This window comes from Streptomyces thermocarboxydovorans (genome assembly GCF_039524635.1).
In the GTDB taxonomy this organism is placed as follows: Bacteria; Actinomycetota; Actinomycetes; order Streptomycetales; family Streptomycetaceae; genus Streptomyces; species Streptomyces thermocarboxydovorans.
On the sequence record NZ_BAAAGU010000049.1, the window covers coordinates 1 to 55,625 of the forward strand.

Annotated in this window: 53 protein-coding genes and 1 pseudogene; 28 read left to right on the plus strand and 26 right to left on the minus strand. The window is 72.5% G+C overall.

Features of this window, described 5'->3' with window-relative positions:
* Nucleotides 1–25 precede the first annotated feature (25 nt).
* The 3 genes from ABD198_RS22095 to ABD198_RS22105 all read left to right on the plus strand — a co-directional run bounded on the left by ABD198_RS22095 (nucleotide 26) and on the right by ABD198_RS22105 (nucleotide 2,843).
* Nucleotides 26–283 (plus strand): hypothetical protein, encoded by a 258-nt coding sequence (locus ABD198_RS22095; RefSeq protein WP_344004890.1) that lies wholly within the window; start codon nucleotides 26–28, stop codon nucleotides 281–283.
* 3 nt (nucleotides 284–286) lie between these two features.
* Nucleotides 287–664, plus strand: coding sequence for a toxin Doc (locus tag ABD198_RS22100; protein ID WP_167990250.1), 378 nt, complete (start codon nucleotides 287–289; stop codon nucleotides 662–664).
* Nucleotides 665–1,193: 529 nt separating this feature from the next.
* Nucleotides 1,194–2,843, plus strand: coding sequence for an RICIN domain-containing protein (locus ABD198_RS22105; RefSeq protein ID WP_344004739.1), 1,650 nt, complete (start codon nucleotides 1,194–1,196; stop codon nucleotides 2,841–2,843).
* Between the two features lie 117 nt (nucleotides 2,844–2,960).
* Here the strand turns inward: ABD198_RS22105 and ABD198_RS22110 are convergent, their stop codons facing one another.
* Together ABD198_RS22110 and ABD198_RS22115 are read right to left on the minus strand one after the other, a co-directional pair.
* The gene (locus ABD198_RS22110; RefSeq protein ID WP_344004742.1) at nucleotides 2,961–4,130 is read right to left on the minus strand and encodes a lactate 2-monooxygenase; all 1,170 of its coding nucleotides are present in this window, start codon (nucleotides 4,128–4,130) and stop codon (nucleotides 2,961–2,963) included.
* 204 nt (nucleotides 4,131–4,334) lie between these two features.
* Complete coding sequence (locus tag ABD198_RS22115; RefSeq protein WP_344004745.1) at nucleotides 4,335–5,024, minus strand: alpha/beta fold hydrolase; 690 nt, start codon at nucleotides 5,022–5,024, stop codon at nucleotides 4,335–4,337.
* Between the two features lie 407 nt (nucleotides 5,025–5,431).
* On the opposite strand from ABD198_RS22115, the gene ABD198_RS22120 reads away from it, so the two are divergent.
* Nucleotides 5,432–5,866, plus strand: coding sequence for a subtilase-type protease inhibitor (locus tag ABD198_RS22120; RefSeq protein ID WP_344004748.1), 435 nt, complete (start codon nucleotides 5,432–5,434; stop codon nucleotides 5,864–5,866).
* Nucleotides 5,867–6,092: 226 nt separating this feature from the next.
* On the opposite strand, the gene ABD198_RS22125 is transcribed toward ABD198_RS22120, so the two are convergent.
* From ABD198_RS22125 to ABD198_RS22155, 7 genes are all read right to left on the minus strand, one after another.
* Nucleotides 6,093–6,290, minus strand: coding sequence for a CDGSH iron-sulfur domain-containing protein (locus tag ABD198_RS22125; RefSeq protein ID WP_344004750.1), 198 nt, complete (start codon nucleotides 6,288–6,290; stop codon nucleotides 6,093–6,095).
* Complete coding sequence (locus ABD198_RS22130; RefSeq protein ID WP_344004753.1) at nucleotides 6,271–6,957, minus strand: HemK2/MTQ2 family protein methyltransferase; 687 nt, start codon at nucleotides 6,955–6,957, stop codon at nucleotides 6,271–6,273. The genes ABD198_RS22125 and ABD198_RS22130 overlap by 20 nt, the downstream gene beginning before the upstream one ends.
* The gene (locus ABD198_RS22135; protein WP_344004756.1) at nucleotides 6,947–7,954 is read right to left on the minus strand and encodes an iron-containing redox enzyme family protein; all 1,008 of its coding nucleotides are present in this window, start codon (nucleotides 7,952–7,954) and stop codon (nucleotides 6,947–6,949) included. Before ABD198_RS22135 ends, ABD198_RS22130 begins: the two co-directional genes overlap by 11 nt.
* A gap of 69 nt (nucleotides 7,955–8,023) precedes the next feature.
* Nucleotides 8,024–10,840 carry an NHLP bacteriocin export ABC transporter permease/ATPase subunit gene (locus tag ABD198_RS22140; RefSeq protein ID WP_344004758.1) on the minus strand — a complete coding sequence of 939 codons (2,817 nt, stop codon included), beginning with the start codon at nucleotides 10,838–10,840 and terminating at the stop codon, nucleotides 8,024–8,026.
* A gap of 1 nt (nucleotide 10,841) precedes the next feature.
* Nucleotides 10,842–13,064, minus strand: a complete 2,223-nt coding sequence (locus ABD198_RS22145) for an NHLP family bacteriocin export ABC transporter peptidase/permease/ATPase subunit (RefSeq protein WP_344004760.1) — start codon at nucleotides 13,062–13,064, stop codon at nucleotides 10,842–10,844.
* Nucleotides 13,061–13,867, minus strand: a complete 807-nt coding sequence (locus tag ABD198_RS22150) for an HlyD family efflux transporter periplasmic adaptor subunit (protein ID WP_344004763.1) — start codon at nucleotides 13,865–13,867, stop codon at nucleotides 13,061–13,063. Before ABD198_RS22150 ends, ABD198_RS22145 begins: the two co-directional genes overlap by 4 nt.
* A gap of 113 nt (nucleotides 13,868–13,980) precedes the next feature.
* Nucleotides 13,981–14,193 (minus strand): type A2 lantipeptide, encoded by a 213-nt coding sequence (locus tag ABD198_RS22155; RefSeq protein WP_344004765.1) that lies wholly within the window; start codon nucleotides 14,191–14,193, stop codon nucleotides 13,981–13,983.
* A gap of 629 nt (nucleotides 14,194–14,822) precedes the next feature.
* On the opposite strand from ABD198_RS22155, the gene ABD198_RS22160 reads away from it, so the two are divergent.
* On the plus strand, nucleotides 14,823–16,193 hold the full coding sequence (locus ABD198_RS22160) for a S1 family peptidase (RefSeq protein ID WP_344004767.1): 1,371 nt from the start codon (nucleotides 14,823–14,825) through the stop codon (nucleotides 16,191–16,193).
* A 113-nt stretch (nucleotides 16,194–16,306) separates the two neighbouring features.
* Here ABD198_RS22160 and ABD198_RS22165 read toward each other — a convergent pair whose 3' ends face one another.
* Nucleotides 16,307–18,457 (minus strand): SpoIIE family protein phosphatase, encoded by a 2,151-nt coding sequence (locus ABD198_RS22165; RefSeq protein ID WP_344004770.1) that lies wholly within the window; start codon nucleotides 18,455–18,457, stop codon nucleotides 16,307–16,309.
* A gap of 283 nt (nucleotides 18,458–18,740) precedes the next feature.
* On the opposite strand from ABD198_RS22165, the gene ABD198_RS22170 reads away from it, so the two are divergent.
* From ABD198_RS22170 to ABD198_RS22200, 6 genes are all read left to right on the plus strand, one after another.
* A complete protein-coding gene (locus tag ABD198_RS22170) occupies nucleotides 18,741–21,218 on the plus strand; it encodes a SpoIIE family protein phosphatase (protein WP_344004773.1) in 2,478 nt (825 codons plus the stop codon).
* Between the two features lie 495 nt (nucleotides 21,219–21,713).
* Nucleotides 21,714–21,893, plus strand: coding sequence for a hypothetical protein (locus ABD198_RS22180; RefSeq protein ID WP_167990273.1), 180 nt, complete (start codon nucleotides 21,714–21,716; stop codon nucleotides 21,891–21,893).
* Between the two features lie 101 nt (nucleotides 21,894–21,994).
* A complete protein-coding gene (locus ABD198_RS22185; protein WP_344004776.1) occupies nucleotides 21,995–23,062 on the plus strand; it encodes a glucose-1-phosphate thymidylyltransferase in 1,068 nt (355 codons plus the stop codon).
* Complete coding sequence (gene rfbB / locus ABD198_RS22190) at nucleotides 23,059–24,039, plus strand: dTDP-glucose 4,6-dehydratase (RefSeq protein ID WP_344004779.1); 981 nt, start codon at nucleotides 23,059–23,061, stop codon at nucleotides 24,037–24,039. Before ABD198_RS22185 ends, rfbB begins: the two co-directional genes overlap by 4 nt.
* The gene (rfbD, locus tag ABD198_RS22195) at nucleotides 24,036–24,923 is read left to right on the plus strand and encodes a dTDP-4-dehydrorhamnose reductase (RefSeq protein ID WP_344004782.1); all 888 of its coding nucleotides are present in this window, start codon (nucleotides 24,036–24,038) and stop codon (nucleotides 24,921–24,923) included. Before rfbB ends, rfbD begins: the two co-directional genes overlap by 4 nt.
* Nucleotides 24,910–25,713: a class I SAM-dependent methyltransferase gene (locus ABD198_RS22200; RefSeq protein ID WP_344004785.1), complete on the plus strand. Its 804-nt coding sequence runs from the start codon at nucleotides 24,910–24,912 to the stop codon at nucleotides 25,711–25,713. The genes rfbD and ABD198_RS22200 overlap by 14 nt, the downstream gene beginning before the upstream one ends.
* Here the strand turns inward: ABD198_RS22200 and rfbC are convergent.
* Nucleotides 25,703–26,311, minus strand: coding sequence for a dTDP-4-dehydrorhamnose 3,5-epimerase (gene rfbC, locus ABD198_RS22205; RefSeq protein ID WP_344004787.1), 609 nt, complete (start codon nucleotides 26,309–26,311; stop codon nucleotides 25,703–25,705). The genes ABD198_RS22200 and rfbC overlap by 11 nt on opposite strands.
* Nucleotides 26,312–26,314: 3 nt before the next feature.
* Nucleotides 26,315–28,261 (minus strand): glycosyltransferase family 2 protein, encoded by a 1,947-nt coding sequence (locus ABD198_RS22210; protein ID WP_344004790.1) that lies wholly within the window; start codon nucleotides 28,259–28,261, stop codon nucleotides 26,315–26,317.
* A gap of 147 nt (nucleotides 28,262–28,408) precedes the next feature.
* On the opposite strand from ABD198_RS22210, the gene ABD198_RS22215 reads away from it, so the two are divergent.
* On the plus strand, nucleotides 28,409–28,912 hold the full coding sequence (locus tag ABD198_RS22215; RefSeq protein WP_344004793.1) for a metallophosphoesterase family protein: 504 nt from the start codon (nucleotides 28,409–28,411) through the stop codon (nucleotides 28,910–28,912).
* A gap of 303 nt (nucleotides 28,913–29,215) precedes the next feature.
* Here ABD198_RS22215 and ABD198_RS22220 read toward each other — a convergent pair whose 3' ends face one another.
* Entirely contained in the window at nucleotides 29,216–29,581 is a 366-nt protein-coding gene (locus ABD198_RS22220) for a nuclear transport factor 2 family protein (RefSeq protein ID WP_344004796.1), read from the minus strand.
* Between the two features lie 208 nt (nucleotides 29,582–29,789).
* Between ABD198_RS22220 and ABD198_RS22225 the strand changes: the two genes are divergently transcribed.
* The 6 genes from ABD198_RS22225 (at nucleotide 29,790) to ABD198_RS22250 (ending at nucleotide 34,768) form a co-directional block, all read left to right on the plus strand.
* A complete protein-coding gene (locus ABD198_RS22225) occupies nucleotides 29,790–30,875 on the plus strand; it encodes an S-(hydroxymethyl)mycothiol dehydrogenase (RefSeq protein WP_344004799.1) in 1,086 nt (361 codons plus the stop codon).
* Nucleotides 30,875–31,504: an MBL fold metallo-hydrolase gene (locus ABD198_RS22230; protein WP_344004802.1), complete on the plus strand. Its 630-nt coding sequence runs from the start codon at nucleotides 30,875–30,877 to the stop codon at nucleotides 31,502–31,504. Before ABD198_RS22225 ends, ABD198_RS22230 begins: the two co-directional genes overlap by 1 nt.
* Before the next feature lie 235 nt (nucleotides 31,505–31,739).
* Nucleotides 31,740–32,654: an SDR family oxidoreductase gene (locus ABD198_RS22235; protein WP_344004805.1), complete on the plus strand. Its 915-nt coding sequence runs from the start codon at nucleotides 31,740–31,742 to the stop codon at nucleotides 32,652–32,654.
* A 78-nt stretch (nucleotides 32,655–32,732) separates the two neighbouring features.
* Entirely contained in the window at nucleotides 32,733–33,536 is an 804-nt protein-coding gene (locus ABD198_RS22240; protein WP_344004809.1) for an SDR family NAD(P)-dependent oxidoreductase, read from the plus strand.
* A gap of 153 nt (nucleotides 33,537–33,689) precedes the next feature.
* A complete protein-coding gene (locus ABD198_RS22245) occupies nucleotides 33,690–34,385 on the plus strand; it encodes a L,D-transpeptidase family protein (protein WP_344004812.1) in 696 nt (231 codons plus the stop codon).
* Nucleotides 34,386–34,582: 197 nt separating this feature from the next.
* The gene (locus ABD198_RS22250; RefSeq protein WP_167990297.1) at nucleotides 34,583–34,768 is read left to right on the plus strand and encodes a hypothetical protein; all 186 of its coding nucleotides are present in this window, start codon (nucleotides 34,583–34,585) and stop codon (nucleotides 34,766–34,768) included.
* 104 nt (nucleotides 34,769–34,872) lie between these two features.
* Here ABD198_RS22250 and ABD198_RS22255 read toward each other — a convergent pair whose 3' ends face one another.
* Nucleotides 34,873–36,249 (minus strand): S1 family peptidase, encoded by a 1,377-nt coding sequence (locus ABD198_RS22255; RefSeq protein ID WP_344004816.1) that lies wholly within the window; start codon nucleotides 36,247–36,249, stop codon nucleotides 34,873–34,875.
* A 179-nt stretch (nucleotides 36,250–36,428) separates the two neighbouring features.
* Between ABD198_RS22255 and ABD198_RS22260 the strand changes: the two genes are divergently transcribed.
* Together ABD198_RS22260 and ABD198_RS22265 are read left to right on the plus strand one after the other, a co-directional pair.
* Complete coding sequence (locus tag ABD198_RS22260; protein WP_344004819.1) at nucleotides 36,429–37,652, plus strand: MalY/PatB family protein; 1,224 nt, start codon at nucleotides 36,429–36,431, stop codon at nucleotides 37,650–37,652.
* A gap of 10 nt (nucleotides 37,653–37,662) precedes the next feature.
* Complete coding sequence (locus ABD198_RS22265; RefSeq protein WP_344004821.1) at nucleotides 37,663–38,043, plus strand: PPOX class F420-dependent oxidoreductase; 381 nt, start codon at nucleotides 37,663–37,665, stop codon at nucleotides 38,041–38,043.
* A gap of 49 nt (nucleotides 38,044–38,092) precedes the next feature.
* On the opposite strand, the gene ABD198_RS22270 is transcribed toward ABD198_RS22265, so the two are convergent.
* Nucleotides 38,093–38,506: a Zn-ribbon domain-containing OB-fold protein gene (locus ABD198_RS22270; RefSeq protein WP_344004824.1), complete on the minus strand. Its 414-nt coding sequence runs from the start codon at nucleotides 38,504–38,506 to the stop codon at nucleotides 38,093–38,095.
* Nucleotides 38,507–38,709: 203 nt separating this feature from the next.
* Nucleotides 38,710–39,441 (minus strand): TetR family transcriptional regulator, encoded by a 732-nt coding sequence (locus ABD198_RS22275; protein ID WP_344004826.1) that lies wholly within the window; start codon nucleotides 39,439–39,441, stop codon nucleotides 38,710–38,712.
* A gap of 130 nt (nucleotides 39,442–39,571) precedes the next feature.
* Here ABD198_RS22275 and ABD198_RS22280 point away from each other — a divergent pair, with 130 nt between their 5' ends.
* The gene (locus ABD198_RS22280) at nucleotides 39,572–40,402 is read left to right on the plus strand and encodes an ATP-grasp domain-containing protein (RefSeq protein ID WP_344004829.1); all 831 of its coding nucleotides are present in this window, start codon (nucleotides 39,572–39,574) and stop codon (nucleotides 40,400–40,402) included.
* A 143-nt stretch (nucleotides 40,403–40,545) separates the two neighbouring features.
* Nucleotides 40,546–41,220 (plus strand): peptidoglycan-binding domain-containing protein, encoded by a 675-nt coding sequence (locus ABD198_RS22285; protein ID WP_344004832.1) that lies wholly within the window; start codon nucleotides 40,546–40,548, stop codon nucleotides 41,218–41,220.
* Between the two features lie 22 nt (nucleotides 41,221–41,242).
* Here ABD198_RS22285 and ABD198_RS22290 read toward each other — a convergent pair whose 3' ends face one another.
* The 3 genes from ABD198_RS22290 to ABD198_RS22300 form a co-directional block, all read right to left on the minus strand.
* Nucleotides 41,243–43,546 carry a SpoIIE family protein phosphatase gene (locus ABD198_RS22290; protein WP_344004893.1) on the minus strand — a complete coding sequence of 768 codons (2,304 nt, stop codon included), beginning with the start codon at nucleotides 43,544–43,546 and terminating at the stop codon, nucleotides 41,243–41,245.
* Nucleotides 43,547–43,750: 204 nt separating this feature from the next.
* The gene (locus tag ABD198_RS22295) at nucleotides 43,751–44,119 is read right to left on the minus strand and encodes a hypothetical protein (RefSeq protein ID WP_344004835.1); all 369 of its coding nucleotides are present in this window, start codon (nucleotides 44,117–44,119) and stop codon (nucleotides 43,751–43,753) included.
* A 357-nt stretch (nucleotides 44,120–44,476) separates the two neighbouring features.
* Complete coding sequence (locus ABD198_RS22300; RefSeq protein WP_344004838.1) at nucleotides 44,477–45,394, minus strand: MurR/RpiR family transcriptional regulator; 918 nt, start codon at nucleotides 45,392–45,394, stop codon at nucleotides 44,477–44,479.
* A 203-nt stretch (nucleotides 45,395–45,597) separates the two neighbouring features.
* Between ABD198_RS22300 and ABD198_RS22305 the strand changes: the two genes are divergently transcribed.
* Both ABD198_RS22305 and ABD198_RS22310 read left to right on the plus strand, forming a co-directional pair.
* A complete protein-coding gene (locus ABD198_RS22305) occupies nucleotides 45,598–45,771 on the plus strand; it encodes a hypothetical protein (RefSeq protein WP_344004841.1) in 174 nt (57 codons plus the stop codon).
* 82 nt (nucleotides 45,772–45,853) lie between these two features.
* Complete coding sequence (locus ABD198_RS22310) at nucleotides 45,854–46,261, plus strand: DUF3662 domain-containing protein (protein WP_344004844.1); 408 nt, start codon at nucleotides 45,854–45,856, stop codon at nucleotides 46,259–46,261.
* Between the two features lie 28 nt (nucleotides 46,262–46,289).
* Here ABD198_RS22310 and ABD198_RS22315 read toward each other — a convergent pair whose 3' ends face one another.
* The 3 genes from ABD198_RS22315 to ABD198_RS22325 form a co-directional block, all read right to left on the minus strand.
* Nucleotides 46,290–47,876, minus strand: a complete 1,587-nt coding sequence (locus ABD198_RS22315; protein ID WP_344004847.1) for a phospholipid carrier-dependent glycosyltransferase — start codon at nucleotides 47,874–47,876, stop codon at nucleotides 46,290–46,292.
* Between the two features lie 80 nt (nucleotides 47,877–47,956).
* Nucleotides 47,957–48,463, minus strand: coding sequence for a GNAT family N-acetyltransferase (locus ABD198_RS22320; RefSeq protein WP_344004850.1), 507 nt, complete (start codon nucleotides 48,461–48,463; stop codon nucleotides 47,957–47,959).
* 15 nt (nucleotides 48,464–48,478) lie between these two features.
* A complete protein-coding gene (locus ABD198_RS22325; protein WP_344004853.1) occupies nucleotides 48,479–49,198 on the minus strand; it encodes a nucleoside/nucleotide kinase family protein in 720 nt (239 codons plus the stop codon).
* A gap of 82 nt (nucleotides 49,199–49,280) precedes the next feature.
* Between ABD198_RS22325 and ABD198_RS22330 the strand changes: the two genes are divergently transcribed.
* The 3 genes from ABD198_RS22330 (at nucleotide 49,281) to ABD198_RS22340 (ending at nucleotide 52,314) form a co-directional block, all read left to right on the plus strand.
* The gene (locus ABD198_RS22330; RefSeq protein ID WP_344004856.1) at nucleotides 49,281–50,027 is read left to right on the plus strand and encodes an HAD family hydrolase; all 747 of its coding nucleotides are present in this window, start codon (nucleotides 49,281–49,283) and stop codon (nucleotides 50,025–50,027) included.
* A gap of 163 nt (nucleotides 50,028–50,190) precedes the next feature.
* Complete coding sequence (locus ABD198_RS22335) at nucleotides 50,191–51,681, plus strand: hypothetical protein (RefSeq protein ID WP_344004858.1); 1,491 nt, start codon at nucleotides 50,191–50,193, stop codon at nucleotides 51,679–51,681.
* A 90-nt stretch (nucleotides 51,682–51,771) separates the two neighbouring features.
* The gene (locus ABD198_RS22340; protein WP_344004860.1) at nucleotides 51,772–52,314 is read left to right on the plus strand and encodes a DUF5709 domain-containing protein; all 543 of its coding nucleotides are present in this window, start codon (nucleotides 51,772–51,774) and stop codon (nucleotides 52,312–52,314) included.
* 192 nt (nucleotides 52,315–52,506) lie between these two features.
* Here ABD198_RS22340 and ABD198_RS22345 read toward each other — a convergent pair whose 3' ends face one another.
* The gene (locus ABD198_RS22345) at nucleotides 52,507–52,713 is read right to left on the minus strand and encodes a hypothetical protein (RefSeq protein WP_344004863.1); all 207 of its coding nucleotides are present in this window, start codon (nucleotides 52,711–52,713) and stop codon (nucleotides 52,507–52,509) included.
* 313 nt (nucleotides 52,714–53,026) lie between these two features.
* Here ABD198_RS22345 and ABD198_RS22350 point away from each other — a divergent pair, with 313 nt between their 5' ends.
* On the plus strand, nucleotides 53,027–53,263 hold the full coding sequence (locus ABD198_RS22350; protein WP_344004866.1) for a chaplin: 237 nt from the start codon (nucleotides 53,027–53,029) through the stop codon (nucleotides 53,261–53,263).
* Nucleotides 53,264–53,320: 57 nt separating this feature from the next.
* Here the strand turns inward: ABD198_RS22350 and ABD198_RS22355 are convergent, their stop codons facing one another.
* The 3 genes and pseudogenes from ABD198_RS22355 to ABD198_RS22365 form a co-directional block, all read right to left on the minus strand.
* Entirely contained in the window at nucleotides 53,321–54,427 is a 1,107-nt protein-coding gene (locus tag ABD198_RS22355; RefSeq protein WP_344004869.1) for a PP2C family protein-serine/threonine phosphatase, read from the minus strand.
* Between the two features lie 132 nt (nucleotides 54,428–54,559).
* Nucleotides 54,560–54,841, minus strand: a pseudogene (locus tag ABD198_RS22360) (beta-1,3-glucanase family protein); the annotation flags it as partial.
* A gap of 225 nt (nucleotides 54,842–55,066) precedes the next feature.
* Nucleotides 55,067–55,480 (minus strand): VOC family protein, encoded by a 414-nt coding sequence (locus ABD198_RS22365; RefSeq protein ID WP_344004872.1) that lies wholly within the window; start codon nucleotides 55,478–55,480, stop codon nucleotides 55,067–55,069.
* Nucleotides 55,481–55,625 lie beyond the last annotated feature (145 nt).

Genomic DNA, 55,625 nt, shown 5'->3' on the forward strand with positions numbered 1-55,625 from the left:
GCAGTCGGATCGAACGTCACCGTTCATCCAACCGCCCCAACCACCAACCCGGCGAACCTATGCGGTCACAGCACTAGAGGACCTGCGGCAGATCGCCAAGGAGCGCGGTACGTCCATGAAGGCGCTCGTGCGCGAGGCGGCGGCGGCCGACATAGCCCGCCACCGGGCGCTTCAGGAGGGGGCGGAGGCCTTCCGCCGCTTCTTCTCCTCCCATGCCGACGAGTTCGCGGCCGCCTTCCCGGACGACGAACCTCCCGCCAAGAGTGAGGGGCGGGTCGCCTGACCCATGGCATCCGTCCTCCACATCGACGTGCCCTGGCTGCTCCAGCGGCACGAGGAGGTCCTCCCGGACCAGCCCGTCATCAACGACTTCTCCGCGCTGGTCGCCGCCGTCGCCCGGCACCGCGTGGACCCGCCGCGCCTCGGTGTGGACTCCGACCCCGCCTGGCGGGCCGCGGCCCTGCTGCACACCCTCGCCGTGCTCCGGCCGCTGCCCTCGGCCAACGCGCGTTTCGCCTGTGCGACCGCGGTGGCGTACATGTTCGTCAGCGGCGTCGGCATCGACCCGCCCTACGGGGCGCTGGTCGACCTGGCGCGCGATCTGATGTCCGGTGAGACCGACATCTACGGGGCCGCCGACCGGCTCCGCTCCTGGCAGATCTGACCGCCGGACGCGGCCAACGCGCGAGGCGGGGGAGCAGTGTGCGGCCTCTCGGGCCGCCGGCCGAGGGCGGGAGGAGAACAGGGCCGGCGGCCGTTCGCGCAGGAGAGCAGCCGTCCTGCGCCTGACCTCCGAGAAGGGCCGTGACCAGTTGACTACGCCCCGGCGTGCGCCGGGAGCGTGCGCGGCGCGGTCGGCTGGGGCGTGCCGTTCACGCGGGGTGTGCGGGCCGCCCGAAAACCTGGACCGAAAGTCGTTTCGAGGAAGAACGCACCCCTTTTTCTTTCTGACTTTTTGTCAACGCGCAGATCTTCCTCATGCACCTTGTTGCACATGTGCCGCTTGTGCGAGAGTGAGCCATCCGCGGGGGGTAAAGACCGGGGATCGCACACGTGTTGAGCAACCGGGTCCGATTCACCGGCGGTGAATTCGCGCTCCCCGCGCTCACGCCAAAGAGGTATGAACCAGTCGGGCTTCCTTTTCGGCGTACCGCAACTCCTGTGTCACCTGCGCGTGGGAAGGAACCATCTCAGTGCCCACCCCCCACCCCCCTCGACCTCCGTTCCCGCCGCCCGGCGGGGATCACGGTGAGTCCGACGAGTCCCTCGCCGCCCGGCTGCGGGGCCGTCCGGAGGGCGAGGCCGCCGATTCCGTCGCGCTGCTGACGGCTCGGCACTGGCAGTCCATCTACGACTACGCCACCGTCTGCCTCGCCTCCTCGGGGCGGCTCGCGGCCATGGTCGCCGCGGCCGCCCTGCACCGCGTCCTGAACCGGGTCACCGCCGGGGAATCGGCCGCCGCGCTGCGCCCGGAACTCCTGGTGGCCGTACGGGACACGGTCCGCGCGTGGGCGGAAGACGATCGAATAACAAATGCGCTGCCGGGCTTGCAGAAACCGGCGGGCGGGCGCGGCATGCGCGCCGCCACCACCATGACTCCGGAAAATCGCACGCTCGCCCAGCGGGCATTTCGGTCGCTGCCCGGACATGCGCGCTGTTTGCTCTGGCATGTCGAGGTGGAGGCCGAACCCATATCCGTGCCCGCCGGGCTGCTCGGCATGGACGCCGACATCGCCTCGGGCGCTCTCGAACAGGCCCGGGACAGATTCCGTCAGGCATGTGTCCATGCCCATCAAGAACTGGCACCGAGCAAGGACTGCCGGTTCTACAACCGCCTGCTCGACGTCCCGATCCGCCGCGGCGGGGGCCTGCTGCCGGATGTGCGCAACCACTTGGCGGAGTGCCGCCACTGCCGTGACGCGGCGGACCAGCTCGGCCACTTCGAGGGCGGGCTGGGCACCCTCATCGCCGAGGCGGTCCTCGGCTGGGGGGCCCGCCGCTATCTCGACTCCCGACCCGGCCGCACCTCCTCCGGCCACGGCGGGCGCGCGGCGCCCCGCGGCCGCCGCCGCGGCGGTCACGGCGGTCACGGTGGCAGCGGACGCCACGGGCTGCTGTCCCGGATCCCGGTCCCGGCCCGGCTGCACGGCCTGAGCCTGCCGGATCCGGTGCGCTCCACCCGGACGCTGCTCACCGGCCTCGGCGCCGTGTCGGCCGGCGTGCTGGTCAGCGTGCTCATCGCCGGACCCTCCTCGCCGGGCGGCGGGGGCGCCGACCCCACCGGAGCCAGCAGCAGCGCGGGCGGCCGGGGCGTCGTGCCGTCGGTGTCCCCGCCCGGCGTCGCCGGACTGCCCACGGCAGCGGGGCAGGTGCGGCTGCGCAACGTCGGCTCCGGGCTGTGCCTCGACACCCGGGGCGAGCCCCGGGACGGGGCCGGCATCCGGCTCGCGGACTGCTCCTCGGGGTGGAGCCAGCAGTGGACGTTCGAGGACGACGGGCTGCTGCGCAGCGTCGCCGACCCCGGGCTGTGCCTGGACTCGCACAAGGACGCCGGTGTCGTGGTGCTGGGCACCTGCGCCGAGCCGGACGACGGGCGGGGCGACGACGTGCGCTACGACCTGACCCCGCTCGGCGAGCTGCTGCCCCGCTGGGACCCGCAGCTGGCGCTCACCCCGGCGGGCCTCGACGCGAACGCTGACATCGTCGTCAAGGTGCGGGACCGGACGACGGGTCAGCGCTGGGTGACCGACCCGGTGGGCGACACCGCCACCGGTTCGCTGTCGATCAGCGACTCCGCCACCCGGGCCGCCCGGCACGCCTCGCTGACCGAGCCCCTGTCATGAGGTGAACCGCCCCGGCCGGGACAGGCCGACGTGCGCCCCAGCCGGGGTGGGCAAGGGCCCGCCTCGGCCGGGGCGGGCGAGGGCCTGCCCCGGCCCGTACGGGCCATGGTCCGCCCGTCAGGCCGGGCCCTCCACCAGATCGGCGGATGTGACGGTGGCGCAGCCGGCGTGCCCGGACAGGGCGAGGGTGAGGTCCAGTTCGGCCAGCAGGCAGCGGATCACATGCTCGACGCCCGCCTGCCCGTCGAGCCCGAGCCCGTAGACGTACGGCCGCCCGAGCAGCACCGCCCGCGCACCGAGCGCCAGCGCCTTGAACACGTCGTCGCCGGTGCGCACCCCGCTGTCGAACAGCACCGTGAGCCGGTCGCCCACGGCCTTCACCACGCCCGGCAGCGCGTCCGCCGCGCCGATGGCCCCGGCCACCTGGCGGCCGCCGTGGTTGGACACCACCACCCCGTCCATCCCGGCGTCGGCCGCGAGCCGCGCGTCGTCGGGGTGCAGCACGCCCTTGAGGACGATCGGCCCGTCCCAGTTCTCCCGCAGGAAGGCGAGGTCCGGCCAGGTCTTGGCCGGGTCGGAGAACATGCCGACGAAGTGCAGCACCGCCGCGTTGAGGTCCTCGTGCACGGGCTTGGCCAGTCCCGCCTGGAAGGCGGGATCCGAGAAGTAGTTGGCGGTGCCCACCCCGCGCAGGAACGGCAGATACGCCTGGTCGAGGTCGCGGGGGCGCCAGGACAGCAGGGGAGTGTCCAGGGTGACCACCAGCACGGAGTACCCGGCGGCCTTCGCCCGCCCGAGGAAGCTGCGGGCCACCTCCGGATCCTTCGGCCAGTACAGCTGGAACCAGCGCTCCGCGTCGCCCATCGCCTCCGCGACCTGCTCCATCGGCGTGCTGGAGGCGGACGAGAGGATGAACGGCACGCCCTGGGCGGCAGCGGCCCGGGCGGCCGCCGTCTCGCCCTCCGGGTGCATGATCGACAGCACCCCGACGGGCGCCAGCGCCAGCGGCGCCGGGAGCGAGCGGCCCAGCACCTCGACCGACAGATCGCGCTCGTGCACGTCCCGCAGCATGCGCGGCACGATCCGGCGGCGCTCCAGGGCAGCCCGGTTGGCGCGCGCGGTGCTGCCGTCGCCGGCGCTGCCCGCGACATAGCCGACCGGACCCGGCCCGAGCCGCCGCTCCGTCAGCTCCTCCAGCCGGGTCAGATCCGTGGGCAGCCGGGGCACGGCCCCCGACATGCCGTTCAGATAGATCTCGTACTGGAAGTCCGCCCAGTGCTTGCCCATACGAGCCGACCCGCCTTTCCTCGTCACACCGTCCGGCCTGCCGGGCCGACCATACCGGCCGGTACGCGGAAACGTACCTGCTCGGAGGGCATCGGATCGGGTATCGGATCGGTGTAGGGGCGGAAGCGTTCAGGATCCGTGCGCGGCCAAGCGGTCAGCACCCGTCTGCGCCGAAGCGGTCAGCACCCGTCCGCGGCGAAGCGATCAGGACCCGGCCGCGGCGAGGATCCGGGCCAGCTCCCGGGGGCGGGAGAACATCGGCCAGTGGCCGGTGTTCATGCGGACCAGCTCCCAGCGGTCGCTGTGCAGCAGCTCGTTCACCGCCGGCATCGGCTCCTCGCCGTCCAGCAGGCACTTGACGTAGATCGCGGGCAGCTGGCCCAGCTTTCCTTGCAGGACGGCGGGTTCGGTGAGGCAGGCGCCGGGGTGAGGGGTCGCGCGGGACAGGAGAAGGTCGATCTGCTGGTCCGTCAGTTCCTGGCCCGCGAACTCCTCCCGGGGCAACGGCGGCCAGAAACCGCCGTGCTCCTCGATGGAGCGCCGCACCTCCTCGCTCGGCCAGCCGGACAGGAGCGTCTCCCCGTCCACCGGGACATTGGCGTCGACGAACACCACCCGCCCAAGACGGTCGCCGATCCGCTCGGCGGCCAGGCCGACCGGTATCCCGGCGTAGCTGTGCCCGACGAGCACGACATCCCGCAGGTCGAGGCGCTCCACCTCCGTCACCACGTCCTGCACATGGGTCTCCAGCCCGGCCGGGACGCCCTGCCGCTCAGCCAGTCCGGACAGTGTCAGCGGGTGGACGTCGTGCCCGGCCTCCCGCAGCTCGGCCGTCACCTCGTCCCACGCCCACGCACCGAGCCACGCACCTGCCACAAGCATGAATCGCGTCATGCCCGGACTCTAACCGCCGCCACTGACAACGCCGTTCGCCCACCGCCGGCGGCGGGGAGCGTTCCCGGGACTCCCGGAACCGGTCCTCGATCGCCACGAGACCGACCGATCATGAACACCGGGGCTCCGGAACCGCTCTGCGGAGGACAGAAACGGAATGTTTCAGGCCTATTAACGAGCAGCTGGGTTTTGGCCATCTGGCAATTTCCCACACACCGTAGCCGTGTGATTACGCGGTCGGCGCGCATCCCTCCCGTGACTTCCCGCCACTGATTCAACACGCAATGTTACTGAAATCCGCACGGTCGAGATGAGTTTCCGCGGCGGACTCGGCAGACTCCGGCACGCCGGTTCGGCACCGACCGAGCTCGAGCCGGCGCTTTCACACGAGCGGAAGGATGCACACAATGCGGAACACCGCGCGCTGGGCCACCACTCTCGGCCTCACGGCCGCCGCCGTCCTCGCACCCCTGGCGGGTGCCGCGTCGGCAGCCCCGGGATCCGGCCCGTCCGCGCTCTACGCCCCCTCGGCCCTGGTGCTGACCGTGGGTCACGGCGAGAACGCGATGAGCGCCACACCGGAACGCGCGGTCACCTTGACCTGTGCCCCCCGGCCCTCGGGCACCCACCCCGCCGCCGCCTCGGCCTGTGACGAGCTGCGCGGCGTGGGCGGCAACCTCAGCGCCCTGACGATGCGCCCGGGCGTCTTCTGCACCAAGCAGTACGACCCGGTCGTCGTCACCGTCGACGGCGTCTGGGAGGGCAAGCGCGTCTCCTACGAGCGCACCTTCGGCAACGCCTGCGTGATGAACGCGCACGGTTCTGCCGTCTTCGCCTTCTGAGACCGGGATCGCACGGTTCCCGTGACCGCGCGGCGGTTCGCAGATTGGGGAGTGCGAGCCCCCTCGCGGAACGTGCGATCTCGCGCAAGGAGGCCGGCGGGCGGAGTGGGGCCGCCCGCCGGCCTTCGGCCCTTGCGCACCGGGCCCGAAGTGCACGCGATGTGCACTCGGGCCCCTTTCCGCATCAGGGACCCGTACTCGGGCTTCCGTATCAAGGCCCGAGGACTCAGCCCCGGTCGCGGTGGCTGGTGTCGCACCACGGATAGCGCCGGCTGCGGCGGCAGGTGCACAGGGCGACCCGGAAGCGGTCCGAGCGCAGGACCGTTCCGTCCTCCAGCTCCACCTCCACCGGACCCTCCACCAGCAGCGGGCCCTTGCGCTGGACGGTGACGCGACGCGGGGTGTCAGACGGGGAGTTCGGCACGGATCACCACCAGTTCCTCGGTGTCCTCGGACGCGGGCAGCAGCCCGCGCTCGCGCAGCCAGTCCGCCCTGGACCGCAGCACCGGACCGAACGCGATGCGCCGGCGCCGCGTCACCGCGGCCTTCAGACCGGCCGGGCGCAGCAGCCCCACGGTGGCCTCGGGCGCGCTGAGCGCCGACTGGACCAGCAGCAGCACACCGCCCGGCCGCAGCCGCTCGGGCGCCTGTACACAAAGCCGGTCGAGGACCAGGCGCCCGTCGCCGCCCGCGTCCCAGGCCCGGGCCGGACCGCGCGGCAGCTCACCGTCCGCCGGAGCAGGCACGTACGGGGGGTTGGCCAGGATCAGGTCGAACGTCCGGTCGGCGACCGGGGTGAACAGATTGCCGTGGCAGACGCGGACCGGGACCCGCGCCCGCCGCGAGTTGAGGCGGGTCGCCCACACCGCCCGCCGGGAGACGTCGACCGCCGTGACCCGCAGGCCGCGGCGGGCGGCCGCCAGGGCGAGCGCGCCCGAACCGGTACCGACGTCGAGCACCTCCGCGCCCGCCGGGACCGGCTCGTCCGCCAGCGCCTCGGTCAGCAGCTCGGTGTCTTCCTGCGGGGCGTACACACCCGGGGGTGCCAAGAGATTCACGCACCACCGGGTACCCCGTGAATCACGGGACATGAGTGAGCTCCGGCGACAGCGGTGTACGCAGTGACGAGCGGCCCTCCCGCCAGTGAGCCAGCAGGGCCTCGCCGAGCCGGTCCTCGAGGAACTCGGTGGCGTCCACCCCGAAGGCGATGTCCCGCTCCAGATGCGGCTCGTCCTCCAGCAGACCGCCGATGACGTCGTGCCGCACGACCTGCTCGTGCACCGCGTCGGCCTCGACGTGCTCGTCGTAGAAATGCTCGGCGGCCGGGCCGGCGCCGGTACGGCGCATCGCCTCCGCGAGCCGCCGGGAGCCCGGGGACGAGGTGATCTCGACGGTCGCGAAGTGCCCCACCAGGGCCCCGCGCAGCGCGCGGTGCAGCCCGAACAGGGACATCAGGTTCACCGTCGCCAGCAACTCCGCGCGCGCCGCGTCCAGATAGCGCCCGTAGGTGGTGTCCAGGCCCAGGTCCGTCATCAGGTCTGCGAACAGCTGGGCGTGCAGCCGCTCGGCCCGGCCGCCGCCGTACTCGTCGAACTCCACCGCCGCCATCGCCGCCTTCGCCCGCCCCCGCAGCCGCGGCAGCACCCAGGCGTGCGGGTCGGCCTCCTTGAGGTGGTAGAGCGAACGCTGCGCGGCGTACTCCCGGAGCTGCCACAGCTCGCCCTTGTCCCGCAGGAAGTGGCTGACGCCCGTGCCGTCCACCGGCTCCACCAGCAGCCCGGCGAGGGCCTCGTCGACCCCCTGGTGCACGGTGGCGTCGGCGCGCAGCGCGGTGAGGAAGCGGTCCTCCAGGGCGGCCCGGGTGCGCAGCAGCTCCGGGTCCCACTCCGGATCCGGCGGCACGCCCGCGAAACCGCGGTAGTGCAGCTCGTAGCAGAGATACAGCGCGAGCTGCAGATCGTCGCCGTAGGCGGGGGAGCCGGCGATGTCACCGGGCGGGGGCAGGGGACCGGTGCCGCGCAGATGGTCCAGCACGGATGCGCTGAGCGGACCGCGGGCCTCAGGCAGCTGAGGTTCATGGCTGTGCATGCATCCCCGGGTACCCCGAACGGGCCCCGCCATCCGGTCCGCACGGACCCCCGGGGGCGCGGCAGGCCGTCAGGCCATCTGGCGCCGCACCAGCTCGTGCAGGCGGCCGCCGGTGTCGGCGAGGAGCTGGGCGGGTGGGCCCTGCTGGACGACCTTGCCGTCCTCCATGACGATCACGCGGTCCGCGTCCAGCACCGTCGACAGCCGGTGCGCGATCACGATGCGGGTCGCCTGCAGCGCCTTGGTGCTCTCGATCACGGTGCGCTGGGTCTCGTTGTCCAGGGCGCTGGTCGCCTCGTCGAAGAAGATGATCCGCGGCCGGCGGATCAGCGCCTGGGCGATCATCAGCCGCTGCCGCTGGCCACCGGAGACCGCACCGCTGCCGGAGACGATGGTGTGCAGCCCCATCGGCATCCGCTTGATGTCCTCGGCCAGCCCCGCCATCTCGGCGGCGGCCATGACCTCCTCCGGCGTGTACGGCTCGGTGCCGCAGATGACGTCCATGATCGAGCCGGTGAACGGCTGAGCGTGCTGGAGCACCACACCGCACTGCCGGCGCACCGCCGACTGGTCGAGCGCCGCCAGGTCCTGGCCGTCGTAGAGCACGCTGCCCGACAGCGGCCGGTCGAAGCCGATCAGCAGCCTGAGCAGCGTGGACTTGCCGCAGCCGCTGGGGCCGACGATCGCCACGAACTCACCGGGCCGCACCTCGAAGGACACGTCGTCCAGGACCAGCGGCCCGTCGTCGGAGTAGCGGAACGACAGCCGCCGCGCCTCGATCGCCCCGGTCAGCGGCGCCGGCCGGGTGCTGCTCGCCCGCACCTCCGGGGTCGCCTCCAGCACCGGCTTGATCTGCTCGAACAGCGGCAGCGCGGCCACCCCGGAGACGAACGCGCCGGTCAGCTGGGTCACCGAGGTCAGCACCATCGTCACCGAGGTGTTGAAGGTGAGGAACTCCGCCGCCGTCATCGAGCCCCGGGCCGGCCCGGCCAGCAGCATGAACATCGCCAGCGTGCACAGCGGCAGATACACCGCGCTCAGCACCGCGTTGAGGTTCTTGATCCGGCCCGCCTTCTGCTGCAGCTCACGGCTGCGCGCGAACTGAGACGCCCAGGCGGCGTACGCGTAGTTCTCCGCCGCCGCCACCCGCAGTTTGGGCAGCCCGCGCAGCGTCTGGAAGGCCTGGTTGTTCAGCTTGTTGGTGAGCACCACGAGCCGCCGCTGCCAGCGCACCTGCCACAGCCCGAGCCCCAGGAACACCCCGGCGACGACGGTCAGCATGCCGAGCGCGGCCAGCGCCATCGGCACGCTGAACCACAGCAGCAGCCCCAGGTTCACCGCCCCCACGGTCACCGACTGGGTCACCGTCGGACCCACCCCGGCGAGCAGCCGGCGGATCGCGCTGATGCCCATGGCGGCGCTCGCCAGCTCACCGGTGGACCGCTCGGTGAAGAAGCGGGTCGGCAGCCGCAGCAGCCGGTCCCAGACGGCCGGCTGCAGCGTGGCCTCCACCCGGCCCTCCAGCCGCAGCAGGGTGAGGTTCTGCAGCAGCATGAACGCCGCCGCCACCACGCTGCTGAGGATCACCGCGAGACACACCTGCACGATCAGCTCGGTCTGCGCCCTCGGCACGTACTCGCCGAGCACCTTTCCGGTGGCGATCGGCACCAGCGCGCCGAGGGCCACCGTGACCAGACCGCCGAGCACCAGCCGCGCCAGGTCGGCGCGGGTGCCCGTCATGCAGAACCGCATCAGCCCGAGCGGGCCGAGCCTGCGCTCCGGCAGCGGCCGGTAGAACATCACCGCACGCGGTTCGAACTCCTCCGCGTTGGCCTTCTCGATCGGCGTCTCCCGGCCGGTCGACGGATGCACCGCCACATAGCCGCCGCGCCGCCACAGCAGCGCCACCGGGGCACCCGACAGGGCCCGGTGCCCCACCAGCGGGCCCACGTTCTCCCGCCACCAGCGGCCGGTCAGCCGCACGGCACGGGTCCGCAGCCGGGAGGCCACCGCGATGCGCTCCACCGGGTCCAGCCGGCTGTCCCCGGCGGCCGCCTGCGCGGCGTCCGCGAGCGTGATGCCCGCCGCCCGCGCCACCAGCTTGCACGCCGCGTACGTGGCGTCCGCGTCGGCCGCCGTGGTCCGCTGCGCCGACCGCTTGCCGATCGCGGCGAGCAGCGTCCGGTCGGCCTGGGCGCGTACCGCCTCACCGGCCCTGATGCCCTCCGCGGTGCGGGTCTCGTGGGTGTGCTCCAGCTGCTCGATCCAGCGGTCCAGGGTGGTCATCAGCCGGTACTGCTGATCCACCATGGACTGCCACAGCGCGGGGTCCATCAGCAGATCGGCCGCTGCCTCGGCCCCGTACAGCGAGCCGTACTGCACGCTGCCCGGCGGCACCTGCATCCAGAAGACCTCGTCGTCGGCGGGCGCCGACCCCCGCTCGCTCGCCATCGGCGCCTGGAACAGCACCGCCAGACTGCGGCCGACGCCCAGCGCCAGGGCGTACTCCAGCGGACTCGTCGTCGGCGGCACGTACTGCGGGTTGCCGTACTCGTCGTAGGACCAGGTGGCGGTGTCCGCCGGCTGGTACAGCTCGCGCAGGCCTATGCGGTGCACCACGCAGTCCCGCAGCGGGCGGGCCACCAGCGTGTGCCGGGGACCGGCCGACGGGCCCAGCAGCAGCGACCCCGTCTCCAGCCGGCCCAGGTGGTGCCAGTGCCCCTGCTGCTCGGCGTCCACCGCGAACAGGTCCACCGCGCCGGAGACGACCAGCCACAGCACCTGCGGCCCCTCCAGGTCGAGGCGGCTCGACCCGGCGCAGTCGATGCGCGCCCCCAGTTGGCCCAGCGCGTCGAGGACGAGGTCCCCCTGATGTGCCGAGGTCATCTCATCGCTCCCTGACCAGCGCCGCGTACGCGCCGCCGCGCGCCACCAGCTCCGTGTGCCGTCCGCGCTCCACGACCGTGCCGTGGTCCAGGACGACGATCTCGTCGCTGTCGCGGACCGTGCTCAGCCGGTGCGCGATCACCACGCAGGCGCAGCCGCGGCGGCGCAGGTTGTCCATCACCACCTGCTCGGTCTCGGCGTCCAGCGCGCTGGTCACCTCGTCGAGGACCAGGATGCTGGGCCGCCGCACCAGGGCGCGGGCGATCTCCAGGCGCTGGCGCTGCCCGCCGGAGAAGTTCCGCCCGTCCTGCTCGACCGGGCTGTGGATGCCGCCCGGACGCCGCATGATCACGTCGTACAGCGCGGCGTCCTTCAGCGCCTCGACCACCGCCTCGTCCGGGATCGACGGGTCCCACAGCGCCACGTTGTCGCGGACCGTCCCCTCGAAGAGGAACACGTCCTGGTCGACGAAGGACACCGACGCCGCGAGCGCGCCGCGCGGGATGTCCTCGATGCGCCGCCCGTCGATCCGGATGACGCCCTCCCACGGCGTGTACAGGCCCGAGATCAGCCGGGACACCGTGGACTTGCCGCTGCCGGAGCCGCCGACCAGCGCCACCTGCTGTCCCGGGCCCACCGTCAGGTCGAAGCCGGACAGCAGGGGCTTGTCCAGCGGGTTGTAGCCGAAGGTGATGTTCTGCAGCTCGACATGCCCGTGCAGGCGGCGGGTCGACTCCCCGGCGCCGGGACGGCCGTAGAGCGGGTCGGCGCGGAAGTTCTCCACGTCCTTCAGCCGGGCCACGTCGGCCGCGAAGTCCTGGATGCGGCCCACCACGCCGTTCAGCCGGGTCAGCGGGGCGGTGAACCGGGTCACCAGCGCCTGGAAGGCGACCAGCAGGCCCACCGAGATGTGCCCCTCGACCGCCCGCATGCCGCCGATCCACAGGATCAGCGCGCTGTTGAGCGTGGCCAGCGTCGGAGCCACCACGCCGAGCCAGGCGCTCGGCACCCCGAGCCGCTGCTGCTCCTCCAGCGTGGTCGCGTGCTGCCCCGCCCACTTGCGGAAGTAGCCGTCCTCGCCGCCGGTCGCCTTCATCGTCTCGATCAGCTGCAGACCGGTGTACGCGGTGTTGGTCAGCCGCGCGGTGTCGGCGCGCAGCTTCGCGGTACGGGTCGCGCGCAGCCGGACCACCACCCGCATCGCCACCAGGTTCAGCAGCGCCACGCCCACGCCGACGAACGTCAGCTGCGGGTCGTAGGTGTAGAGCAGCACCGCATAGAGCACGACCACCACCGCGTCCACGCCGGCCGCCGACAGATCGCGGGCCAGCGTCTCGGCCACCGCGTCGTTGGACTGCAGCCGCTGCACCAGGTCGGCGGGGCTGCGCTGGGAGAAGAACGTCACCGGCAGCCGCAGCAGATGCCGCAGGAAGCGGGCGCTGGACAGCGTGGAGGAGATGATCCGGCCGTGCAGCAGATTGGCCTGCTGCAGCCAGGTCAGCACCAGCGTCAGCAGCACGCAGGCGCCCATCGACAAGAACAGCACGTCCAGTGTCGACGTCTGCCGGCCGATCAGGAAGTCGTCGATGAAGGTGCGACTGAGCCCGGGCACCGCCGCGCCCACCGCCACCAGCAGCAGGCTGGCGAGCACCACCGCCGGCATGGTGCCCGCGGTGCCGCGCAGCCGGGCCGGCATGGCGCCGAGCACGCCCGGTCTGCGGCCGCCCTTCTTGAAGTCCTTGCCGGGCTCCATCACCAGCACGACGCCGGTGAAGCTGCCGTCGAAGTCCTCCAGGGACACGAAACGGCGTCCCTTGCCGGGGTCGTTGATGTAGACGCCGCGCCGGCCGAAGCGGCGGCCCATGCCGTCGTAGACGACGTAGTGGTTGAACTCCCAGAACAGGATGGCCGGTCCCTGCACCTCGGCGAGGGCGGCCGTGTCCATCTGCATGCCCTTGGCGGTCAGGCCGTAACTGCGGGCCGCCTTCAGCAGATTGCTGGCGCGCGAGCCGTCGCGGGAGACACCGCAGGCGATGCGCAGCTCCTCCAGCGGGACGTGGCGGCCGTAGTGGCCGAGCACCATGGCGAGCGAGGCGGCGCCGCACTCGACGGCCTCCATCTGCAGCACGGTGGGCGTACGGACAGTGCGCGCACGGGACTTGGGCACGCTGCGGCGGGGCGGGGCGGCGCGGCGTCTGCCGCGGGTCTGCGCTGCGGTGCTCATGGCAGCAGCCAGTCGACGGGACGCCGGTCAGCCAGCCGGATCGAGCCGGTGGCCAGGGTCATCGAGGTGAGCTTGAACGGCGGGCCGTCCGCGGACGACCACTCGTAGCCGCTTTTCGTGCCCGACGACTTCTCCAGCTCCACCGTGACGGCCACGGGCCTGCCCTTCCTGGTGAACTCCTCGCCCAGCTGGCTGTCGCCGAGGAACGCGGCGATCTGCTGCGGCGACTGCGCCGAGCGGTCCACGGACTTCACCTCGCCGTGCAGCACGCCGTACTCCTGGCTGGGCACCGACTGCACGGTGAGGTCTACGGAGGCGTGCGCGGGGATGCCGGCGGCGTTCTCGGCGGGGACATACACGGTGGCGTAGAGGGGGTCCTTGGCGTGGGCGACCTTCTCCACGGCGGCGACATTTGCGCCGGTGCGGATGATCTGCCCGACGCTTGCGGCGAGCGCGGTGATCCGGCCCGCGTCCAGGGTGCGCACCACGCTCTCGCCCTGCCGGGTGCGGACCTTCAGCACCGGCGAGTTCGCCGGCAGGCGTTCGCCCTGCCGCGCGAGGACCGCGGTGACCTGGCCGTCGACGGGGCTCTGCAGGAGGTAACTGCCCTGCCCGTGCGTGAGGATGGCGGGCGCGCTGACCGTGGACGACACCGATCCGGTGAGCGCCCACACCGAGGCGGCGGCCATCGCGATCACGGTCACGGACAGCACCAGCCACCCCTGCGGGCGGGCCAGCCGCACCGGGAGGTCCAGCTCCTCCGGTGACTGGAGCTTGGCGAGGGCCTGTTGGCGGAACTGCACGGTCTTCCCTCACCTGCGGGACGGGGGCGACGTGACGAGGACGGGTGACGGCACCGCTGAGTCCCGGAGCGGCCGGTTGGCGGCTCCGGGACTCAGTTGGCACAAGGGCGCGATCAGAGACCGGCGACCAGGTTGGTGACCGGGGCGGTGTTCAGGCCGGTGACACCCTCGACGGTGCCGACGACCGTGTCCACCGCGGCGGAGACCGGGGCGACGCTGTCCACGGCGCTCGTGAGGGTGTTCACGGCGTTGACGGACAGGCCGCCGGAAACGGCGTCGAGCTCGGCGTCGGAGATCTCGGCGGTCTCGAACGGGGTGGAGTTCATGGTGGAACTTCCCTTCGTATGGATATCTCACAAGGGGGAGCGGCCCCCTCTGGGGACAGTGAAGGCCGCCACCGCGCGGGCGCTCGAGCGCCCGTCGCCGGGAGCCCGGAACGGCCTTGCGGTGCGATGGATCAAAGCACGCTCCGGGCGGGCGCTTCCAATCAACCAAGGCCCTCACCTGGGAATTTGCGGCGCTGAAGAGCCCAAGCGTGCAGACGGGTGCACGGCTCGGTGGCGACTTCTTCACATGCCCCACCACTTCGCCGCATCCAGTCACTTGCGCCCCGCCCGGCAGAACCCGACACACCGGCCCCAAAGGCGTGAGTGGGGCCGCCGTCTTGTGAACGGTTCCGCGCAAGAGTGACCGCCTTGGACAGTCAGTGTGCAGATTCCCTGAAGCCAGAATTCCGCTCCCTGATCGCCACCGATCGCAATCGACTGGTCGCTGAGCGTGTCGCTCACGCCCGGCGCGCACCGGCCGGCCGTGGCCGGTTCCGTGCCCGAATTCCCGAGATCCGCACAGGGATTTGAACACCCCTCATGGCTCATGCGTACCAACTGCCGTCCAGGCGCCGCGAAAGGCCGCCGCCCGGCGGCACGACTCCCGTCCCCCCAGGAGGTCGAGAAGTTTGAGTCACAAGCGAATCCCCAAGCGCAAGGCCGCGATAGCGGCAGGCAGCGTGGTGGCGCTCGGCGCCGCCGCCATCCTGCTGCCGAACGCCAAGGCGTCCCAGGACGGCTCGTCGAACGACGCGGCGCCCAGGACCCTGAAGGCGGGCGACGCCTCGGACCTCGCCTCGGAACTCTCCGAGATGCTCGGGGACGCCTTCGCCGGTTCGTACTACGACAGCGCCAAGAAGCAGCTCGTCGTCAACGTCGTCCCGGGTGACAACAACAACGTGGTGGTGCAGGCGAAGCGGGCGGGTGCGGTCGTCCGCGAGGTCGACAACAGCATGCAGGAGCTGGAGGCCGGGGCGAAGACCCTCAAGGCCAAGGCCACCATCCCCGGCACCTCGTGGGCCGTCGACCCGCGCACCAACAAGATCCTGGTCACCGCCGACCGCACGGTCACCGGCGAGAAGTGGGACCAGCTCGAGTCCACGGTGAAGAGCCTCGGCTCCGGCATGGCGACCGTCAAGAAGTCCTCCGGCACCTTCAAGCCGTTCGTGTCCGGCGGCGACGCCATCTTCGCCGGCGGCGCGCGCTGTTCCCTCGGCTTCAACGTCACCGCGAGCGACGGCTCCCCCGCGTTCCTGACGGCGGGTCACTGCACCCTCGGCGGCAACGAGTGGTCGGACCAGCAGGGCGGCCAGCCGATCGCGACCGTCGACCAGTCGGTCTTCCCCGGCGAGGGCGACTTCGCGCTCGTCAAGTACAACGACCCGGCGACCCAGGCGCCCAGCGAGGTCAACGTGGGCGGCCAGACCGTGGCCATCAACCAGGCCGCCGAGGCCACCGTCGGCCAGCAGGTGTTCCGGATGGGCAGCACCACCGGGCTCTCCGACGGCCAGGTCCTCGGCCTGAACGCCACGGTGAACTACCCCGAGGGCACGGTCACCGGCCTCATCCAGACCAACGTCTGCGCCGAGCCCGGCGACAGCGGCGGCTCGCTGTTCACCCAGGACGGCCTCGCCATCGGCCTCACCTCGGGCGGCAGCGGCGACTGCACCCAGGGCGGCGAGACCTTCTTCCAGCCGGTCACCACGGCGCTCGCCGCGACGGGCGCGACCCTCGGCGAGGGCGGCCAGGCGGGCGGCGGCGAGGCCGGCGCCGGTGAGCAGGGCGCGGGCCAGGAGGCCGGCAACGGCCAGGGCGCGGGCAACGGCCAGGGCGCGGAAAACGGCCAGGGCGCGGAAAACGGCCAGGGCGCAGGAAATGGGCAGGGCGCAGGCAACGGGCAGGGCGCCGCGAACGGCCAGGGCGCCGAGAACGGGCAGGGCGCCGGCAACGGCCAGCAGCAGACGGAGGACCACTCCGGCCTGACCGGCACCGACGACTGACCCACCGGCCGCTCCCGCGCCGACCGCCCGGCCGGGAGCCTGAAACCGGCCCGGTCCACCGCACCCCCACAGCGGCGGACCGGGCCGGGCTCCGTGCCCCCCCGCGGCCGGTGTCAGTCCTCCGGCAGCGCCCGCAGCAGCAGCAGCGCGATGTCGTCCAGACGTTCCTCGGTGCCGGACGCATGCCGGACCAGCGCGTCGGCCAGGTCGTCCAGGGGCCGGTCGCCCAGCTCGGTGAGCCGGTGACGCAGTTCGGTCAGCGCGTCCTCGAAGTCAGTGCCCGGGGACTCGACCAGACCGTCGGTGTACAGCACGAGCAGCGAACCGGGGGAGAGGGCCACCTCCGTCGTCGGATAGGTGGCCGTGGCGTCGATGCCCAGCAGCGGCCCGCCGGCCAGGTCCAGCACCCGCGCCCGCCCGTCCGGCTTCCTCAGCAGCGGCGGCGGATGACCCGCACGGGACATCACGGCCCGCCGCCGCGCCGGATCCAGCCGCAGATACAGGCAGCTCGCGAACAGGTCCGAACCCAGGTCCAGCAGCAGCCGGTTGGTGCTGCGCATGACCTCCTCCGGCGCCTGCCCCACGGTCGTGTACGCCCGCACCGCCGTACGGACCTGCCCCATCAGCCCCGCCGCCGTCACGTTGTGACCCTGCACGTCCCCGATCACCGCCGCGGCCATGCCCTGCGTCGGCACCAGGTCGTAGAAGTCGCCGCCGATGTCCATGCCCTGAGTGGCCGGCAGATACCGGGCCGCCGCCTCGATGCCGTCCAGCGAGGGCAGCGAGTGCGGCAGCAGCGCCTCCTGCAGCCCGTGCGCCAGCCGGTGCTTGGCGTCGTACAGCAGGGCACGCTCCAGCGCCTGCGCGATCAGACTCGCCAGGCTGGTCAGCACCGCCCGCTCCTCCGTCGCGAAGTGGTGCGGCGCCGCGTACGACAGGCAGCACACCCCCACCGGCCGCCCCGAGGCGATGAGCGGCAGATAGGCGAACGCCGCGAACTCGGACGGATGCCCGCCGAGTGCCGGATACAGGCGCTCCATCTCGTCCCGCGCCTCGAAGAACGCCGGCACCCCGGTGCGCAGCACCTGGCTCCCGGGGGTCGGCTCGGACAGCGGCATCCCGTCGTGCCAGTCGATCACCCGGGTGTCGCCGTAGCCGCGGTGCCCCAGCACCAGCAGCCGCCCGGCCCGGGACCCCATCACCACCAGCCCCTGACTGCCCACCGCCGGCGCGATCTCGTCGGCCACCAGCTGCACCACGTCCTGCACGCCGACCGCCTCGGTCAGCGCCCCGGCCAGGATCAGCACCTGCGTGATACTGACCAGCCGTCTGGGCGCACCACCGGGCGGCGGCGCCGCCCGGTTCATCTCCGCCACGCCCCGGGCCCGGCTGATCCGCACGCTCAGCCCGTTGGTGCTCGGATACATCCGGAACGACAGCCACTCGCCGGGCGGCCGCAGCGCCACGAACGACGTCACATGCTGGCTGAACAGCGCGGCCCGGTACCGGTCCTCGTAGACCGGGTCGTTCAGCCAGGGCACCGACGCCCACAGATGAGCCCCGATCAGCCGGCTCACCGGCACGTCCAGCAGCTCGCTCGCGGCGGCGTTGGCGAACCCGACCCTGCCGTGCAGATCCAGCGAGCACAGGCCGTACGGCAGCCGCGCCACCATGCGCGCCGCCTCCACCGAGCCCAGGGTGCCCGCCATCCCGCCCACCAGCGGAGCGGCCAGCAGATCCGGCTCGGGCAGCACCGGCACGGACTGCTCGGCGGCCCGCTCCAGCCGCATCGCCAGCCGGCCGGCGGCGGCGAGCAGATGGTCACGCTCCCAGTCGGCCAGCACCGGCGGATGGCTGCCGGGCCAGGTGACGAAGATGGCCCCGTACGCCCTGGTCTCGGTCGCCACCGGCAGCGCGGCCAGCGAGAAGGGGTACGGCAGCACCACGGCGATCCGGGGGTAGCGGCGGGCCATCTCCTCCTGGTCGCCGACCCACACCAGACGCCGTTCACGCACCGCGTCGGACACCGGGATGGGCACACTGAGCCCCACCCGCTCCCAGGGGGCGGCGAAGGCCCGGGGCAGACCCGCCATCACCGCCATCTCCAGCACCGGCTGGTCCGGCGAGAGCAGATACACCGCCCCGGAATGGGCGTGCACCTCGTCCATCATCGAGGCCAGCGTCAAGGAGAGCAGCGGCAGGCCCGCCGGGGCGCGCACACTCGCCGGCGCCTGCGCGGACGACTGCTCGGACACGCCGACCACCTCCTCGCACGGCCGCGCCCCGGCTTTGGACCAATCTCTGCTCCCTGCGGCCCCGTCCCGCACGGCGAGCGGCCCGGGCCGGCCCGTTCCCGGCGGCCGGTGCGGCCTCCGGCGGCCCCGGTCACCGTGAGCTCCGTCTACCCCCCGCCCGTGCCGGTACGCCGCCTCCGCACGCCTCCCGAGCAGGAATGTCCCCATCTGCGGCACCTGGTCCGCCCGGGCGCCCTTCCGAAGGGCCCCGGAACGGCCACAGGGGCTGCGCAGGTCTCTCATTAGCGCTGTAATGGCCAACGTGGTCGGAGAGGGCGCTGTGCGAGGCAGCACGAGAACTGTTCGTGCGGAAGGCGCTCTGAGGACGATCACGGTCGATCAGGAGTCGCCCGAACGGCTGCGCAGGGTCCTGGAGCAGGCCCTCGTCTTCGCCGGCGCCGCCTTCGCCGCCGTCTACACCTGCGCCGCCGACAGCGAGGTGCTGCAGCTGGTGGAGTCGGTGGGCGCCCCCGGATCGCTGTACGGCGTGCGGGACAGCTACCCCGCCGCCGGGCACTCCCCGGCGGCCCAGGCCCTCAGGCGCGGTCAGCCGGTGTGGCTCGGCACCAAGGAGCTGTCCGAGCGCGCGCAGTCCCGGCGCATCCCCGCCTACGACTTCTCCCTGGCCGCGCTGCCGGTGGACGACGACGGCGGCGGCTGCCTGCTCGCGGTGAGCGAGCGCCCCGGCGGCTTCGACCCCGAGGACCGGGCCTGTCTGCAGCTGATCGCCGACGCCGCCTTCATCCCCGCGCCGCCGTCGGGCCCCGAGCCGGCCCCCGACGGCGGCGAGCTGCCGCCCGACGCCTTCAGCCTGGCCATGGACACCGGCCAGGTCCGGGCCGGCGAGCAGATCCTGGAGCTGTTCGGGCTCGACCCCGGGGAGTTCGACGGCCGGGTGGAGACCCTGCTGAGCCTGACCGTGCCGGAGGACCTGCCCGCGCTGATGTCCGTCGTCGAGGCCGACCACATGTCCATCGGCGACCGCGAGCTGGAGTTCCGGGTGCTGCAGCCCGCCGGACCGCCCAAGTGGCTCAGGCTGCGCGGCCGGCTGCTGTCCGGCGGCGAGGGCCGCCCCGCCCGGCTGGTGGGCTCCGTCGCCGACGCCTCCACCCTGCGCTCCGACGTCACTGACGTCGCCCGCGTCCAGCGCCTCGCCGCTGCCCTGGCCACCGCGGTCACCGTGCGTGACGTCGGCAAGGCCGTGGTGGCCGCGCTGCGCAGACCGCTGCGGGCCGACCGGATCGCGCTCGCCGAGCTGGAGAGCGACCGGCTCGTCGTCACCGTCCTCGACCCCCCGGAGCCCGAGGCCTGGCCGGAGCTGTGGCGCTCGGAGTGGCGCACCGAGTGGCCCGACGCGCCGGTGCGCGCCATGCCTACCCTCGCCGCCGCCCTGCGCGAGGGCCGCGCCCAGATCTGGCCCGCCGGAAGCCCCCTGGAACCCGCCCTCGCCGAGGTCGGGCCCGGCGGACTCGCCATGCTGCCGCTGCCCGCCGGCAACCGCATGGCCGGCGCCTGCCTCATCGGCTGGGACACCCCGCACGACTTCGACCCCGACGAGCGCGCCCTGCTCACCGCCGCCGCCGGTCTCGCCGGGCAGGCCCTGATGCGGGCCCGCGCCTTCGACGCCGAGCACGAACTCGTCGGCATGCTCCAGCGCCAGCTGCTGCCGCGCCGGCTGCCGCGGCTGCCCGGCGCGGTCGCCGTAGCCCGCTATCTGCCCAGCACGGCCGGCCTGGAGCTGGGCGGCGACTGGTACGACGTCATCCCGCTGCCCGACAACCACGTCGCCCTGGTCATCGGCGACGTCCAGGGGCACAGCGCCGGCGCCGCCACCCTCATGGGCCAGATGCGCACCGCGCTGCGCGCCTACGCCATCGAGGGGCACCCGCCCGACGTGGTGGTCTCCCACGCCAACCGGCTGCTCATGGACATGGAGACCGATCTCTTCGCCACCTGCTGCTACGTCGACGTCGACATGGAGGAGGGCTCCGCGTGGTGCGTGCGCGCCGGGCACCTCCCGCCGGTGCTGCGTCACCCGGACGGCGGTACCGACATCGCCGAGGCCGAGGGCGGCCCGCCGCTCGGCGTCGTACGGCAGGCGGTCTTCCCGATGAGCCCGCTCAGGCTCCAGCGCGGCACCCTGGTCGCCCTCACCACGGACGGGCTGGTGGAGTCCCACGAGGCCGACATCGACCAGGGCATGCGCAGCCTCGCCGACCAGCTGTCCGCCGCCAACCCGGCCCACCTCGGCCCGATCGCCGACGCCCTGCTCGGCAACGCGCCCCGCAGCGACGACATCGCCCTGCTGATCATGCGCTACGACGGCATGGCGCTGCGCCCCCGGCGGGAGAGCTGGACGGTGTGGCGGGTGCCGCAGGCGGTCGGGCACGCCCGCCGCTTCACCCGGCGCACCCTGCGCTCCTGGGGGGTGACCGAGAATCTCGACGCCGCCCTGCTGGTCGTCTCCGAACTGGTCACCAACGCCCTGGTGCACACCGACGGCCGGGTCCGCCTCGACATCACCCTGGTCAACGACCGGCTCCGCCTCGCGGTCGCCGACGCCTCACCGCGGAGCCCGGTCAAGCCCACCAGCATCGGCTGGGAGGCCACCGGGGGCCGCGGCATCCTGCTGGTCGAGGCCCTGTCGGCGTCCTGGGGCACCGTGCCGGTCAGCGGCGGCAAACAGGTGTGGGCGGAGCTCGTCCTGGACGGCGGTGCGCCCGCGAGGTGAGCCGCCCCCGAAGCCCGACGGCACGTGGCGGTCAGGCTTCGGGGAAGACGAGCTCCGCGTCCACGCCGTCGGCGAGCAGGAAGTACCCGAGCGTCGGCGAGCAGGAAGTACCCGAGGAAGGTGACCCCCTCCTCCTGCGCGTCGAAGTGCGCGATGCTCACGGCCTCCGAGAACTCCGCCGTCCTCCCGTCCGCCGGCAGCTCCTCGATGGCCAGGTGGGTCATCGCGTCATGGGGCGTCGCGCCGTGCCAGTGCCACTCGCCGGCCTCGATCCGGACGGTGTCACCGGCGCGGATCGTCTCGGCCTCGCCACCGCGGCGCTGCACCGCGGCTCCGCCCGGCCGGGAGCCGGCCGGGAACCGCCCGGGGGCGGCGGGGCGTCCTTGAGGACAGAGGTACGAGCATGAAAGAGGTACGTAGCGACGGCCCGGTGTTTGCGCGCCCGGCCGCCGGGGACCCGAACCCGCAGAGTTCGCAGAGAGAAGATGGTGCGTCGTGACCTCGGAGACCAGTGACAAGCCCCGGCCGCGCCGGCCGGAGACCGGTTGGGCCAGGGCCCAGCGGCTGCGCGGGAAGAACCCGTTGCGGACCTGCCTGCCCGCCGTCATCGACCGGACGGACTCCGACACCTCGAACACGGGTATGGGGGAGATCATCGTCAGGGGCGAGGACTAGCAGGTGACCGGGGCCGCCGCCCCCGACTGAGCCGGGAATTGCCGATCGACGTGCAATTCCAATGATGTCTGCCGTGCCGGTGAACGGCTATGGTGAGTCAGATGAAGGCTCTCGTGCTGTCCGGTGGCGCCGGAACCCGGCTGAGGCCGATCACCCACACCTCGGCGAAACAGTTGGTGCCCGTGGCCAACAAGCCCGTCCTCTTCTACGGGTTGGAGTCCATCGCGGACGCGGGCATCACCGACGTCGGGATGATTGTCGGTGATACGGCGGAAGAGATCGAGAACGCGGTGGGCGACGGATCGAAATTCGGTCTGCAGGTCACCTACATTCCCCAGGAGAAGCCCCTCGGACTGGCCCATGCCGTGCTGATCGCCCGCGACTGGCTCGGCGACGACGACTTCGTGATGTACCTCGGCGACAACTTCATCGTCGGCGGTATCACCGGGCTCGTCGACGAGTTCCGCAGGCACCGTCCCGATGCGCAGATCCTGCTCACCAGGGTCGCCGATCCACGCGCCTTCGGAGTCGCCGAACTCGACGACTCCGGACAAGTGATCGGCCTCGAGGAAAAGCCCGACAATCCCAAGAGCGATCTCGCCCTGGTCGGCGTCTATCTCTTCACGCCGGCCATTCACAAAGCGGTGCGGGCCATCAAGCCCTCCTGGCGCGGTGAACTCGAGATCACCCACGCCATCCAGCATCTGATCGACAACCGCGCCGATGTGCGCAGCACCATCATCCACGGCTACTGGAAGGACACCGGCAACGTCGTCGACATGCTGGAGGTCAACCGCACCGTCCTGGAAGGCGTGGAGCGCCGCATCGACGGAGAGGTGGACGACCGCTCGGAGACCATCGGCCGGGTGGTGATCGAGCCTGGCGCGCGGATCGTCAACAGCCGCATCGTCGGCCCCGCCGTGATCGGATCCGGTACGGTCGTCAGCGACTCCTATGTCGGTCCGTTCACCTCGATCGCGGAGAACTGCCGGATCAGTGACAGCGAACTCGAATTCTCCATCGTGCTGCGGGACTCGTCGATCGACGGCGTCGGCCGGATCGAGTCCTCGCTGATCGGCCGGCACGTCGAGGTGACGCCGGCACCCAGCGTCCCCAGCGCACACCGACTTGTCCTCGGAGACCACAGCAAGGTGCAGATCCATTCATGAATCTCCTCGTCACCGGAGCCGCCGGCTTCATCGGGTCCCGCTACGTGGCCGCGCTGCTCGCCGCCGACACGCCGGACGCGCCGCGCATCACCGTGCTGGACAAGCTCACCTACGCCGGCACCCTCGACAACCTGCAACTCGATCACCCGCGCCTGGAGTTCGTCCAGGGCGACATCCGTGACGCCGAGCTGGTCGACAAACTCGTGGGCGAGGCGGACCAGGTGGTGCACTTCGCCGCCGAGTCGCACGTCGACCGCTCGATCCTCACCGCCTCCGACTTCGTCCTCACCAACGTGGTCGGCACCCAGGTCCTGCTGGACGCCGCCCTGCGGCACGGCCTGTCGACCTTCGTGCACGTCTCCACCGACGAGGTCTACGGCTCCATCGAGTCCGGGTCGGCCACCGAGGAGTACCCGCTGAACCCGAGTTCCCCCTACTCGGCGTCCAAGGCCTCCTCCGACCTGCTCGCCCTGGCCTACCACCGCACCCACGGACTGGACGTGCGGGTCACCCGCTGCTCCAACAACTACGGGCCCCACCAGTTCCCCGAGAAGGTCATCCCGCTCTTCGTCACCAACCTCCTCGACGGCAAGAAGGTCCCCCTCTACGGCGAGGGCCTCAATGTGCGCGACTGGCTCTATGTCGACGACCACTGCGCCGGCGTGGAACTCGTCCGCACCAAGGGCCGCCCCGGCGAGGTGTACAACATCGGCGGCGGCACCGAGCTGACCAACAAGGAACTCACCGGCCTGCTCCTCGAGGCGTGCGGGGCCGGCTGGGACCGGGTGGAGTACGTCGAGGACCGCAAGGGCCACGACCTGCGCTACTCCGTGGACTGGACCAAGGCGCGCGACGAACTCGGCTACCGGCCCCGGCACGACTTCACCACCGGCCTCGCCGAGACCGTCGCCTGGTACCGCGACAACCGCGCCTGGTGGGAACCGCTCAAGCGGCGCGTCGCGGGGGAGCGGTCGTGAGCTGGCTGGTCACCGGAGCGGGCGGCATGCTCGGCCGCGACGTCGTCGAGGAACTCACCCGGCGCGGCGAGAAGGTGACCGGCCTCGACCGCAGGATGCTCGACATCACCAGCGCCGAGGCGATCGACCGGGCGCTGGCCGGGCACCGCCCCGACCTGGTGGTGAACTGCGCCGCGTACACGGCGGTGGACGACGCCGAGAGCGACGAGGAGACCGCCACCCGCGCCAACACCGACGGCCCCCGCCTGCTCGCCCGCGCCTGCGCGCGCCACGGCGCCCGGCTCGTCCATGTCTCCACCGACTACGTCTTCTCCGGCGAGGCCCGCACCACCCCCTACCCGGAGGACCACCCGCCGGCCCCGCGCACCGCCTACGGCCGCTCCAAGCTCGGCGGCGAGCGGGCCGTGCTGGAGGAACTCCCCGGTGCGAGCGCCGTGGTGCGCACCGCCTGGCTCTACGGGGTGCACGGCCACAACTTCGTCCGCACGATGATCGGTCTCGAGTCCCGCCGCCCCACCGTCGGCGTCGTCGACGACCAGCGGGGCCAGCCGACCTGGAGCGCCGACGTCGCCGCCCGCATCGCCGACCTCGGCCCCCGCGTCGGCGACGGCGCCCACGGCGTCTTCCACGCCACCAACTCCGGGGAGGCCACCTGGTACGACCTGGCCCAGGAGGTGTTCCGGCTGCTGGGCGCCGACCCGTCCCGGGTCCGGCCCACCACCACGGACGCCTTCCCCCGGCCCGCCCCGCGTCCCGCGTACAGCGCCCTCGCACACGGCCGCTGGCAGGAGATCGGCCTGCCGGCTCCGCGTGACTGGCGTGCCGCCCTGCACGAAGCAATGCCCCGCATCCGCAAGGAGAGTTCTCTTCGTGAAACGCCATGAGTTCCTGCGGGAACTGCACAAGGTCAGCGCCAACCGCAACTACCTGGAGATCGGCGTCAACGACGGCCGCAGCCTGCGGCTGTCGCGCGTCCCCAGCATCGCGGTCGACCCCGCGTTCAAGGTGGTCTCGGAGATCAAGTGCGACGTCCATCTGGTGAAGGCCACCAGTGACGACTTCTTCGCCCGGGACAACCCGCTGGCCCACCTCAAGGGCGGCCGGCATCCGCTGCGCAACCTGCGCCGGGGCCGCAGCCCGTTCGGGTACTGGCGGCGCACCACGCTGGACCTGTCGTTCATCGACGGGATGCATCTCTTCGAGTACGCCCTGCGCGACTTCATGAACGTGGAGAAGCACTCCGACTGGGCCAGCGTCATCGTCCTGGACGACATGCTCCCGCGCAGCGTCGACGAGGCCGCCCGCGACCGGCACACCACCGCCTGGACCGGCGACGTCTTCAAGATCACCGAGGTGCTGGCGCGCTACCGCCCCGACCTGGTGGCCGTGCTGGTCGACACCCAGCCCACCGGCCAGCTCGTCGTCTTCGGCGCCGACCCGGACAACCGGGTGCTGCACGAGAAGTACGACGAGATCCTCGCCGAGTACAAGGTGCCCGACCCGCAGAAGGTGCCGGAGACCATCCTGGAGCGGGCCGGGGCCGTACCGCCCGAGGCGCTGCTCGAGGCGAAGTTCTGGAAGCCGCTGGTCCAGGCCCGCAACCGGGGCCTGCCGCGGCGCATGGGCTGGGAGCCCCTGCGCCGCTCCCTGGAACAGGTCGGCGTCAGCCGCTGACCTCCCTGCCGCGCAGCTCCTCGTAGCGTGCGCGGCAGGCCTCGTACGTCGGCAGCAGGCCGAGGCGCTCCGCCTCGGCCAGCGTCGGCGCCTGCTGGTCCTTCGGCGACAGCACCGGGTCGATGCCCTCCGGCCAGGCGATGCCCAGGGCCGGGTCCAGCGGGTGCACGCCGTGCTCCCGCTTCGGCGCGTAGCCGGTGGAGCACAGATACACCACCGTCGCCTCGTCGGTCAGGGCCATGAAGGCATGGCCGAGGCCCTCGGAGAGAAACACGGCGTGACGGGTGTCGTCGTCGAGCCGGACCGCCTCCCAGCGCCCGTAGCCGGGGGAGCCCACCCGCAGATCGACGATCACGTCGAGGACCGCGCCGCGCACGCAGGTCACGTACTTGGCCTGCCCGGGAGGCACGTCCGCGTAGTGCACCCCGCGGATCACCCCGCGGCGCGACACCGAGCAGTTGGCCTGCGCCAGCGACAGGTCGTAGCCCGTCGCCTCGCGGAACTCCTCACCCCGGTACCACTCGTGGAAGCTGCCCCGCTCGTCGGGGAACACCTTCGGCTCCAGCACCCATGCGTCCTCGATCTCCAGTGCGCGCACGCTTCACCGCCTTCCCTTGCCGCCGTTCACCAGGGGTGTGACCCGTCGGCGCGCGGCGCCGAGCGCGCGCCGTGCCCGGCGCAGCACCTTGCGCAGCCGGCCGGGCCGCGGGACGGGCACCACCAGTGTGCCGCCGCCCGAGGCGCGCAGCGCGAACGGCAGCGAGATCCACCGGGGTTCGGCGGCGTCCGGGCCGAGGCCGAGCGAGACGCGCCAGACCCCTCGGGGCAGCGCCGCCGGCAGGGCGGCCTGAAGCCGGCTGCCCGGCCCGTCCGGCTCGCCGGTCAGCGTGGCGTCCGCCTGCAGCGTCCGGCGCGAGGAGACGAAGCGCAGCCGCACCTTCGTCCCGTCGGCGGCGTGCAGGGGCAGCCGCGCGGTCATCCGGGTGCCGGCGACGGACACATCGCCGCGGCCCACCCGGTCGAGACCGGTGCGCTTGGCCTTGACGTCGTTGTCCAGCGCGAGATTCCCGTGCGGCTCCGTCCAGTACGGCAGCACCCCGCGGCCGCCGGTCACCGCCGCGTACGGCTCGGGGCGGGTGGCGCGCGGGGCGGGGCCGAGGCGGCACTCCTTCGTCCAGCCACCGAGCTTCACCCGCACCACCGCGTCCCACACGCCCTTGCCGGGCAGCGCGGCCGCATCGACGGTCGCGGTGGCACGCAGCACCAGCCGCACCTGCTCGCCGTCCTCGGCGGGAACCGTCTCCCGGGTGAACTCGACCGGCTGGAAGTACTGGGCGGCGCTGTTGCGTTCCCGCAGCAGCAGATCCGCGGTGGCCTGGCCGAAGCGCGCCGCGGTCTCCGCGGCGACCCACCGCACCGCGTCCTCCACGGTCTTCGGCGCGTCGGTCAGCGGGGTGCGGCTCGCCTCCCGCGGGAAGGTCATCGGCTCCCCGGCGGCGGTGAACTCGGTGGTGAAGCCGACCCGCAGCGAGCCGTCCCGCCACTCGACCTCGGCGGGCGCCGCCTTCGGCGCGACCCCGGCCTCCCACTCGGCGAACGCCACCACGTCGTCGTAGCGGTCCGCGGCGGTCAGCGCCGCCACCACCTGCTGCGTCGGCTGCAGCCCGGCCGCGACCCCCGGCCCGAACCGTTCCACCACGACCTTGTGGATCTCCGCGAACAGCTCCCTGCGGTAGTCGTCCGGCAGGGCCAGCAGCCGCTTGGCGCGCAGCCGTTCCACCATCTCCACTCTCAGCCAGCGGCGGAACAGCCGGTCGCGCAGCGGGCCCGGCTCGGTGTACCGCTCGACGACGTCCAGCGCCTCACGCAGGTTCTTGAAGTAGCCCACCGGGTCGAACCGCTGGAAGCCGGCGTTCGAGGCGTCGTCCCGGCGGATGTGGTAGTAGCAGACGTAGTCGCTGAGCACGGACACGTTCTTCGCCCGCAGATACGCCTCGGTGACGAAGACGTGGTCCTCCAGGCGGCGCCGCCCCTCCGGGAAGCGCAGCCCGATCCGGTCGAGGAAGTCCCGCCGGAACATCTTGTGCGGGGTGAGACTGTCGATCAGCGGCGCCGTCTCGACCGTGGCCCGCGGGTGGTTGCGGCGGAACAGCTCCACCGGCACCCCGCGGCCCTTGCCGGCCATCTTGCCGACCACGACGTCGGCGTCGTTCGCCACGCCGTAGTCGTACATGCGCTCCAGCGCCTCGTCGCCCAGGTAGTCGTCGTTGTCGACGAACATCACGAACTCGCCGCGGGCGGCCTCGATCCCGACGTTGCGGGGCTTGCCCGACCAGCCGGAGTTCTCCTGGTGGATCACCCGCATCCGCGGGTCCTCGGCGGCGAGCCGGTCCAGCCGGGCGGGCGTGCCGTCGGTGGAACCGTCGTCGACGAAGATCGCCTCGTACTCGTCGGGCGGAAGCGACTGGCGTTGCAGCGAGGCGATGCAGTCCTCGATGTAGATTCCCGGGTTGTAGACGGGAACGATGACGCTGACCTTGACCGGCATTGCGTTTTGGGGCCCTTCGGGTCTTCTTGCCGACGAACGTGCTGTCTTGGTATGCGTTGCCCGATCGTAACCCCGTGGCCGGTGCGGTCCGGCCATTCGCCACCTACGAGACCGTGCCGTGATCGACAGCCCCTCCATGGAGTGCCAGTGCGCCTGCTGCTGACGTCCGACACGCATCTCCCCAGACGGGCCAAGCGGCTGCCCGAGGAGCTGCTCGGTGAACTCGCCGCCGCGGACGTCGTGTTCCACGCCGGCGACTGGGTCGACACGGCCACCCTCGATCTGCTGCTCAGCCACAGCCGGCGTCTCGTCGCGGTGCACGGCAACAACGACGGGCCCGAACTGCGCTCCCGGCTGCCGGAGATCGCCTACGCCGAACTCGACGGACTGCGCTTCGGGGTGATCCACGAGACCGGCCCCGCCCGGGGCCGTGAGGAGCGGTGCGCCGCCCGGTTCCCCGAGCTGGACGTGCTGGTCTTCGGGCACAGCCACATCCCCTGGGACACCACCGCACCGAACGGGCTGCGGTTGCTGAATCCGGGATCCCCGACGGACCGGCGCCGGCAGCCGCACTGCACCTATATGACCGCCACCCTCGACTCCGGCCGGCTCACCGAGGTGCGTCTGCACCGGCTGCCTCCGCGGCGGTGACGGTCCGCATACGGTCCGGGCCGCTTCGTTGTCGGTGGAAGCGGCCCGGGCGCTGCGAGTAGATGCGCTGTCACGGACCTCCTTCCCCACGATCGGAGGGTGGATACCGCTCGACCACCCGCTCCCGCCGGACTCACACACCCGATTTCCCCCGCCTGCTTTACCTGTCCCGTGCCCTCTGACCAGGCTTTTCCTCCCGGAACGGCGCGTCCGGCGGGGGCGGATGGACCGATTTCTCACGGGGGAGTGGGCGTCGCGTCCCGCCCACTCCCGCGATGACCCTGCTCGTTCTCCTACTCGCTCCTACTCGTCCCACGCCTGGATGAGCGTCTGCTCGGTGATCTTCCCGTCGCCCAGTGAGAGCATCGACTCCGAGAGCACCCGTACTCCGTCGGAGTACTCACAGCTCTCGCAGTAGGCGGCGTGATCCCCCTGGACGACACACTGCTCCAGCTTGTGGGTCATGTCGCGGCTGTAGACGTCGTCGAGCATGGCGGCGATCTCGTCGCGGCCGTGCAGGACCTTCGGGTGGCTGGGCTGGGAGTTGTGGTCCACGACGCGCAGCTCGGCGTCGCCGGCGTACAGGGACACCAGGTCCGTCGCCGAGTCGGACTCGATGCAGCGGCGCAGGGTGTCGGTGGTGAAGACGGGTTCTGCCGCGGTTGCCATGATGACCTCCTTCGACGGGCCGCGGCGCGGTCCTCGGAGCGGGCCGCGAGGGGCCCCGCCTACGAGCCTCCTCCGCCCCGGCGAGCCGGGCAAGCGGAGCGCCCGTCTCCCGGCCCGGCCGCGGCGTTCGGCGCGGACACCGGCCCTTACCGATCAGTCGGACGTAGGGTCGTCAGCGACGGACATCGGCCGACGAAGGAGTCGCACCATGGCGCAGGAAGTGCGCGGCGTGATCGCACCGGCGAAGGACGAGCCGGTACGCATCGAGACGGTCGTCGTACCCGACCCGGGGCCGGGCGAGGCGGTCGTCCGCATCCAGGCCTGCGGGGTGTGCCACACCGATCTCCACTACAAGCAGGGCGGCATCAACGACGACTTCCCCTTCCTGCTCGGCCACGAGGCCGCGGGAGTGGTGGAGTCGGTCGGCGACGGCGTCAGCGATGTCGCACCCGGCGACTTCGTGATCCTCAACTGGCGCGCGGTCTGCGGGAAGTGCCGGGCCTGTCTGCGCGGGCGCCCCTGGTACTGCTTCGACACGCACAACGCCCGCCAGAAGATGACCCTGACCGACGGCACCGAACTCTCCCCGGCCCTGGGCATCGGCGCCTTCATCGAGAAGACCCTGGTCGCCGCCGGGCAGTGCACCAAGGTCGACCCCGCGGTCGCACCGGAGGTCGCCGGGCTGCTCGGCTGCGGGGTGATGGCCGGCATCGGCGCCGCCATCAACACCGGGAACGTGGGCCGGGGCGACTCGGTGGCGGTCATCGGCTGCGGCGGCGTCGGCGACGCGGCCATCGCCGGCTCGCGGCTGGCGGGCGCGGCCAGGATCATCGCCGTTGACATCGACGACCGGAAGCTGGAGCTCGCCCGCTCCATGGGCGCCACCCACACCGTCAACTCGCGCACCACGGACCCCGTGGAGGCGATCCGCGAGCTCACCGGCGGCTTCGGCGCCGACGTCGTGATCGAGGCCGTGGGCCGTCCCGAGACCTACAAGCAGGCGTTCTACGCCCGCGACCTGGCCGGCACGGTCGTCCTGGTCGGCGTGCCGACGCCCGAGATGAAGCTGGAGCTGCCGCTGCTGGACGTCTTCGGGCGCGGCGGGGCGCTCAAGTCCTCCTGGTACGGCGACTGTCTGCCCTCCCGTGACTTCCCGATGCTGATCGATCTGCATCTCCAGGGGCGCCTGGACCTCGGCGCGTTCGTCACCGAGACCATCCAGCTGGACGAGGTGGAGAAGGCGTTCGAGCGGATGCACCGCGGCGACGTGCTGCGTTCGGTGGTGGTGCTGTGATGGCCGCCCGCATCGAACGCGTCGTCACCTCCGGGCAGTTCACCCTGGACGGCGGCACCTGGGACGTCGACAACAACGTGTGGATCGTCGGCGACGATCACCAGGCGGTCGTCATCGACGCCGCCCACGACGCCGACGCCATCGCCGAGGCCGTCGGCGACCGCCGGCTCACCGCGATCGTCTGCACCCACGCCCACAACGACCACATCAACGCCGCTCCCGCCCTCGCCGAGCGCACCGGCGCCACCGTCTGGCTGCACCATGAAGACCTGCCGCTGTGGAAGCAGACCCATCCCGACCGTGAGCCCGACGCGTTTCTGGTCGACGGGCAGGTGATCGAGGCGGGTGGCGCCGATCTCACCGTGCTGCACACGCCGGGGCACGCGCCGGGCGCGGTCTGCCTGTACGACCCCGGCCTGGGCGTCGTCTTCACCGGCGACACGCTGTTCCAGGGCGGCCCCGGCGCCACCGGACGCTCGTTCTCCCACTTCCCGGCGATCATCGCCTCCATCCGGGACCGGCTGCTGACCCTCCCGCCGGAGACGATGGTGCTCACCGGGCACGGTGACGAGACCACCATCGGCGCGGAGGCTCCGCACCTGGACGAGTGGATCGCCCGCGGCCACTGACCCGGACCGGACCACTGACCCGGACCGGACCACGGAGCCGGACCGGGCCACTGACCCGGACCGGGCCACTGACCCGGCACGGACCGCTGAGCCGGACCGGTCCGTGCCGGAGGCCGACCCGCCGGAAAAGGTGACAGAGGATGTCCGGCTTACCCGCCACGATCGCAGCAGTACGGGCCGCGCCCGGCAGCGGCGGGCGCGGCGGAAGCAGCACGAGTGCGGCGGGAGGCCGGACATGGCGGAGGAACTCAAGGGCAAGGTGGCACTGGTCGCCGGGGCGACCAGGGGAGCCGGACGGGGCATCGCCGTCGAACTGGGCGCGGCCGGCGCGACCGTCTATGTGACCGGCCGCAGCACCCGCGAGCGCCGCTCCGAGTACGACCGGCCGGAGACCCTGGAGGACACCGCCGACCTGGTCACCGAGGCGGGCGGCCGGGGCATCGCCGTACCGGCCGATCACCTCGTCCCCGAGCAGGTGCGCGCGCTCGTGGAGCGGATCGACCGGGAGCAGGGGCGGCTCGACATCCTGGTCAACGACATCTGGGGCGGCGAGAAGCTCTTCGAGTGGGACACGCCCGTCTGGGAGCACGACCTGGACAACGGGCTGAGGCTCCTCCGGCTCGCGATCGACACCCACGCGATCACCAGCCACCACGCGCTGCCCCTGCTGCTGCGCCGCCCCGGCGGCCTCGTCGTCGAGGTCACCGACGGCACCGCCGACTACAACCGCGATCACTACCGGGTCAGCTTCTTCTACGACCTGGCCAAGTCCGCCGTGCTGCGGATGGCGTTCGCGCTCAGCCATGAGCTGGGCCCGCGGGGAGCCACGGCCGTCGCGCTCACCCCGGGCTGGCTGCGCTCCGAGATCATGCTGGAGGAGTTCGGGGTGCACGAGGGCAACTGGCGCGACGCCCTGGAGCGGGTGCCCCACTTCGCCATCTCCGAGACCCCACGCTACGTGGGCCGCGCGGTCGCCGCCCTCGCCGCCGACCCGGACGTCTCCCGCCACAACGGCGCGTCCCTCTCCAGCGGCGGCCTCGCCCGCGAGTACGGCTTCACCGACCTGGACGGCAGCCGCCCGGACGCCTGGCGCTACCTGGTCGAGGTGCAGGACGCGGGCAAGCCGGCGGACGTCACCGGCTACCGCTGAGTACGAGCGGGCCGGCCGGCGGCAGAGATCGGCTCCGGACCCTCCCGCGGTGATCGTTGTGCCGTATACCGTCACGCCATGACGACGGACACGGGACGTTTCGACGGGTACGGGGTTCTGATCACCGGCGCGGCACGCGGCATCGGCGCCGCCACCGCCCGGCGTTTCGCAGAGGAGGGCGCCGCGGTGCTGGTGGCCGACCTGGACGGGGCCGAGGCCGAGCGGACGGCGTCGGCCCTGCGCGAGCGGGGCCTGACCGCCGAGGCGTCCGAGTGCGACGTGGCCGACCGGGCGTCCGTGGAGGCGGCCGTCGCGCGCTGCGCCGACGCCTTCGGCTCGCTCGACGTCCTGGTCAACAACGCGGCCCACTGCTCGCCCGACACCCCCGGCTTCGAGGAGCAGCCGGACGAGCAGTGGGCTGCGGACCTGGACATCACCCTCACCGGCGCGTACCGCTGCTGCCGGGCCGCGCTGCCGCACCTGGCCGCGTCCGGCCACGGGGCGATCGTGAACATCGGCTCGGTCAACGGGCTGCAGGACTTCGGCAACCACGCCTACAGCGCCGCCAAGGCCGGCCTGATCTCCCTCACCCGCACTCTCGCCGGCCACGCCGGGCCCCGGGGCGTGCGCGTCAACCTCGTTGCGCCCGGCACGGTCCGCACCAGGGCCTGGGAGGGCCGGGAGGCCGACCTGGAGGCCGTGCGCCGCCTGTACCCGCTGCGCCGGGTCGGCGAGCCGGAGGACGTCGCCGCCGCAGTGACGTTTCTCGCCTCCCGGGACGCCTCCTGGATCACCGGTGCCACCCTCGTCGTCGACGGCGGCATCACGGCCGTGAACTCCGGCTTCCACCAGGCCATGCCGCGGGCGGAAGGAGTCCGCTGAGGCTGCTGGCGCGCGAGTGATCTGTGCTGTTCGTCTCAGGTCACCGTTCGGTTTCGGCACCCAAGTCCGTACAACCGGCTTTTCCGATGGGTCGTCTACCTGGCAGAGTGCGCAGGCCATGCGCCCAACTCCACGGGAAAGGCAAATCGGATCATGGGGGACATACGTAGACGGAGTGCCGTCGTCCTCGGGCTCACCGCGATGGTGACCCCGCTCACGCTGGCGCTCGGCACCGCACCGGCGCAGGCCGCGGGCTGCACGACCAAGGCGGGCCCGTACCAGAAGCAGGTCGAGAAGTTCCTCGGCCGCCCGGTCGACGGCAAGCAGTCCTCCGCCGACTGCAAGGCCATCCGTGCCTTCCAGACCAAGCACGGCATCACGCCGAACATCGGCTACGCGGGTCCGGTCACCTGGGGCGTGATGGACCTCATGAACAAGCAGAAGGCTGCCGGGAAGAACCCGAACAAGGCGGGCAAGTGCCCGGTGAACAAGGGCCGCATCGCCTGTGTCGACCTCACCCGCCAGCTCAGCTGGATCCAGGACGGCAAGAAGCTCGTCCACGGCCCCGTCCCGGTCCGCACCGGACGCGACGGCTACGAGACCCGCACCGGCCTGAAGAAGGTCTACTGGCGGAACAAGAACCACCACTCGACCATCTACGACGTGCCGATGCCGTACGCGCAGTTCTTCGACGGCGGCCAGGCCTTCCACTCGGTCGGCGTCAGCATGTGGAACCCGCCCGGCTCGCACGGCTGCGTCAACATGACCAAGACCGACGCCAAGAAGTACTGGTCCCTGCTCAGGACCGGCGACGAGGTCTACGTCTACGGCCGCAAGCCGGGCACCTGAGACGCCCGTGGGCCATGCCGGGCGCCCTGAGATGTCTGTGAACCGTGCCGGGCACCTGAGACATCTGTGAAGCATGCCGGGTGCTTGAGGCGCCCGTGAACTCGCCCGCGGGGCACGCCGGATGACGTGATCAGCAACACGTCCGAAATGCCCGTTCCCGGTGCTATTACTCACAGCGCCTTCACGTCCGGCCCCGTATGCTTCACAGCATGTCCACCACTGTTGAACCCTCCGCCGAGCGATCGGCCGCCGAGGTCAACGAGGAGATCCGGGCCCTGTGGCTCCGGTCGGGCGGGACACTGAGCAGCGAGCAGCGCGAGGAGTACCAGCGCCTCGTCCTGGAGTGGGCCGCCGCCCTGCCGCAGCCGGCCAAGGCGGCCTGACCTCCCGCCGGCCGGCTCCGGCCGATCACCTCGGCATCACAGAACCGTCAGCAGGGCACCCATGACCGCATGGGTGCCCTGCCCCTGTCGGCCCGGGCGGCCGGTCACCCCCACATCGCCGAGTAGTGCCGCTGGTAGGCCCTGCGGTCCTGCTCCGCCCTGATCCACCGGGTGGCCACCAGCGCCACCATGCTGCCGCCGATCACCAGCAGCCCCGGGCCCACATTGCGCGGGTCGGTCAGCCGGGACAGCAGGGTGGAGGCACTCGGGATGCCCGACGTCGGCGCCGAGGAGCCCGGCGAGGCACCGCCCGGGGCCGCGGCCGCGGGACCCGAGGGCGCGGGGGAGGGGGCCGCCGACTGGCCGCCCTCCCGCGGGGCCACGATGAGCTTGACGTTCAGCGCGGAGAGCGCCTTCGTCACCGGCTGGAAGTAGGTCGTGCCGCCCGTGCGGCAGTCGCCGCTGCCGCCCGAGGTCACGCCCAGCGCGATGCCCTCGGAGAACATCGGCCCGCCGCTGTCGCCCGGCTCGGCGCACACATTGGTCTCGATCAGCCCGCTGACCGTGCCCTCGGGGTAGTTGACCGTCGCGTTGAGCGCGGTCACCTCCCCGTCGCGCAGGCCGCTGGTGCTGCCGCTGCGGAACACCCGCTGGCCGACGGCGGGCTCGCCCACCCCGGTGATCCGCACGCCCTTGCCGTCCCCGATCGCCACCACACCGGCGCCCTCGCCGGCCCGTCCGTCGGCGTACTCGATCAGGGAGTAGTCGTCGCCGGGGAAGCTGGCGCCGACCGTGGTGCCGACCTCCTTGCGGCCACGCCCGTCGGAGAACCACACCGAGCCCTCGGGCCCGCAGTGCCCGGCCGTGAGGATGAACTCCCGCGTCCCGTCGGTGACGTTGAACCCGGCGGAGCAGCGGCCCGCGGTGGACAGGATGGGCGTGGCGCCGTTGAGCCGGGTGGTGAAGGTGCCCTGGGTGCGCTCCATGCGCACGAAACCGCCGATGTCATCGGCGACTTCGGTCAGATCGGACCAGTCGTCCGCCGACACCGTGCTGTCGCCCCGGACCACCACCTCGTTGGAGCGGTAGTCCATCGCCCACGCCGTGCCCGGTACGCGCTTGGCCGAACGCAGCGTCTGCGTGGCCGACTTCAGCTCGCTCATGCTGTGCCGCACCATCTTCGGCTTCGCGCCGGCCCGTTCGACCTCCCGCGCCGCCTCCTCGTCGGTGACGGCGACCACCGTCCGGCCGTCGGTGCCGATCCAGCTGCCCGCCGTGCGGTCGGTGCCGAGCCGTGACACCAGACGCGCTCCCGGTCCCTGGTCCACCACGTCGCCGGCCGTCGCCGCGAACGGCACCGCGTCGGCCGCGGGCGGCTCGGTCGCCACCGCGCGGGTGACCATCGTGCATCCCAGGAGGATTCCGCCGACGGCCGCCAGCCGTGTCACTCGCCGGACGACCCGTCGTCGTGCGTGCCTCATGCATCGCTCCCGTACCTGAACAGCGCGCGGTGCGCACACCACGGGGCGCTCCCTTGATTCGAGCGCCCTCTCTCCATACGGGTACGGGCCCCGGCGCGTTCAGCGCCCGCCGGATCGGCCGGAAGACATGCCCGGCGGCGTGATGCCGCCGCACGCCACCGCCGCCTATCCTGCGGCCCATGGCCAGGATCCCGCGCGAACCATCCGGTGGACCCAATCCCCTTGCCGTCCTCACTCTCGACCAGCTGCGCCGCCGCACCAGCATGAAGTGGCGCACCTACCCCGACGACGTACTGCCCCTGTGGGTGGCCGAGATGGACGTGCCGCTCGCCGGACCCGTCGTCCGGGCGGTCACCGAGGCACTCGAACTCGGCGACACCGGCTACCCCGCCGGTACCGCCTACGCCGAGGCGCTCGCCGCCTTCGCGGAGAAGCGGTGGGGCTGGGACGGGCTCGCGGTCGAGCGCACCGCGCTGGTGCCCGACGTGATGCTCGGCGTGGTGGAGATGCTCAAGCTGGTCACCGGCCACGGCGACACGGTGGTGGTGAACTCGCCGGTCTACCCGCCCTTCTACGACTTCGTGCGGCACATGGACCGCCGGCCGGCCGAGGCGCCGCTCGGCCCGGACGGGCGCCTGGACCTCGACGCGCTCGAGGACGCCTACCGCCGGGCCGTGGCGGGCGGCCGGCGTGCAGCCCATCTGCTGTGCAGCCCGCACAACCCGACCGGCACCGTGCACACCGCCGAGGAACTGACCGCCGTCGCCGCCCTCGCCGACCGCTACGGCGTGCGGGTCGTCGCCGACGAGATCCACGCCCCGCTGGTCGTCGGCGACGCGGACTTCGTGCCGTATCTGAGCGTGCCGGGCGGCGAGCGCGGACTGTCCCTGATGTCCGCCTCGAAGGCCTGGAACCTCGCCGGACTCAAGGCGGCCCTGGCCGTCGCCGGGCCCGAGGCCGCCGAGGACCTGGCCCGGATGCCCGAGGAGGTCGGCCATGGCCCGAGCCACCTCGGCGTCATCGCCCACACCGCCGCACTGCGCGACGGCACCGGCTGGCTGGACGCCGTGCTCGCCGGGATCGACGCCAACCGCCGCCTGCTGGCCGGTCTCCTCGCCGAGCACCTGCCGGACGTCCGCTACCGGCCGGGCGAGGCCACCTACCTCGCCTGGCTCGACTGCCGCGCCCTCGGGCTCGGCGACGATCCCGCGCGGGTCTTCCTGGAACGCGGCCGAGTGGCCCTCAGCCCCGGGCCGGCCTTCGGCACCGGCGGGGCCGGGCACGCCCGGCTGAACCTCGCCGCCTCACCTGAGGTGATCGAGGAGGCGGTGCGCCGCATGCGGACCGCCGCTGAGGGCGGCTCCGCGGCCGCCCCGGAGTCCTGGACTGGCCCGGAGTCTTAGACTGGCCGGTATGGACGATGCGTTGGTGGCACGGCTCGCGGCGGGGAAGTACCTGTTGGTCACCAGCTACCGGCGCAACGGCACGCCGGTCGCCACCCCGGTGTGGGTGGTGCGGGACGGTGACGCGCTCGGCGTGTGGACCGCGGCCGACTCCGGGAAGGTCAAGCGGATCCGCAACCGCCCCGACGTCCTCGTCGGCCCCTGCGACATGCGCGGCAACCCCACCGGTGACCAGGTACCCGCCACCGCGGAGATCTGCGACGCGGAAACCACCGCCCGCTACCGCAGACTGATCGCCCGCAAGTACGGACTGCTGGGCCGGCTCACGCTGCTCGGCAGCCGGCTGCGGCGCGGCCTGGACGGCACGGTGGGCATCCGCATCACCCTGTGACGGGCCCAGCCGCTCACCGGGCTTCGACGAGCCGGGTTCTGCCGGTCCGTCAGGTCCACGCCCGGTAGGGCTCGTCGATCAGCTGGAAGACGGGCTCGCCGCGCACCGGGTCCTTGGCGGTGGACAGCCGCACCCGGTCGCCGCTGTGGATGCCGATGGGCGGGCCCATCACCCGGCCCCGCACCACGAAGCCCTCGGCCATCTCGATCAGGGACACATTGCGGGCGGCCGGGGTGTTGCGGTGCACCACCGTCGAGTGGCGGACCGTGCCGACGCCCTCGCTGCGCTCCGTGCGCAGATCGCTGCCCTGGCAGACGGGGCACAGCAACCGGTGGTACATCGCGGTGCCGCACCAGGTGCAGCGCTGGAAGAGTATGGCCTCCGACTCCGGGCCCTGCGCTTCGAGGACGCCCGTCGCGGAGCCGGCTGCCTGCTGAGCGACGCTTCCTGAGTGGTGGTACACGCTGGTCAACTCCCTGCACTCGGCCGGAATCCCGCGTGTCCGGTCGCCCGGACACGGGTGTGCGCGGCTCGCCGTGCCACCGTGCACAGCGACAGAGTATGGCACTGAGTGCCACTCGTAAAGGCACTGCGTACCCTGAATTGTGCGAACGGGCGCCGCACGAGGTGCGCTCAGTGTGCGAACAGGTCCCGCACGGGGTGCGCTCAGCCGCGGCCCAGGGCCGTCTCCAGCTCCTGCACCACCCGCCACAGCGGCGTCTCGCGCCGGGCGACGACCACCACCACGTCCTCGGGAAGCTCGCCCGCCGGGGGCGCCGGAGTCGCACCGAACGCGGCCTGGACGTGCCGCAGGGCGTGGTCCACCGCCGCCTCCGCGTCCCCCTTGCCGTCCGAACGCAGCCAGGCCCGCAGCGCGTTGTTGTGGGCCGCCACCACCGCCGCCGCGATCACATCGGCCCGCAGGGTGGCGTCGCGCTGCCCGGCGAAGCGCTCGCGCAGATACCCGGCGAGGGCGCGCTGATAGCGCCACACCACCGACAGCTCGTAGGCGCGCAGCACCGGAACCCGCTTGGTCAGGCGGTAGCGCTGGACGGAGAACTCCGGCTTCTCGGCGTACATCCGCAGCACCAGCCGGGCGGCGTCGCACACCCGCCGCACCGGTTCGTCCTCGTCCGTGCTCGCCTCGAGGAAGGCGGTCATGTCGGCGAGGCAGCGCTCGTGGTCCGGGAAGACCACGTCCTCCTTGGACGGGAAGTACCGGAAGAACGAGCGGCGTCCGACCCCGGCGAGCGCCACGATGTCGTCGACGGTCGTCTCCTCGTAGCCCCGCTCCAGGAACAGCCGGAACGCCGCCGCGATCAGCGCGTCGCGCATGGGCGGCCTGCTCGCTCGGCCGGCCCTGTCGTCGCGGCCGGGAGCCGCACTGCTGGAGCTCATGAACGGGAACGTAGCATTTGAGAACCGAACATGGCACTCAGTGCACGCCCGGCACGGAACTGAGTGCTGTCCGCAATGACCGGCCGGTCGGCTCATAGGATCGTGCGACCACCACTGCCGAGGAGCCCGCATGCCGTCCGACCGCCCCCGCGTCCTGTACGTGACCGACCTGGCCTACCCGGCCCGCGGGCGCCGGTACGGCGACGAGGACGTCTTCCTGACCTCGCGGCTGCGCACGCATTTCGACCTGGCCCTGTGCCATCCGAAGGACGCCGCCGCGCTGCTCGATGCGTTCGACGCGGTGGTGGTCCGCAACAGCGGCCCGGTGATCGAGTACCGGGAGGAATACGAGGCCTTCCGCGCACGGGCCACGGCCACCGGCACCCCGGTCTACAACCCGCTCACCGGCAGCGGCGACATGGCCGGCAAGCAGTACCTCCTCGACCTGACCGCCGCCGGCCACCCGGTCATCCCCACGGTCGACCGGGCGGAGGACCTGCACCGCCTGCCGCCGGCCGAGCGCTTCGTCGTCAAGCCCCGGCTCGGCGCCGACTCCATCGGCCTGCGCGTCGTCCCGCCGGACGAGGTGCCCGCGCTCGTCGACGGCACCGTCCTGGTCCAGCCGCACATCGACTTCGCCTACGAGGTCTCCTTCTACTTCGTCGACGACGCCTTCCAGTACGCCCTGTACGCCCCCGACCCGGACCGGCGCTGGCAGCTGACGCCGTACGAACCCTCCCGGGACGACCTGGAGTTCGCCCGGCGGTTCATCGACTGGAACACCCTCCGGCACGGCATCCAGCGGGTGGACGCCTGCCGGGCGCCCGACGGCGGGCTGCTGCTGGTCGAGCTGGAGGACCTCAATCCCTACCTCTCCCTCGACGCCCTCGACGAGGAGCGCCGGGAGGCCTTCGTCTCCGCCATGACGGCCTCGCTGCGCCGCTTCCTCGGCGCCGGCTGAACTCGCTTCCCCGCCCCGGCTGAAATCGCTTTCCGCGACCCGTCTGAACCCTCGCGGCCCCCGGCGCGTATATCTGCGCATCGGGCGGCCCGCCGGTCCCTGGGTGTGCGGGACAGCCCGCCCGCGGGAGGAGGAGAGCAGCTGTGACGACACCGTCCGAGCCGGGGCCGTCACCCGGCGGTCCGCCCCTCGAACCCATCCGCGTCCTGCGCCCGCGGCGCACCGACGCGCTCGCCGAACTGTTCCGGCAGTTCGAGGAGGACCAGGCCGACTACGAGCAGGTGCCACCGCCGGGGGTGCCCGCCGGATCCGAGGAGGAGACCCAGGAACTACCGCCCTGCGCCCCCACCGGCGGGCGGCGCCGTGCCCCGCTCGCCGAGCGGCCCGCGGCCGTGGTGGCCGCCATGGCGGTCGCGGCCATCGTGGGCTTCGGCGGGGCCGCCCTGCTGATCGGCCCGGACACCGGCGACCGTGCCGCCCCCGAGGCCTCGGCCCGTCCGACCACCGGCGCGCCCGACCCGTCCCCGCCGCCCCCGCCGCGGCGCGACGACAGCGGCTTCCTCAGCGAGGGCGACACCGGCCCCGAGGTGGTGGAACTGCAGCAGCGGCTGCTGCGCATCCCCGACGTCTACCGGGACGGCGCCACCGACGGCCGCTACGACGCCACGCTGACCGCGGCCGTCGCCCGGTTCCAGCTCTGGTACGGCATCCAGGGCGACGAGGAGGGCGTCTACGGCGACGACACCCGCCGGGCGCTGGAGTCGCGCACGCCGTCCTTCGCGGCCGGGGCCGGCACGCCGTACCGGGACCGGGCGTGAGAGCGGAGGAGGTGTGTCCGGCTCAGCCGTGCGGCTCGCGCGGCACCCGGATGTCCAGGACGCAGACGTCGTCGCGGCGCTCGTCCTGCAGCATGGCGTCCAGCAGCCGGCTCAGCGATCCCGGTTCGTCGTCGAGGTCGGCGGCCACGGCCCGGGCGAGCCGGTCCAGGCCCTTGTCGAGGTTCTCCGGGGGCCGCTCCACCAGCCCGTCCGTGTACATCAGCAGCCGGTCGCCCGGCTGGAGCCGGAAGCGTGCCTCCTCGTAGGGCGGTGCCGCGGTGGCGCCGAGCAGCATGCCGCGGGGCCGGGGCAGATAGGTCACCTCGCCGTCGCGCAGCAGCAGCAGCGGCGTGTGCCCGGCCTGCGCCCAGACCAGGGAGCGGTCGGTTGGCTCGTACCGGGCCAGGATCATGGTGGCGGTGCCGTGGCTGTCCCGGGAGTGCAGCAGCAGGGTGTTGAGGCGGGCCAGCGCGCCGGTCAGGGAGGAGCCGGTGATCACCATGCCCTTGGCGGTGAACCGCAGCTGCGCCATGGTGGCGACGGCGTCGACGCCGTGCCCGGCGACGTCGCCGACGACGAACAGCGCGTCCCCGTCGGGGAGCTCTATGGCGCTGAACCAGTCGCCGCCCACGGAGATGCCCGCCTGCGCGGGCAGGTAGGCAACCTCGACGTGCAGCCCGGACATGCCGACCGGCTGCCCGGGCAGCGGCAGCAGAGCATGCTGCAGATGGGCGACCAGGGTCCGCTCGGCCTGCAGCACGTCGTGCTGGGTGAGGATGGCCCGCTCGCTCTCCACCAGGGCGAGTTCGGCGCGGCGCCGCTCGGAGACGTCCTGCACGAAGCCGTGCACCTCGACGGGGGTGCCGTCCATGCCCGACACCGCCTCGGCGACCAGCCGCAGATGCCGCAGTCCGCGGGGTGTGCGGATCCGGAACGGGGCGTCGAAGGGCTTGCCCTCCTGAAGCAGCCGCTCGATGGCCCGGTCCAGCCTGGGCCGGTCGTCGTTCAGGGCGAGCGCGGGCAGGTCGTCGAGCCGGAGCGGGCCGAGACCGGGGTCGCGGCCGAGGATGGTGAAGACCTGCGAGGACCAGGAGGCCACCGAGGTGGTGAGGTTCCAGTGCGCCCAGCCCAGGCTGCCGAGCCGCTGCAGATCGGCCAGCCGCTGCTCCTGCCGGTCGGAGGAGGCATGGCGGACCCAGGTGAGCAGCAGGGCGTCGTCCAGCCGGGACACCCGCACCGAGCAGGTGGCCAGCTCCGCCACACCGTCCACCAGCTTCTCGTGGGCGAAGGGCTTGCCGTCGTACGGCTCGCCGGTGGCCAGCGCGTGCAGGCACCCCTGCCACAGCGACTCGTCGGGCAGTTCCTCCCGGTACTCGCGCAGCCGCCGCCCGGCCGGATCGTTGCCGGTGCCGCGCAGCAGACCAACGGCCTGCGCGGTCACCGCATCGATGCGGAAGTCCTCCACCTCACCGCCGGGTGCGCGCACCGGGGCCAGCAGCATCGCGGGCACCGGCAGCGCCTCGAACAGCGCGGTCGCGGCGCTCGCGAGCCCCTGGGCCGGGACGTCCTGCGGGGTGGCGAAGGCGCGCAGCCGCCCCGCGCACAGCCGGACCACTCCCCGCAGATGGCCGCGGTCGCGCGGCGTGAACGGCCCCTCGCGTTCGCGCAGCACACCGATGCAGTACTCGGCGTTCTCGCTCGGTGGCACGGGCAGCCAGACGCGGGAGCGCCAGCGGCTGGACGGCTCGCCGATGAGCGCGTACCGCTTGCTGTCCTCGGTGAAGTTTTCCAGCCAGTGCGCCCGGCCGGTCTCGACCGTCTTCACGGGAGCGACACCGCTGAACGGCGGCACCTGGTTCCAGCGGGCGGACAGCTCCTCGTCGATGCCGGCGTGGCCGAACAGCTCGAGGTGGCCGGCGGGCCGGCGGACGTAGATCATCACCGCGTCGGCGCCCAGATCCGCGGCGAGGTGCTCCAGCAGGCAGCCGGCCAGGTCCTGCGGGGTCTCGACCCGGACCAGCGCCCGGCCGAGGCGGCTCAGCGCGTCGGCGACGTCGTCGGGCTGATCGTCGCCCGCCGGGGAGTCGGGCGTGCCGTGCCGGTCGCAGGCCTCCGTCGTGGCCGGGCCGGTGTCGGGGGGCGGGGTGGGTGTCACCTCCCCGAGCGTGATCCAGCACTCCTCCAGCAGCGAATGACGGGCGGCCTTGGCCCGCTGGAGCAGTGTCTCGGCCGCGGCGTCCGCGGAGCAGCCGGTGAGGGCCATCACCACGCCCTTGGCGCGTTCCACGACACCGGACATCGCCGTCTGCTCACGCAGGCGGTCCATCTCGGCCCGTTGCCGCGCCACGACCCCGGCGAGTCCCGCCAGGTCAGGTGCGGCTCCGGACTCGGTCGGCGAAAGGGGGTCGCTCACGGGTCGAGCATGGCACACAAACCGCTGTTCGATGACAGCCTTGTGCCCCTGGATCCGTGATCGAGGGCAGGTGGCGGGCGGTGCGGCCGCCCGGGGCGCGGCAGGGCCGTACGCAGGTCAGCGGCCCGCTTCCACCAGGGCCTGGGTGACCGCGCGGACACTGCGGGCGATGTGCTGCAGCTGCATGACCTCGGCGGCGTAGAGCTTGATGGTGTGCTCGATGGCGCCCTCGTGGAGTCCCATGCGGGGAAGGTCCGCCCGGGCCGTCTGCAGGGCGGTGCGGGCCACCCGGATCTCCTGTTCGACCTGGAGCTGGGCGTGCCGCGCCAGGAGAACGGGGTTCCTGATGAACGCGGGGTAGCTCGCGTAGCGAGCCGGCACCAGCTCGCGCAGCCACTTCGCTGCCGAGCGCTCCCAGTCGTAGCTGCCGGGCATCTTGACCTGGCAGGGCCAGTCGGGGCTGACTCGCGTGGACGTCACGGGCATGTCTATCGCTTCCGGGTGTGCGGCGTCGTTGGGTGGACGACGGGTTGGGGCGGCCCCGGCCTAGGGGATGACCGGGGCCGCCACAGGCGGCCGGACAGGGGATGCCCGGCCGGACACCCTCGCCCGCCGGAGCGGGTAGGAGCCGGCGGCTTCGGGTGTCGCGCGCGGCTGGGCCGCGATCCGTGAGCAGTATTTATATATGCCGTCTGCTTTGCAAGACGTATGAAAACATTCATGCGTGCTTTAAGTGGATGGTCCACTTCATGGCTGTTCGCAGGGGTGTCACCGGTCCGGACCCGGGCCCGGAAGGGGGCCGGGAGCCTTGTTCCGCACTCGATTCCGGATAGAGGAACGGGCTCAGTCCCGGATGAAGAACTGATGCTGGTCGGCGAGCTGTTCGTACTCCTCCAGGCGCGCCTGGGTGCGCTCCGGATCCGCGTCGGTCATCGCCTGGAGCAGCGCCGCGCACATCACGCCCGGCGCCGCGTACGAGTCGAACACCAGCCGCGACCCGGTGCCCGTGGCGAAGGTGACGTCGGCCTCGGCCGCGATCGGCCCGAGGGCGAGGTCGGTGATCAGCGCGACCTTCAGGCCCGCCCTGCGCGCCACCTGCACCGCCGTGAGCGTCTCGTGCGCATGCCGCGGCATGGAGAACGCCAGCACCCAGGTGCCGCCCGCCTCCCGCGACTGCAGCAGCGCGTCGTACGCGACACTGCCGCCCAGCGTCACGAGCCGCACATCCGGATGGATGCGCCGGGCGGCGTAGGCGAAGTACTCGGCCAGGGAGACGGAGATGCGCAGGCCGAGGACGGTGAGCGGGGTCGACTGCGACAACTGCCGGCCGACCTCGATGACCCGGTCCGCGTCGGCGAAGTCCCGCCGCAGGTTCTCCAGGTTCTCGATCTCCGCGTCGACCGCCGCCTGCAGCTCGTTGCCCCGGTTCTCCTCGGCCGCGCCGCCGGCGAAGGTGCCGAGGGCGATCGACTGGAGCTTCTCCCGCAGCGCGGGGTAGCCGCTGAAGCCGACGGCGGAGGCGAACCGCGTCACCGACGGCTGGCTGACCCCGGCCCGGTCCGCGAGATCCGTGATCGACAGGAACGCCGCCTCGGTGATGTGCTCGATCAGGTACTGGGCGATGCGCCGCTGACCGGGGGAGAGCCGCGGCCGGTCGAACAGCGCGCGGAGCTGGGAAGTCGGGGACACCTCCGTGTCCTGACCCGCCTTCCCCGAGGTGATCGCGGATGCCTGTGCGCGTGCCTGCTGCGGCGATGGCACCGGTACGCCTCCTTCATCTCCCACGAGAGTTCAACATAGCTCACTCACCGTGGTGACCAGCCGCCTCACCGCTGCGCACCCGGCACGCATCCGCGGGGATATCCCCGGCTCGCGCGGGAACCCGCCCACCGGCGCAGGGCCGCGAGGCCCGCGCCGAAGCCGCAGAACACAGCACCGAACACCGCACCGAAGGAGCGACCGGGATGACCGTCCCCGAGGAGAACCGGCCGAAGACCCGCACCACGGACGACGCCGGACAGGCGCCGGGCACGGAGCGGGGCAAGGGCCACGAACAGGACGCGGGCGGCACCGGCCGCACCCTGCGCGAGGCGCTGGAGGAGGCGCAGATCCGCCCCGACGACTTCGAGGACCGCTGAACTCCCGTCCCCCGTGGCACCCACGTTCCGCGGCACCCCTGGCACGGCCCGTACCCCGACGACAGACGGCAGGTGAACCCCGATGAGCGCCCTGAGCGCGCTGGAGCAGGTCCTGGAGAACCGGTGGGAGGCGGTGCGGGCAAGACTGCTGGGCCGCGAGCGCGAGCCGGTCGAACTGGTCGAGGCGCTGCGGCACGAGTGCGACAGCAACGCCGTCGTCTCCCCGGGCGGCCGGGTGATGGTGCCCAACGCCTACGACGTGGAGCTCGCCGCCCCGGTCCACGAGGAGCTGAACCGCCGGGGCGGCGGCGTGGGCCAGGCGCTCACCGACTGCCTGGCCCGGCATGCCGTACAGAAGGGGTACGAGTGGGCCGGCCCGCTCACCGTGCACGTGGTACGCACCCGCGACCTGCCCGACGGCCGCTACCGCGTGTCGAGCAGCGTCATGCGGCATGTCAGCGCCGCGGCGTTCCAGCGGGCCGGGCGGTGACGCCCGGAGTCGTCGACGGGACAGGGGCTCACCGCCGGTAGATCGTGATCGAGTGACCGACGTCCTCCACCGGACGGCTGCCCTCGAGCAACCGGGCCAGCCGTCCGGTCGCCTTGGCCGCCGCCGAGTCGGAGACCGCCAGCACCCCGTGCACCCGCTCGGGCGGCACCTTGCGCGGGTCGGCGGCCCGTATCCCGTAGTACGACGGCACCCCGCTGCCCTTGTAGACCAGCCAGATCCGCTCCCCGCGGTAGCGCTCGCGCAGCCGTTCGGCGAGCCGGCCGAGGTCCTGCCCCCAGTCCACATTGGAGTCGTGCAGATGCTGCCGGGTGCGCGCCGGTCCGCCGAACGCCTCGTTGGAGTACGGCAGATAGAAGGGGAACGTCCGCAGCGAACTCACCGCGACGAAGGCCACCAGCGCCCCGGTGGCGATCCGCCCCCACCGGGGCCGCAGGACGACGAGCACACAGCCTGCCGCCACGGCCAGGAACAGCGGCAGGAACAGCGCGTACCGGGTGCCGAAGTTCCGTGACCCCTGCATGGCGGCCGCCAGCAGCACCGCGGGAGCCGCCAGCAGGTAGGGCGCGGCGGGACGCAGCCGCCGCCGCACCGCGAGCACCGTCACGGCACCGGCCGCCCACAGCGCGAGCATCCCGAGCGGTGTCTTCACCAGCAGCGCGGCAGGCAGGTAGTACCAGAGCGAGCCGGTGTAGAGCCGGCCGAACAGGAACCCTTCCCAGGGGAAGTTCTCGAAGCCGAACTGGATGCGCATGCCGTCCCGGTAGGGCTCCGGGAACGGCATCGACTCCAGCATCAGTCCCCGCAGTCCGTGCACCACCGGCACATGCTGCTGCGGGCTCCACCGCAGCCGCGGATCGACCAGCAGATACGTCACCCACACGACGGCGACCGCCACCAGCCCCACCGCCGCGGCCCCCGCGCACGCCCGCACCGCCCTGCGGCGCCACCCGCCCTCGGACGCGCACCACACCGACACACCGGCCAGCGCCAGCAGCACGGGCACCGCCGGCAGCGTGCTCATCTTCGTCGCCAGGGCCGCGCCGAGCGCCACGCCGGCCCACGGCAGACACCGCCGCGGTCGTCGCCGTGCCCGCCACAGCAGCCACACCGCCGTCAGCAGGAACCCGGCGGCGGGCACGTCCAGCGTGGCCAGCGAACCGTGCGCGATCACGTCGGGGGAGAGGCAGTACAGCGCGAGGGCCGTCAACCCGCCCGCCGTTCCGGCCAGTTCACGGGCGAAGAGGAACACCACCGCCGCGAACGCCAGCGTCAGCGCGATCACCGGCAGCCGCGCCCACAGCATCACCCGCCAGGGATCGTTGCCCGACTCGTACAGCAGCCGGCGCCCCAGCTGCGTCTGGTCACCGTCGAATCCGGGATCGAGCCGCGGCTGCGCGACGGCGACCCCCGCGGCGATCACCAGCTTCCCCAGCGGCGGATGCTCGGGGTTGAACCGCAGGCTGTGCTCCTCCAGATACACGGCGGCGGCGCCCACATACACCGGCTCGTCGATCGTGGGCGTCTGCCGCACGGCGGCGGTCACCATGGCGACGAGCATCTGCCCGAGCAGCAGCACCACCAGGGCGGGAACCATCCAACTCCGAACACCGAGACGCCTCATGTGGCGCTACTCTCCCACCAGCCCCACCCGCCCGGCGGCCACCCCGGCACATCTCACACCACCGGACGCCCACTCACCTCGGGGGCCGATGCGGCGAGTTCGGCCAGCGGAGCGCCGCTGAGCCGGCACACCGTCCACTCGGTCAGCAGCTCGGCGCCCAGCGACTTGTAGAAGGCCACCGCGGGTTCGTTCCAGTCCAGCACCACCCACTCGAACCGCTCGAAGCCGCGCTCCCGGCAGATCCCGGCCAGCGCCGCGATCAGCGCCCTGCCGTGCCCGGCGCCCCGGGCGTCCGGGCGGACGTAGAGGTCCTCCAGGTGGATGCCCCGGGTCCCGGTCCAGGTGGAGAAGCGGGGGAACCAGAGCGCGAACCCCGCGACCCGGCCGGACTCGTCGTCCTCGGCGATCAGCACGTACGCGGCGGGATGCTCGCCGAACAGCGCCTCGCGCAGCTGTTCCTCGGTGGCGCGGGCCTGGTCGGCGGCCCGCTCGTAGGCGGCGAGCTCACGGATCATCGCGAGGATCCCGGGGACGTCGTGCTCCGTGGCTGTTCTGATCATGCCGGTGAGCGTCGGTCAGCGGAGGGCGTCGCGTCCACTGGATTCTGTTCCGTGAGACGCCTGCCGGTCCGGGGGACGTCCGCGGTCCGGGCCGTCCAGGGCGGCCATCGGCACGACCAGGTCCGCGCGGTGGCGGGTCGCGGCGACCAGTTCGGCGTTGCGCTGGTCGCTGCGCGTCACCCAGGCCACCGCCTCCTCGTGCGTCTTGCCGAACTCCTCGTGGCGGGCGATCAGCCGGCGCAGGCGCTCGGACTCGTCCAGTGCGCAGAACCACACCTCGTCGAGGCAGGCCCGCACCCGCGCCCACGCCCCCTTCTCCAGCAGCAGGTAGTTCCCCTCGGTCACCACCAGCCGGGCCTGCGGCGGCACCGGAACGGCGCCCGCGATCGGCTGCTCCAGGATCCGCTCGAAACCCGGCGCGTACACCACCTCGTCGTACGGTTCCTGCCGGATGCGGGCCAGCAGTGCGGCGTAGCCGGCCGCGTCGAAGGTGTCGGGGGCGCCCTTGCGGTTCCGGCGGCCCAGCCGCTCCAGCTCCGCGTCGGCGAGGTGGAAGCCGTCCATGGGGACGTGCGCGATCCACGGCTCCCGGCCCTCGTTCAGGGCTCGCACCAGGCGCTCCGCGAGGGTGGACTTGCCGGAGCCCGGGCTTCCGGCGATGCCGAGGATCGCACGCCGCCCGTCCCGGGGGAGGGCGCGGGCACGGTCGAGGAGGTCGTCGAAGGTCAGCGCCACACAGCAGAGTGTGTCACCCGGAGGGCCCCGGCATCCGGGACTGTGGAGGAAGACACCGGTGCCGTGAGGGACAGTGGCCGGTATGACGGATCTGGGCCTGCCCGACACCATCCTCGCCTGCCTCTTCGACCTCGACGGCGTCGTCACCAGGACGGCGGTCGTGCACGCCGCCGCCTGGAAGGAGACCTTCGACGCCTTCCTGCGCGAGCGCGAGGGCGAGGGCTTCCGCCCCTTCGACGACAGCGACTACGGCGAGTACGTCGACGGCCGCCCGCGCGCCGACGGGGTCCGCACCTTCCTCGCCTCCCGCGGCATCGAACTCCCCGAGGGCACCCCCGACGACCCGCCCGAGGCGCCGACCGTGCACGGCCTCGGCAACCGCAAGAACGAGCTGCTGCTGGCCAAGATCCGCAGCGGCGGCGTGGAGGCGTACGAGGGCACCCTGCGCTACATCGACCGGGTCCGTTCCCGCGGCCTGCGCACCGCGATCGTCTCGGCCAGCGCCAACTGCCGGGACGTGCTGCGTTCCATCGGCGCCGAAGACCTGTTCGACGTCCGGATCGACGGCGTGATCGCCGCCGAACGCGGCCTGGCCGGCAAGCCGAGCCCCGACACCTTCCTCGCCGCCGCCCGCGAACTGGGCGTGGAGCCGGTCCGCGCCGCCGTGTTCGAGGACGCCCTGTCCGGCATGGACGCCGGCCGCGCCGGCGGCTTCGGCTATGTCGTCGGCGTGGACCGCACCGGCCGGCGCGACGCGCTGTACGCCCATGGAGCCGACCGGGTCGTCACCGACCTCGCCGAGCTGCTGGCGCCCGGGAACGGCAGTTGATGGCCGGTCACGTACCGAAAGGATTACGGCAGTCGGCCGAGTTCCACCCGGCCCGGACCCGCCTACCGGGTTAGTTTGTCCACGTTTTCCGATTTTTGATGTTCCGATTCGTGTGACGGTCGGACAGGCGATCGGACAGACGGTCGGACAGGAGAGGTGGACGATGACCCAGCGCAGCGGCGCCCTCCTTGTAGGCCAGCGGCGACGCGAACAGCCGCCGGGACCGGGCCGGCCCCGCCGGATGCGCGGCACCCGCCCGCTCGCCCTGGTGGCCGGCCTCTTCACCCTCGCCCAGCTCGTCCTCGTCCGCCCCACGCTGGGACTCGGCTGGGACGAGATCGTCTACGTCAGCCAGGTCACCTCCCACCACCCGGCGGCCTTCTTCAGCGCCCCCCGCTCGCGCGGCGTCTCCCTGCTGGTCGCGCCCGTCGCCTCCTGGTCCGACTCCACCGCCCTGCTGCGGATCTACCTCGCCGTGCTGTCGGGCCTGGCCCTCTACCTCGCCCTGCGCTGCTGGCGCGGCCTGTTCCCGACGCGGGTCCTGGTCACCGGCGGGGCCTTCTTCGCCACCCTGTGGATCACCCTCTTCTACGGACCGCAGGCCATGCCCAACTACTGGGTCGCGGCCGGCGCCCTGATCACCGTCGGCTGCTTCCTGCGCCACCGCGACGGGGGCGGTGCACCCGGCGCACTGTGGGGCGTGTTCGCGGGAGCCGCGCTCATGGCCTGGATGCGGCCCACCGACGCCGTCTACGTGACGGTCCCGCTCGTCGTCCTCGCCCTGGTGACCCGACGCCGGCGCGCCCTGCCCGCCCTGGTCGCCGGTGTCGCGGCGGGCGCCGTCCCCTGGGTGATCGAGGCCTACGCCTGGCACGGCGGCCTGTCCGCACGGCTGGCCGAGGCCTCCCGCATCCAGGGCGGGCTCGGCTGGCACATCGCCGTCGACGACCAGCTGCGCAGCCTCGGCGGTCGTGCCCTGTGCCGGCCCTGCACCGGGGAGATGCCCGCCCTGGTGGTCACCCTGTGGTGGTTCGCCCTGCCGCTGCTCGCCGTGCTCGCCCTGGTCGTCGCCGTACGCCGCGGGCGCACGCTGCCCACCCTGGTGCCGCTGGTCTGCGCCGCGACCGTCGCCTTCCCGTACCTGTTCATGATCGGATACGCGGCACCCCGCTTCCTGCAGCCCGCCTACGCCCTGCTCGCCCTCCCCGTCGCCGACGCCCTGTGGCATCTGGTCCGTGCCCCGGGCGGCGGCCGGCGCAGGAGCGTCGTCACTGCGGCCGTCGCGCTGGCGGTCGCCGGTCATCTCGCGGTGCAGCCGGCCGTCCTGATCGCCGCCGTGGACCGCAACCACGACAGCCGCCGCGACTGGGCGCGCACCGCCGCCCGGCTCCACGACCTCGGCGTCCGCCCGCCCTGCCTGATCACCGGCTACCAGGCCATCCCCATCGGCTACTACACCGGCTGCTCCTCCGGCGCGACCACCGGGCACAACAAGAACACCACCGTCGCCGAGATCCTCCGCACCGCCGACAGCATCCCCGTCGCCCACCTCACCGGCCCCGGCGCCGCCCCGCCCGGCTACGCCCGCTCCTGGCCGGCCGGCCCGATCGGCGATCTCACCGCCCGCGTCGCCCCGCGCTGGTCACGGGGTTAGGGATCCCGATTCGGGAAACGCGGAACTGGCGCCGCCCGGGATCTGCGAGGGGACGTGGCGAGTCGTGCGAGGCCGCGAGTGGAGGACGACATGACTACGGAACCGATGGGCGACGACGCCTACCAGCCCACCGGCAGCAACGAGGAGCAGGCGGACGCCGCACCGCTCGACCCGCAGGAAGCCGTCGACGAACTGATCAACGACGACACCCTCGAGGAGGGTTACTCACCGCCGGAGAAGCCGCTCGGCGTCACCAAGTACGGCACCACGGCCGCCGAGCAGCACGAGGGGGAGACCCTCGACCAACGGCTCGAACAGGAGGAGCCCGACACCTTGGGACCGGCCGGTGACGGTGTGGGGGACCTGCCCGGCGGCGACGGGGAGGCCGTCGACCCGGAGGCCGGGGACGAGCGCCCCGGACGGCTGGTCGCCCCGGACGAGGGCGCCCACGGCGACACCACCGAGGAGAGCGTCGCCGACGACGTGGGCATCGACGCGGGCGCCGCGAGCGCGGAGGAGGCCGCCGTGCACGTCGTGTCCGACGAGACCGTGCTGCCTGACGAGACCGTGCTGCCCGAGGAGACCGTGCTGCCTGACGAGACCGAGCTGCCCGACGAGCAGGGCGGGGGCTGACCCGCCTCGCATGTGATCCGCTGGGGACCTGACCCGTCACAGCCCTGACCCACGACGGGCGCGACCCGTGACGGAGACGACTGACGGACGCACACGCGCACAACGCGACCGGGCCGGTGCACGCTGCACCGGCCCGGTCGCGTTGTGCGCGTCCGCCGGCCCGGTCGTCGCGGGCGGGAGCGGGGCGGCGCGTCAGGGGAGCATCTTGTCCAGGGCGGCAGGGCCTTCCCGGTCCAGCTTCTGCCTGGCCCATTCGAGATTCTGCGGGGTGAGGTCCTTGCCCGCGGCGAGGACGATGTCCTCCGGCGACACATCGGTGCCGGTGCGGGCGTGGAGCAGGCGGTCCGGGGTGGTGCTGTCCTCGGACTGCCGGGACGCGTCGGGCTGGGACGTCGACATCATGTGCTCCTAGGGTCCGGATCCAGTTGCGGCCCCGGTGCGGTCATCGGGTCCGATACTCACCATTCAACGCCGGAGGCCGCCGTGCATCCGGAGGAGCCCGGAGCACCGCCGTGACGGCGCGCCCGCGGCGCTGAAGGGCCGCTCCTCTCCGCTGCCGGGGTACCTTCCCGGGCCCGCGGGAAACCTGTACGGACCAGTCCGGGACCCCGTTCGGACGCGCATGGATGTCGCGTCGCGTAGATCGCCGTGAAGGTGAAGGCACATGTCCCGTTGTGGACACACATGTCTCTGCGTACGACAGGAGTTTCCCATGCGTATACGTCTGCTGACCGCGGCCGGCCTGGCGAGCGTGGCCCTGCTGGCAACCGCCGGCACGGCGGTAGCGGCCGACGGCCCCGTCGGTGTCGCCACCCACAGTCCCGGCTTCCTGTCCGGCAATGTCGTCCAGATTCCGATCGACGTGGACGTCAACGCCTGCGGAAACTCCATCGGTCTGGTGAACCTGCTGTCGTCGCAGTCCCACAACGTCTGCGTCAACAGCCACTGACCGCTCGGACGGCGCCCCGGGCTCCGCGGATCACCGCCGGAGCCCGGCCGGGCGCCGTCAGCCGTTTCCGGCCCACGGCACCAGCACCAGCATCGTGACGTCGTCCTGCACATCGGGGCAGTGCCCCACGAGATCCGCCCACACCCGCTCGGTCAGCACCCCGGGATCCTCATGGGCGAGCGCCGTGAGCCGTTCGGCCAGCGGGTAGAAGGACCCGTCGGCACTGCGCGCCTCGAACACGCCGTCGGAGGCGAGGAACAGCCGGTCTCCCGGCCGCAGGGCCAGCGAGGTGAGCGCGGGCGGTGCCACCTCGGCCATCCCCAGACCCAGCGGCACCCCCGGTTCGACCTTCACCTCCTCGACCCGCCCGTCACGCAGCAGCAGCGGGCCCGGATGCCCGCAGGCGACGATCCGCACCGCCGGCCCGTCGCCGGAGAAGTCCATCAGGACGGCGGTCGCGAACAGCTCGGCATGCGGATCGCCCCCCGCGTCCACCATCAGCCGCCGGTCCAGCCGGGCCGCCACCGCCTCGGGATCCGGCTCGTCCAGCACCGCCTCACGGAACGCGCCGAGCAGCGACGCCACCGTGGCGACCGCCGACAGCCCGTGCCCCTGGACGTCCCCCATGACCGCCCGCACCCCGTACGGACCGGCCCGCACATCGAAGAAGTCGCCGCCGACCAGCGTCCCGCGCTGCGCCGCCCGGTACAGCCCGGCGCAGCGCACGGACCCCACCCGTTCCGGCAGCGGCGGCACCACCGCCCGCTGGACCGCGTCCGCCACGGCCCGCTCGGTGACCAGCTGGGCGTCCCGCCGGCTGCGCACGAACGACAGCAGCACGCTCAGCGCGGCGACGAAGGCGATGGTCAGCAGGTCCGTGCGGCCCACATCGGCCAGCTGGAACCCCGGCAGGCTCAGCAGCAGCACGCACAGACCGCCGAGCACCGCCGTCATCAGCGGCCCGTGCACCAGCACCGCGAGCGGCGGCACGGCGCCCAGCACGAAACCGATGTCGACCGGGTCGGGGCTGGCGGCCGTCGCCACCGCGACGGCCGCCAGCAGCCCGCCCGGCAGGAACCGGGCCCAGCCGGGCGGCGGCGCACCCCGCAGATAGCGCCGCAGTTCCCGGTCCCGGCGCGGCGGCTCGGCCCGCACTCCGTTCACACCCCCACGCTGCTACGGTTCACACCCCCACGCTGCTACGCGCGACCCCGCCGCGCACCCCGGAGGCCGTTCCGGGAGCGGGCACGCGCCGGGCAGGCACACGGCGGGCAGGGCCGGGGCAGGGGCAGGGGCTCAGAACGCGGTCAGCGTCAGCCGCAGGCCGGTGGGCGCCGTGTCCTGGACGTAGGAGGCGAAGTCGGCGACGTCGTCGAAGGCGAAGCCGTACGCCTTCCCGTCCTCGGTGGCCTCGTGCATGGCCTTGGCGTAGTGGTTGGTGAGCTCGGTCCGGTAGAACTCGCCGGGCTCGGTGGTCGGCTGCTCGGGGTGGCTGAGCAGCGTGGTGCGGTTGAAGGCGGCCCCGAGCACCGCGGCGACCGGACCGGTGGTGCCGTCGTTGGGGGCGGCGAGGGCGCCAGCTCCTCGTGCTCGTTCAGCGCGGGGGCGTGCGCCACCTTCGCCCAGGGTCCCGTGCCGAGCAGTCCGATCCGCATACCGCCGCCCCCCGCTGTCCCGGTGCCGTGCGCCGTCGCCGGTCGCAGGCCCTCATCCTGTTCCCACGCCGCCGGCCGATGTGCCGCCGGCGGTCGTCGTGGCCGAGGGTGGCACACCGGCCGGGGGAGCGGAGCGCCCGGGTGGAGGTCAGCCCTGGGAGGTGCTGATGTTGACCATCCAGGTCACCCCGAACTGGTCCGTGCACATCCCGAACACGTCCCCCCACATCTGCCGCTCCAGCGGCACGGACACCTGGTTGCCGCTGGACAGCTTCTCCCAGTAGCCGCGCAGCTCGCTCTCGTCGTCGCCGCTGAGGCTCACCGAGTAGGTGTTGCCCGGCTTGTACTCCATGCCCGGCGGGTGGTCTGCGCCCATCAGGGTGAACCCGGAGGGCGTCTCCAGCATCCCGTGCATGATCTTGTCCGCGTACTCGGGACCGGACTGGCCGATGTCGCCGTAGGTGTTCAGGTGCAGCTCCCCGCCGAAGACGTCCTTGTAGAACTCCATCGCCTGCCGGGCGCCGCCGTCGAAGCTCAGATAGGGGTTGAGGCGCGAGGCCATGAATCCTCCTGAAATGGCGCAAAAGTACTCTTGCGTGCAGCGTAACCCGGCCCACGGGCCCCCGCCTCCGGCCCACCGTGACGGAGCCAGGCCCTCCGGATTCCGCCGGCCCCATGTGTTCGGCTTCTGCTGCCGGGCGGCCTGC

Excerpts from the sequence above, each read along its gene's own strand:
- ABD198_RS22100 (WP_167990250.1), top strand. The coding sequence starts at position 287 with ATGGCATCCGTCCTCCACATCGACGTGCCCTGGCTGCTCCAGCGGCAC.
- ABD198_RS22110 (WP_344004742.1), bottom strand. The coding sequence starts at position 4,130 with ATGGGCAAGCACTGGGCGGACTTCCAGTACGAGATCTATCTGAACGGC.
- ABD198_RS22115 (WP_344004745.1), bottom strand. The coding sequence starts at position 5,024 with ATGACGCGATTCATGCTTGTGGCAGGTGCGTGGCTCGGTGCGTGGGCG.
- ABD198_RS22120 (WP_344004748.1), top strand. The coding sequence starts at position 5,432 with ATGCGGAACACCGCGCGCTGGGCCACCACTCTCGGCCTCACGGCCGCC.
- ABD198_RS22130 (WP_344004753.1), bottom strand. The coding sequence starts at position 6,957 with ATGTCCCGTGATTCACGGGGTACCCGGTGGTGCGTGAATCTCTTGGCA.
- ABD198_RS22135 (WP_344004756.1), bottom strand. The coding sequence starts at position 7,954 with ATGCACAGCCATGAACCTCAGCTGCCTGAGGCCCGCGGTCCGCTCAGC.
- ABD198_RS22140 (WP_344004758.1), bottom strand. The coding sequence starts at position 10,840 with ATGACCTCGGCACATCAGGGGGACCTCGTCCTCGACGCGCTGGGCCAA.
- ABD198_RS22145 (WP_344004760.1), bottom strand. The coding sequence starts at position 13,064 with ATGAGCACCGCAGCGCAGACCCGCGGCAGACGCCGCGCCGCCCCGCCC.
- ABD198_RS22155 (WP_344004765.1), bottom strand. The coding sequence starts at position 14,193 with ATGAACTCCACCCCGTTCGAGACCGCCGAGATCTCCGACGCCGAGCTC.
- ABD198_RS22170 (WP_344004773.1), top strand. The coding sequence starts at position 18,741 with ATGGCCAACGTGGTCGGAGAGGGCGCTGTGCGAGGCAGCACGAGAACT.
- ABD198_RS22185 (WP_344004776.1), top strand. The coding sequence starts at position 21,995 with ATGAAGGCTCTCGTGCTGTCCGGTGGCGCCGGAACCCGGCTGAGGCCG.
- rfbB (WP_344004779.1), top strand. The coding sequence starts at position 23,059 with ATGAATCTCCTCGTCACCGGAGCCGCCGGCTTCATCGGGTCCCGCTAC.
- ABD198_RS22210 (WP_344004790.1), bottom strand. The coding sequence starts at position 28,261 with ATGCCGGTCAAGGTCAGCGTCATCGTTCCCGTCTACAACCCGGGAATC.
- ABD198_RS22220 (WP_344004796.1), bottom strand. The coding sequence starts at position 29,581 with ATGGCAACCGCGGCAGAACCCGTCTTCACCACCGACACCCTGCGCCGC.
- ABD198_RS22225 (WP_344004799.1), top strand. The coding sequence starts at position 29,790 with ATGGCGCAGGAAGTGCGCGGCGTGATCGCACCGGCGAAGGACGAGCCG.
- ABD198_RS22230 (WP_344004802.1), top strand. The coding sequence starts at position 30,875 with ATGGCCGCCCGCATCGAACGCGTCGTCACCTCCGGGCAGTTCACCCTG.
- ABD198_RS22235 (WP_344004805.1), top strand. The coding sequence starts at position 31,740 with ATGGCGGAGGAACTCAAGGGCAAGGTGGCACTGGTCGCCGGGGCGACC.
- ABD198_RS22240 (WP_344004809.1), top strand. The coding sequence starts at position 32,733 with ATGACGACGGACACGGGACGTTTCGACGGGTACGGGGTTCTGATCACC.
- ABD198_RS22245 (WP_344004812.1), top strand. The coding sequence starts at position 33,690 with ATGGGGGACATACGTAGACGGAGTGCCGTCGTCCTCGGGCTCACCGCG.
- ABD198_RS22250 (WP_167990297.1), top strand. The coding sequence starts at position 34,583 with ATGCTTCACAGCATGTCCACCACTGTTGAACCCTCCGCCGAGCGATCG.
- ABD198_RS22255 (WP_344004816.1), bottom strand. The coding sequence starts at position 36,249 with ATGAGGCACGCACGACGACGGGTCGTCCGGCGAGTGACACGGCTGGCG.
- ABD198_RS22260 (WP_344004819.1), top strand. The coding sequence starts at position 36,429 with ATGGCCAGGATCCCGCGCGAACCATCCGGTGGACCCAATCCCCTTGCC.
- ABD198_RS22265 (WP_344004821.1), top strand. The coding sequence starts at position 37,663 with ATGGACGATGCGTTGGTGGCACGGCTCGCGGCGGGGAAGTACCTGTTG.
- ABD198_RS22275 (WP_344004826.1), bottom strand. The coding sequence starts at position 39,441 with ATGAGCTCCAGCAGTGCGGCTCCCGGCCGCGACGACAGGGCCGGCCGA.
- ABD198_RS22280 (WP_344004829.1), top strand. The coding sequence starts at position 39,572 with ATGCCGTCCGACCGCCCCCGCGTCCTGTACGTGACCGACCTGGCCTAC.
- ABD198_RS22290 (WP_344004893.1), bottom strand. The coding sequence starts at position 43,546 with ATGGACCGCCTGCGTGAGCAGACGGCGATGTCCGGTGTCGTGGAACGC.
- ABD198_RS22295 (WP_344004835.1), bottom strand. The coding sequence starts at position 44,119 with ATGCCCGTGACGTCCACGCGAGTCAGCCCCGACTGGCCCTGCCAGGTC.
- ABD198_RS22305 (WP_344004841.1), top strand. The coding sequence starts at position 45,598 with ATGACCGTCCCCGAGGAGAACCGGCCGAAGACCCGCACCACGGACGAC.
- ABD198_RS22310 (WP_344004844.1), top strand. The coding sequence starts at position 45,854 with ATGAGCGCCCTGAGCGCGCTGGAGCAGGTCCTGGAGAACCGGTGGGAG.
- ABD198_RS22315 (WP_344004847.1), bottom strand. The coding sequence starts at position 47,876 with ATGGTTCCCGCCCTGGTGGTGCTGCTGCTCGGGCAGATGCTCGTCGCC.
- ABD198_RS22320 (WP_344004850.1), bottom strand. The coding sequence starts at position 48,463 with ATGATCAGAACAGCCACGGAGCACGACGTCCCCGGGATCCTCGCGATG.
- ABD198_RS22330 (WP_344004856.1), top strand. The coding sequence starts at position 49,281 with ATGACGGATCTGGGCCTGCCCGACACCATCCTCGCCTGCCTCTTCGAC.
- ABD198_RS22335 (WP_344004858.1), top strand. The coding sequence starts at position 50,191 with ATGACCCAGCGCAGCGGCGCCCTCCTTGTAGGCCAGCGGCGACGCGAA.
- ABD198_RS22340 (WP_344004860.1), top strand. The coding sequence starts at position 51,772 with ATGACTACGGAACCGATGGGCGACGACGCCTACCAGCCCACCGGCAGC.
- ABD198_RS22345 (WP_344004863.1), bottom strand. The coding sequence starts at position 52,713 with ATGTCGACGTCCCAGCCCGACGCGTCCCGGCAGTCCGAGGACAGCACC.
- ABD198_RS22350 (WP_344004866.1), top strand. The coding sequence starts at position 53,027 with ATGCGTATACGTCTGCTGACCGCGGCCGGCCTGGCGAGCGTGGCCCTG.
- ABD198_RS22365 (WP_344004872.1), bottom strand. The coding sequence starts at position 55,480 with ATGGCCTCGCGCCTCAACCCCTATCTGAGCTTCGACGGCGGCGCCCGG.